Annotated in this window: 53 protein-coding genes and 1 pseudogene (2 of these 54 only partly in view); 10 read left to right on the forward strand and 44 right to left on the reverse strand. The window is 41.2% G+C overall.

The genetic code is table 11. The features are described from left to right. From SCB77_RS02780 to SCB77_RS02895, 24 genes are all read right to left on the reverse strand, one after another. Nucleotides 1–1,594, reverse strand: partial view of a type IV secretory system conjugative DNA transfer family protein gene (locus tag SCB77_RS02780; RefSeq protein WP_320184901.1) — the 5' portion only. It extends 398 nt beyond the left edge of the window; 1,594 of the gene's 1,992 nt are visible here — the first part of the coding sequence; the start codon lies at nucleotides 1,592–1,594; its stop codon lies off the left edge, out of view. Between the two features lie 43 nt (nucleotides 1,595–1,637). Further along, nucleotides 1,638–2,477: a conjugative transposon protein TraN gene (gene traN / locus SCB77_RS02785; RefSeq protein WP_320184902.1), complete on the reverse strand. Its 840-nt coding sequence runs from the start codon at nucleotides 2,475–2,477 to the stop codon at nucleotides 1,638–1,640. A gap of 19 nt (nucleotides 2,478–2,496) precedes the next feature. Then, the gene (gene traM, locus SCB77_RS02790) at nucleotides 2,497–3,672 is read right to left on the reverse strand and encodes a conjugative transposon protein TraM (protein ID WP_320184903.1); all 1,176 of its coding nucleotides are present in this window, start codon (nucleotides 3,670–3,672) and stop codon (nucleotides 2,497–2,499) included. Beyond that, nucleotides 3,669–4,079, reverse strand: coding sequence for a hypothetical protein (locus tag SCB77_RS02795; protein ID WP_320184904.1), 411 nt, complete (start codon nucleotides 4,077–4,079; stop codon nucleotides 3,669–3,671). The genes traM and SCB77_RS02795 overlap by 4 nt, the downstream gene beginning before the upstream one ends. After that, a complete protein-coding gene (gene traK, locus SCB77_RS02800) occupies nucleotides 4,057–4,677 on the reverse strand; it encodes a conjugative transposon protein TraK (RefSeq protein ID WP_320184905.1) in 621 nt (206 codons plus the stop codon). Before traK ends, SCB77_RS02795 begins: the two co-directional genes overlap by 23 nt. A 5-nt stretch (nucleotides 4,678–4,682) precedes the next feature. Beyond that, nucleotides 4,683–5,846 carry a plasmid transfer protein gene (locus SCB77_RS02805; protein ID WP_320184906.1) on the reverse strand — a complete coding sequence of 388 codons (1,164 nt, stop codon included), beginning with the start codon at nucleotides 5,844–5,846 and terminating at the stop codon, nucleotides 4,683–4,685. Then, nucleotides 5,821–6,612, reverse strand: coding sequence for a hypothetical protein (locus SCB77_RS02810; protein WP_320184907.1), 792 nt, complete (start codon nucleotides 6,610–6,612; stop codon nucleotides 5,821–5,823). Before SCB77_RS02810 ends, SCB77_RS02805 begins: the two co-directional genes overlap by 26 nt. Nucleotides 6,613–6,617: 5 nt before the next feature. Further along, nucleotides 6,618–7,244 (reverse strand): hypothetical protein, encoded by a 627-nt coding sequence (locus SCB77_RS02815; protein ID WP_320184908.1) that lies wholly within the window; start codon nucleotides 7,242–7,244, stop codon nucleotides 6,618–6,620. Between the two features lie 62 nt (nucleotides 7,245–7,306). Then, on the reverse strand, nucleotides 7,307–7,963 hold the full coding sequence (locus SCB77_RS02820; protein WP_320184909.1) for a hypothetical protein: 657 nt from the start codon (nucleotides 7,961–7,963) through the stop codon (nucleotides 7,307–7,309). Then, complete coding sequence (locus SCB77_RS02825) at nucleotides 7,960–8,622, reverse strand: hypothetical protein (RefSeq protein ID WP_320184910.1); 663 nt, start codon at nucleotides 8,620–8,622, stop codon at nucleotides 7,960–7,962. Before SCB77_RS02825 ends, SCB77_RS02820 begins: the two co-directional genes overlap by 4 nt. Before the next feature lie 19 nt (nucleotides 8,623–8,641). Further along, complete coding sequence (locus SCB77_RS02830; RefSeq protein ID WP_320184911.1) at nucleotides 8,642–11,131, reverse strand: TraG family conjugative transposon ATPase; 2,490 nt, start codon at nucleotides 11,129–11,131, stop codon at nucleotides 8,642–8,644. Continuing rightward, nucleotides 11,103–11,405 carry a DUF4133 domain-containing protein gene (locus SCB77_RS02835; protein WP_320184912.1) on the reverse strand — a complete coding sequence of 101 codons (303 nt, stop codon included), beginning with the start codon at nucleotides 11,403–11,405 and terminating at the stop codon, nucleotides 11,103–11,105. The genes SCB77_RS02830 and SCB77_RS02835 overlap by 29 nt, the downstream gene beginning before the upstream one ends. Before the next feature lies 1 nt (nucleotide 11,406). Continuing rightward, nucleotides 11,407–11,721, reverse strand: coding sequence for a DUF4134 domain-containing protein (locus tag SCB77_RS02840; protein WP_320184913.1), 315 nt, complete (start codon nucleotides 11,719–11,721; stop codon nucleotides 11,407–11,409). A gap of 29 nt (nucleotides 11,722–11,750) precedes the next feature. Continuing rightward, nucleotides 11,751–12,062 carry a DUF4134 family protein gene (locus SCB77_RS02845; RefSeq protein WP_320184914.1) on the reverse strand — a complete coding sequence of 104 codons (312 nt, stop codon included), beginning with the start codon at nucleotides 12,060–12,062 and terminating at the stop codon, nucleotides 11,751–11,753. A 1-nt stretch (nucleotide 12,063) separates the two neighbouring features. Beyond that, entirely contained in the window at nucleotides 12,064–12,402 is a 339-nt protein-coding gene (locus tag SCB77_RS02850; RefSeq protein WP_320184915.1) for a hypothetical protein, read from the reverse strand. Next, entirely contained in the window at nucleotides 12,399–12,776 is a 378-nt protein-coding gene (locus SCB77_RS02855) for a hypothetical protein (protein ID WP_320184916.1), read from the reverse strand. The genes SCB77_RS02850 and SCB77_RS02855 overlap by 4 nt, the downstream gene beginning before the upstream one ends. After that, complete coding sequence (locus SCB77_RS02860) at nucleotides 12,769–13,407, reverse strand: ParA family protein (protein WP_320184917.1); 639 nt, start codon at nucleotides 13,405–13,407, stop codon at nucleotides 12,769–12,771. The genes SCB77_RS02855 and SCB77_RS02860 overlap by 8 nt, the downstream gene beginning before the upstream one ends. An 18-nt stretch (nucleotides 13,408–13,425) precedes the next feature. Next, nucleotides 13,426–14,589, reverse strand: coding sequence for a relaxase/mobilization nuclease domain-containing protein (locus tag SCB77_RS02865; RefSeq protein WP_320184918.1), 1,164 nt, complete (start codon nucleotides 14,587–14,589; stop codon nucleotides 13,426–13,428). An 8-nt stretch (nucleotides 14,590–14,597) separates the two neighbouring features. Beyond that, nucleotides 14,598–15,008 (reverse strand): MobC family plasmid mobilization relaxosome protein, encoded by a 411-nt coding sequence (locus SCB77_RS02870; RefSeq protein ID WP_320184919.1) that lies wholly within the window; start codon nucleotides 15,006–15,008, stop codon nucleotides 14,598–14,600. 917 nt (nucleotides 15,009–15,925) lie between these two features. Further along, nucleotides 15,926–16,906, reverse strand: a complete 981-nt coding sequence (locus tag SCB77_RS02875; RefSeq protein ID WP_320184920.1) for a toprim domain-containing protein — start codon at nucleotides 16,904–16,906, stop codon at nucleotides 15,926–15,928. Nucleotides 16,907–17,627: 721 nt separating this feature from the next. Further along, the gene (locus SCB77_RS02880) at nucleotides 17,628–18,926 is read right to left on the reverse strand and encodes an ACT domain-containing protein (protein WP_320184921.1); all 1,299 of its coding nucleotides are present in this window, start codon (nucleotides 18,924–18,926) and stop codon (nucleotides 17,628–17,630) included. 5 nt (nucleotides 18,927–18,931) lie between these two features. Next, a complete protein-coding gene (locus SCB77_RS02885) occupies nucleotides 18,932–21,328 on the reverse strand; it encodes a TonB-dependent receptor (protein ID WP_320184922.1) in 2,397 nt (798 codons plus the stop codon). A gap of 77 nt (nucleotides 21,329–21,405) precedes the next feature. Next, a complete protein-coding gene (locus SCB77_RS02890) occupies nucleotides 21,406–22,983 on the reverse strand; it encodes a PepSY-associated TM helix domain-containing protein (protein WP_320184923.1) in 1,578 nt (525 codons plus the stop codon). Nucleotides 22,984–22,987: 4 nt separating this feature from the next. Continuing rightward, complete coding sequence (locus tag SCB77_RS02895; protein ID WP_320184924.1) at nucleotides 22,988–23,269, reverse strand: hypothetical protein; 282 nt, start codon at nucleotides 23,267–23,269, stop codon at nucleotides 22,988–22,990. A gap of 47 nt (nucleotides 23,270–23,316) precedes the next feature. Here SCB77_RS02895 and SCB77_RS02900 point away from each other — a divergent pair, with 47 nt between their 5' ends. Then, complete coding sequence (locus SCB77_RS02900; protein ID WP_320184925.1) at nucleotides 23,317–23,550, forward strand: hypothetical protein; 234 nt, start codon at nucleotides 23,317–23,319, stop codon at nucleotides 23,548–23,550. A 397-nt stretch (nucleotides 23,551–23,947) separates the two neighbouring features. Here SCB77_RS02900 and SCB77_RS02905 read toward each other — a convergent pair whose 3' ends face one another. The 9 genes from SCB77_RS02905 to SCB77_RS02945 all read right to left on the reverse strand — a co-directional run bounded on the left by SCB77_RS02905 (nucleotide 23,948) and on the right by SCB77_RS02945 (nucleotide 30,711). After that, on the reverse strand, nucleotides 23,948–24,451 hold the full coding sequence (locus SCB77_RS02905; RefSeq protein WP_320184926.1) for an outer membrane beta-barrel protein: 504 nt from the start codon (nucleotides 24,449–24,451) through the stop codon (nucleotides 23,948–23,950). A gap of 1 nt (nucleotide 24,452) precedes the next feature. After that, on the reverse strand, nucleotides 24,453–25,778 hold the full coding sequence (locus SCB77_RS02910) for a hypothetical protein (protein WP_320184927.1): 1,326 nt from the start codon (nucleotides 25,776–25,778) through the stop codon (nucleotides 24,453–24,455). Between the two features lie 900 nt (nucleotides 25,779–26,678). Next, the gene (locus tag SCB77_RS02915; protein ID WP_320184928.1) at nucleotides 26,679–27,485 is read right to left on the reverse strand and encodes a PRTRC system ThiF family protein; all 807 of its coding nucleotides are present in this window, start codon (nucleotides 27,483–27,485) and stop codon (nucleotides 26,679–26,681) included. After that, complete coding sequence (locus SCB77_RS02920) at nucleotides 27,482–28,195, reverse strand: PRTRC system protein B (RefSeq protein ID WP_320184929.1); 714 nt, start codon at nucleotides 28,193–28,195, stop codon at nucleotides 27,482–27,484. The genes SCB77_RS02915 and SCB77_RS02920 overlap by 4 nt, the downstream gene beginning before the upstream one ends. A 4-nt stretch (nucleotides 28,196–28,199) precedes the next feature. Then, nucleotides 28,200–29,003, reverse strand: coding sequence for a hypothetical protein (locus SCB77_RS02925; RefSeq protein ID WP_320184930.1), 804 nt, complete (start codon nucleotides 29,001–29,003; stop codon nucleotides 28,200–28,202). 170 nt (nucleotides 29,004–29,173) lie between these two features. Next, on the reverse strand, nucleotides 29,174–29,347 hold the full coding sequence (locus tag SCB77_RS02930; protein ID WP_320184931.1) for a hypothetical protein: 174 nt from the start codon (nucleotides 29,345–29,347) through the stop codon (nucleotides 29,174–29,176). 24 nt (nucleotides 29,348–29,371) lie between these two features. Continuing rightward, nucleotides 29,372–29,590: a PRTRC system protein C gene (locus SCB77_RS02935; RefSeq protein WP_320184932.1), complete on the reverse strand. Its 219-nt coding sequence runs from the start codon at nucleotides 29,588–29,590 to the stop codon at nucleotides 29,372–29,374. A 25-nt stretch (nucleotides 29,591–29,615) separates the two neighbouring features. Then, the gene (locus SCB77_RS02940; RefSeq protein WP_320184933.1) at nucleotides 29,616–30,239 is read right to left on the reverse strand and encodes a PRTRC system protein E; all 624 of its coding nucleotides are present in this window, start codon (nucleotides 30,237–30,239) and stop codon (nucleotides 29,616–29,618) included. Nucleotides 30,240–30,396: 157 nt separating this feature from the next. Next, nucleotides 30,397–30,711: a single-stranded DNA-binding protein gene (locus SCB77_RS02945; RefSeq protein WP_320184934.1), complete on the reverse strand. Its 315-nt coding sequence runs from the start codon at nucleotides 30,709–30,711 to the stop codon at nucleotides 30,397–30,399. 599 nt (nucleotides 30,712–31,310) lie between these two features. Here SCB77_RS02945 and SCB77_RS02950 point away from each other — a divergent pair. Further along, nucleotides 31,311–33,920 carry an NACHT domain-containing protein gene (locus tag SCB77_RS02950; protein WP_320184935.1) on the forward strand — a complete coding sequence of 870 codons (2,610 nt, stop codon included), beginning with the start codon at nucleotides 31,311–31,313 and terminating at the stop codon, nucleotides 33,918–33,920. A 407-nt stretch (nucleotides 33,921–34,327) separates the two neighbouring features. Here the strand turns inward: SCB77_RS02950 and SCB77_RS02955 are convergent, their stop codons facing one another. Further along, nucleotides 34,328–34,759, reverse strand: a complete 432-nt coding sequence (locus SCB77_RS02955; RefSeq protein WP_320184936.1) for a helix-turn-helix transcriptional regulator — start codon at nucleotides 34,757–34,759, stop codon at nucleotides 34,328–34,330. Between the two features lie 823 nt (nucleotides 34,760–35,582). On the opposite strand from SCB77_RS02955, the gene SCB77_RS02960 reads away from it, so the two are divergent. The 3 genes from SCB77_RS02960 to SCB77_RS02970 are packed head-to-tail and all read left to right on the forward strand — an operon-like array spanning nucleotide 35,583 to nucleotide 41,379. Next, a complete protein-coding gene (locus SCB77_RS02960) occupies nucleotides 35,583–38,633 on the forward strand; it encodes a SusC/RagA family TonB-linked outer membrane protein (protein ID WP_320184937.1) in 3,051 nt (1,016 codons plus the stop codon). A gap of 9 nt (nucleotides 38,634–38,642) precedes the next feature. Then, nucleotides 38,643–40,010, forward strand: a complete 1,368-nt coding sequence (locus SCB77_RS02965) for a RagB/SusD family nutrient uptake outer membrane protein (protein WP_320184938.1) — start codon at nucleotides 38,643–38,645, stop codon at nucleotides 40,008–40,010. Beyond that, on the forward strand, nucleotides 39,997–41,379 hold the full coding sequence (locus SCB77_RS02970) for a TlpA family protein disulfide reductase (RefSeq protein ID WP_320184939.1): 1,383 nt from the start codon (nucleotides 39,997–39,999) through the stop codon (nucleotides 41,377–41,379). Before SCB77_RS02965 ends, SCB77_RS02970 begins: the two co-directional genes overlap by 14 nt. A gap of 67 nt (nucleotides 41,380–41,446) precedes the next feature. Here SCB77_RS02970 and SCB77_RS02975 read toward each other — a convergent pair whose 3' ends face one another. The 6 genes from SCB77_RS02975 to SCB77_RS03000 all read right to left on the reverse strand — a co-directional run bounded on the left by SCB77_RS02975 (nucleotide 41,447) and on the right by SCB77_RS03000 (nucleotide 47,308). Then, a complete protein-coding gene (locus SCB77_RS02975; RefSeq protein WP_320184940.1) occupies nucleotides 41,447–41,683 on the reverse strand; it encodes a hypothetical protein in 237 nt (78 codons plus the stop codon). 99 nt (nucleotides 41,684–41,782) lie between these two features. After that, nucleotides 41,783–42,223 (reverse strand): MauE/DoxX family redox-associated membrane protein, encoded by a 441-nt coding sequence (locus SCB77_RS02980; RefSeq protein ID WP_320184941.1) that lies wholly within the window; start codon nucleotides 42,221–42,223, stop codon nucleotides 41,783–41,785. After that, complete coding sequence (locus tag SCB77_RS02985; RefSeq protein WP_320184942.1) at nucleotides 42,220–44,691, reverse strand: serine/threonine protein kinase; 2,472 nt, start codon at nucleotides 44,689–44,691, stop codon at nucleotides 42,220–42,222. Before SCB77_RS02985 ends, SCB77_RS02980 begins: the two co-directional genes overlap by 4 nt. A gap of 152 nt (nucleotides 44,692–44,843) precedes the next feature. Beyond that, a complete protein-coding gene (locus tag SCB77_RS02990; protein WP_320184943.1) occupies nucleotides 44,844–45,410 on the reverse strand; it encodes a Crp/Fnr family transcriptional regulator in 567 nt (188 codons plus the stop codon). Between the two features lie 124 nt (nucleotides 45,411–45,534). Further along, nucleotides 45,535–46,419: an RteC domain-containing protein gene (locus SCB77_RS02995; RefSeq protein WP_320184944.1), complete on the reverse strand. Its 885-nt coding sequence runs from the start codon at nucleotides 46,417–46,419 to the stop codon at nucleotides 45,535–45,537. Nucleotides 46,420–46,690: 271 nt separating this feature from the next. Next, a complete protein-coding gene (locus SCB77_RS03000) occupies nucleotides 46,691–47,308 on the reverse strand; it encodes a hypothetical protein (protein ID WP_320184945.1) in 618 nt (205 codons plus the stop codon). Between the two features lie 198 nt (nucleotides 47,309–47,506). Here SCB77_RS03000 and SCB77_RS03005 point away from each other — a divergent pair, with 198 nt between their 5' ends. Beyond that, the gene (locus tag SCB77_RS03005) at nucleotides 47,507–48,265 is read left to right on the forward strand and encodes a response regulator transcription factor (protein ID WP_320184946.1); all 759 of its coding nucleotides are present in this window, start codon (nucleotides 47,507–47,509) and stop codon (nucleotides 48,263–48,265) included. Here the strand turns inward: SCB77_RS03005 and SCB77_RS03010 are convergent. Together SCB77_RS03010 and SCB77_RS03015 are read right to left on the reverse strand one after the other, a co-directional pair. Then, the gene (locus SCB77_RS03010) at nucleotides 48,262–49,077 is read right to left on the reverse strand and encodes a ThiF family adenylyltransferase (protein WP_320184947.1); all 816 of its coding nucleotides are present in this window, start codon (nucleotides 49,075–49,077) and stop codon (nucleotides 48,262–48,264) included. The two genes, SCB77_RS03005 and SCB77_RS03010, sit on opposite strands and share 4 nt — an antisense overlap. 140 nt (nucleotides 49,078–49,217) lie before the next feature. Continuing rightward, entirely contained in the window at nucleotides 49,218–49,712 is a 495-nt protein-coding gene (locus SCB77_RS03015; protein WP_320184948.1) for a JAB domain-containing protein, read from the reverse strand. Nucleotides 49,713–50,608: 896 nt separating this feature from the next. Here SCB77_RS03015 and SCB77_RS03020 point away from each other — a divergent pair. The 3 genes from SCB77_RS03020 (at nucleotide 50,609) to SCB77_RS23135 (ending at nucleotide 55,749) form a co-directional block, all read left to right on the forward strand. Beyond that, nucleotides 50,609–51,997: an FRG domain-containing protein gene (locus tag SCB77_RS03020; protein WP_320184949.1), complete on the forward strand. Its 1,389-nt coding sequence runs from the start codon at nucleotides 50,609–50,611 to the stop codon at nucleotides 51,995–51,997. Between the two features lie 2,321 nt (nucleotides 51,998–54,318). Further along, on the forward strand, nucleotides 54,319–55,044 hold the full coding sequence (locus tag SCB77_RS03025) for a type II CAAX prenyl endopeptidase Rce1 family protein (RefSeq protein ID WP_320184950.1): 726 nt from the start codon (nucleotides 54,319–54,321) through the stop codon (nucleotides 55,042–55,044). A 264-nt stretch (nucleotides 55,045–55,308) separates the two neighbouring features. Then, complete coding sequence (locus tag SCB77_RS23135; RefSeq protein WP_380936385.1) at nucleotides 55,309–55,749, forward strand: MBOAT family O-acyltransferase; 441 nt, start codon at nucleotides 55,309–55,311, stop codon at nucleotides 55,747–55,749. A gap of 262 nt (nucleotides 55,750–56,011) precedes the next feature. Here the strand turns inward: SCB77_RS23135 and SCB77_RS03030 are convergent, their stop codons facing one another. Both SCB77_RS03030 and SCB77_RS03035 read right to left on the reverse strand, forming a co-directional pair. Next, nucleotides 56,012–56,281, reverse strand: a complete 270-nt coding sequence (locus tag SCB77_RS03030) for an integrase core domain-containing protein (RefSeq protein WP_320184951.1) — start codon at nucleotides 56,279–56,281, stop codon at nucleotides 56,012–56,014. A 75-nt stretch (nucleotides 56,282–56,356) separates the two neighbouring features. Continuing rightward, on the reverse strand, nucleotides 56,357–56,992 hold the full coding sequence (locus SCB77_RS03035; protein WP_320184952.1) for a hypothetical protein: 636 nt from the start codon (nucleotides 56,990–56,992) through the stop codon (nucleotides 56,357–56,359). On the opposite strand from SCB77_RS03035, the pseudogene SCB77_RS03040 reads away from it, so the two are divergent. Further along, nucleotides 56,984–57,671 (forward strand): annotated as a pseudogene (locus SCB77_RS03040) (IS256 family transposase); its annotated part runs 117 nt beyond the window's last position; the annotation flags it as partial. The gene SCB77_RS03035 and the pseudogene SCB77_RS03040 overlap by 9 nt on opposite strands.

Consider the following 57,671-nt stretch of genomic DNA (forward strand, 5'->3'; position numbering starts at 1 on the left):
CTTTATTACGTACCGATCCAGAAAGTACATTTCCCACCACGGCGGTAATTGATGTTGCCGTCTCCTTGCCATACTGTTGCTTGAACTGGGGAAGCTCTTGAAGCCCCAGCAGCACAGCAACCAAATTACTTCGCGCCTGGGCAATCAAGTTTTCGATCTTATGGGCATATAGCGTAGGCGCCTCATCAATTATCAATCCCACCGGCTTATTTCCTCGGGAGTTCACCAAACGTGTTATGCGGTTTAAGATGACTGAGTAACAGGCCGAGTTGATGCTTTGCGTGTTAGGGTCATTGGCCAGCACCAAGATGGATGGATTACGTGGGTCACTGATCTTCAGCTCAAAATCATCGCCTGAAAACACCCAAAAGGTTTCTTTGGTAGCAAGACGACTGATAAAAACCTTAAGCGTTCCCACCTGCCCCTCGAGCTGGTCAAAGGCTCTGGCCTTGAAGGCTGTCATAAAGGGAGAAAGCAACGATTCTAGCTCCTGATTGGAGAACAGCACCGTGAAGATCTCCTCATAAGAGCGATTTAAAAAGGCAAGCACATGTGGGAAGCTGGAATAGCGACCATCCTCATGTTTAGCAAAAAAATAGATGCAGGAAGCCAGAAAGTTGATCGCCGATTGCGTAAAGAACTGGTCACTCCCGCCCGACTTATCCCCTTTCTTCATCGCTTCCACCAACGCCTCGGCTGTCTCGGATGCATCGGCTAAAGATTGCAGGTACTCACTTCGCCAAGGGTTCAGTCGCCTACTCTTCTCGGGCTCAGTTAAATTAACCACATGGAAGTCGTAGTCCTCACACTTGCCTCCCTGCTTAGCCAGCAGGTAGTGGTAGTAGGCCACCTTTCCCAGATCGGGAAACTTAAAGTCGTAGATCAGCATGGTAAATTCTAGGGCAACAAACTGCCGGATCACCGGCATCACCACCCCAAAACTCTTCCCACTACCCGGGGTACCGATTAGCAGCGTCCCGCGAAACACATTCTCCAGCACCACGTAGCCCTTGCGTACCTTGCCTTTATAATAGAACAGCATCGGAATATTAACAACAAAGCGTCCAAGCTTCGGTTTGGTGCGCTGCATAAAAGATTCCCCTTCGATGTTCCACCTATCCTTTCCTAGTTTGGAGCTGATCACTTTGGACATATTATCCAGCGCAAGGTGTAGCAAGACTGTTCCTGCAATGGTCAGCAGTACATACCCATTTTTAAACCAAACAATCGCAGCGACAGTTGTATCTCCAAGTTGGTCGTAAGCCCATATGGAAACCAATAAGAAAAACAGTCCCAAACAAAAAGGTAAAGCAATGGCCTTTCCAACCTCCAGATCCTTCTTTTTACGGCTTAACGTTCCAATCGACACAAGCGCAATAATCATCAGCGTAAAGAGTTTGCAGTAAAACGGATGCTGGTAAATCTTGAATACCAGTAGTTTTCCCAAGATCATTGTAACCGCATGACGAGCTCCCCCTGCTAGCTCCAATATATAGTCAGCACCAACAAAACACAGGATATCGAACAGTACGAGCACGTAAATAGCAAACTGCAAGAAGCGGTGCAAGGACTGCTGCTCTTTAGATTCTTCCATGTAAACTAGTTTTGAGGTAAAAAATAGCCTAGCGGCAGCTTTCCTAAAATGTATCGGCCTCGAGAATATCCTTGTACTTGACTTTCAGATCAAGCGTCCGCCCAGAAAGTTGCTTTTCGGAAAGCTGGATATGCAAGATTTTATTCGCCGGAAATGTCATCTTTTTTAGCACATAGATATTCCGAAAACTGCGTTTAAAGGTTCCTTGGCCATAGAGCTGCCAGATAGGTTCCACTTCTATAGCCTGTACATTGGTGGCCTTGGTGATTTTACGGTCTTCGATCTTCATACGCACTTGGTCAATCTCGTAACTCAAATTTGTGCTGTTAGTCGCCGTGATATCCAGTAACACCAGATCGCCCACCGTGTAGACCGCATTTAATTGCATGTTCACACCATGCGCCTTTACCTTTCGAAGTGGTCGAAACCTGCGAATAGAAAGCATCGTAAGCGCGCGCTTGCGAAGTTCACTAGTAGGAATAGTAGCCATACTTACCAGTGGCTTGATATCCTCGGGCGAGATGCTGTAACTCGCCGGAATAAAAGAACTGCCTGCCCTGTCGCTAAAGGAAAGTTCATACTGTGCCATAAAGCTCTCACCAACGACGGTGAGCACGCCAAGACTTCCTTCAACGTCACTAAAACCCTGCGCTACGGAATCAGGCTTCCACTTTAAGCGGAGCACATTTTCTTGGGGCAGATCGCCGATCACCTGGTTGGAGGAAATGTCCACATAGCTGATCGGTTCGGGCGAAAGGATGTGAAGTGATACTTCTTTTTCGAGCAGTATCTGCGGCAACTGGCTTCTGAAGGTTGCCGGCTGCTGAGCAACAAGCGAAAGCATGGCAAAGCATGCCAGCATAGATAGCAAAAATGATTTCATAGAAAATTTGTGAATGGGTTTAGAACTGTGTTTTTAACTGCTGGGGATCGATCAGGTAAACGATTGTGCTGTACTTGATCTTGGCCTTGTTCTGGCGGATCATCTTACTGACCGCCGTGCTGGTTGACTGGAATACCTTCTGTACCATGCTCATGGCCAGTTGGCTATTAGTTTCCATTTGCTGCATGGTGATGCCCTGCGAGGCGTTACCGCCAAGCTCCTTGGTAAATTCTCGAAACTCGGAAGCCGGTACGAAAAGACCGCGCATGCCATCATGGTCATAGACCTCCAGATTGATGGGCAAGATCTGCTCGCCAATCATGGCTGAAGTAATCGTCAAGTTGACCCGCTGTCCAGAAAAACCCGATATCTGCGCATACAGATAACTACCTTTTTTTATCGGTACGCTACCTACCACGATGTCTTCCAGCAGACGAATACGCAACCGCGAACCGACATAGCCCGTGATGTTCTGGTCAATTATGGCCGAGATAAAGCTTTCCGATTTCGCTGGCACGACCGTATTGAAGCCATCCGTGTGCCCAGCGGCCTTACTAACCATTAGCGCAGGCTGGGACTTTGCCAAAGCCAACTGCTCTTGCTCCAAATCCTTTCGCTGCTGCTCGGCCTGGTAATCCGGGTCGTTTGCTTTTCCCATACTATCGACCAGCGCCATTTGCTTACGAAACAAGTCCATAGGGTCTTCGCTAACTTTAACGGTCTCCCCGGTAGCTGACCGCTGTGGAGCGGACAGCCTTGCCAAAGCTTCCTCCATCGCGCGACCTTCCGCGTCAAAGGAAGGTCTTTGGATGGTTGCACTCGGAAAGCCCTTTTCCTGCGCTGGGCTATACCTATTTTTCATGGCTCGATCGATCGAGTCGAGCATTTCCCGCTCGCGCATATTATACAGCGTCCCGGGCACTTCCTTCTCCGTTTCCTCTTCTTGGATCAAGCCGACAGCCGTATAACCATCAGCCTGACGATACTGGTTACGGTAAGCATCCAGCTTTCCTGAAAGGGCTTTATCACGCACCTGAACTGATACATCGGCCACTCCAGTCTGCAGGGAGTCCTTGCCCGCTTGGGGCAGTTCCTGCTTATCGAAAGTCGACTTATAGATATAAAAGAAGATAAATAAAAAGGGAAGCAAGATCAGCGGCACAACGTACCGCGGTTTATTAACATCTATTTTCATGGTAAATTATTTTTAGGTTGCATGGATCGCTGAAGGGATTCAAACTTGTCTAGCGCACCAATTAAAGCAATACTGTCCGAGGAGCTCAGGCTATCTTTTTCGATCAGCGCCCCTATTTCGGCTTGTAATGCTAACACCCTGTTAAGAGCACCATAGGTTTCTGCGAAGGAAGGCAGTTTGGCACCAAGGGTATCAAGCAGCATAAACCTAGGACGTGGAGACTCAAAAGCAGCCATATTGATATCAGCCCTTCTGGCGCTAAACACCCAAACAGCGGAAATGACCATGCAGAAGATCATGGCTGCAAAAAGATACGCTGGATAGCGAGTTAGCACGAGCGAAAGCTTCGTCCTTAATGCCTGCCACAACCTACCTTCTAACGGATTAGAGTGTGTTTTTTTGGACATTTTGTAGATCTTTATTTTCCAATGTTTTCCATTTGGTGATCAGCACCGCATGGGGATTGTTCTCTGAGCGAATCTCTAGATCACTCAAGTAGCCTTCGGTGACTAGCGAGCGTGTGATGGTAGAACTACGCCGATCAATTTTCTGGGTGCCGTAAAAACGGAAATAACGAGTAGGCAAATCCAGCACAATACTGTCCGTACGTATCGTCAGCACAGCGCTGGAGGAAAGAATAGAATTAAAGAATCCCTTTTCTTTGAGATTATTGTACTGCAGGGCACCGCTCTCGTCGATTAGATACATCGCCTGCTTCATCTGGTATTCAATAAACTTATCGTCCGGCGTTAAGGAGAAGAACAAGCTATGAAAGCGCCCAATGTGTGAGCGGTATTCTGCTGCGCGGTTCATTTGCACATCGGTCTGTGAAGCGCGCATCGGGACATTCCCCGAATCCATGATGTAAATGCTCTGTCGAGCTGAGGCTACCTGCCTGTAGGCAAAAAAAGAAACGATCACGCTGATCAGCAGCGATACGACAAGGCTTCCCCCTGCAATAAAAGTGGCAAGGCGTACCTTACCCTCGATGTTTTTAATAATCATAGCAGCTATTTAGATTTACCAAGAAGTCTTCCTGCCAAACCGCTCATCATTGGCGCATGGCGTCCCATGGTCGAGGCCGCGGAAGATACACCCGAAGTGGAGACAATCCATGTAGAGATACTGGGAACGGTAAGCATGGTCAGTGCACCAATCACAAAGGTGACGATCACAATACCAAAGGACAGCAGACCATTACCAAGAAACCAAGCTATCTTTTCCAGATCCGCGCCATCCGTACCGACCAGCACCTGATAGCGGCTGATTTCTGCCTCCATCGCATAGTGCTGGAAAAGCGAAGCGATATACATCACCAAATAGGCCACGCCGGAATACAGATTCACCGAGACGAAGCGGGCAATCCAGGTGGAAAAGGAATCACGGAATGCCGGCAGGATACTTGCAGCCACGGCGAAGGGACCAAGAATGATCAGGATCGTTGAGAAGATAATCTGGATTATAAATATCACGTACACGCAAATCCGCAACAGCCAAATGGCCAAAGTTTCGACAAGCGAAGTCATCATTAATTGAAAGCCTGCCTGCAGGCGGTTCCGCATTTCTACAATTGGGTTCCATACCGAAGCAAAGCCCTCCTTGACGCTAGACTGCACCGATTCCCAGGCATTTTCATACCAAGTATCCGCCTCCGTCTTTGCCGTCTCGGCCTCTGCCTGCACCGTCATTATCTGATTGGAAAGGTCTGCCATGAGTTTTGCGCGCTGCAAACGAAGATTGCTAATCTCCGTCTGGCTACCGTCGAACATCGCCTCGGTTTTGGCTGCAACAATATCCGTTGGATAAGCCACAACGCGCGTAAAGCTCGGCCACCAGAGAATCACCATGATCAGTCCAAAGGGACGCAGCAGCGGCATAATCTCTAGCTGCTTGTCTCCAGCCATCATTTCATAGGCCCGGATAGAAAAGAAGATTAGCATAAAAATTGCGCTGAGGGCTTGTGCATCGCTAGTAAAGGCATCGTAATGCGTCCAGATCGTGCTTTTCATCTGCTTTAAAAAGTGCATCATCCCCTCCTCGTAGATGCCGTTACCCTGCAAGAAATTAAAAGAATCTTTAAAGGAGTCTGGTACGGTCTGCGCCTGTAGTAAGGGCATAACGCCCATAATGGATAGTAAGCTCATCGGATTATAATTTAGCGCGTGAAAGAACATCGTCGGCAATCTGCACATCTGACCTACCTCCAGCCGCCATGGCCACCGTACTGTTTTCCTGCAGCCCTTTTACCTTATCCTTTATGGACAGATAGAGCGCGGCGCGTTGGCGTTTAGTCTCCCATATAGCCCGTAGCTTTCGGTATTCTCCCAGCATTCGGTGATAGGCGATTATCCGTGATCCCCGATCGAGGTTGGTTGTTCGTGCTGCTTCTAGCCGCTCTCGAAGCATTTGGCTTTCCTGCCGATACCAATCGACTGATCCGCCCTCTTCCAAGTAAGCCTTTACTACCGGTTCAAGTCCCTCAAAAAGATCGCCCTCATTATATTCCAGTAGATCTTGAAACTCCCTTTTATAGTAGAGCTGCCAAAGCGGATCTGTCCCGGAGGCTATTCCAGCATAATTAGCGGTCTCGCTTAGCGCCGTATTGCGCAAGGTATCCGCATGCAGTTTGTAGGCTTCCTCGGTACTTTTCATGGCCGCTACCATGAGTAACCTTCGGGATTGTGGTCCGCCAGCACTCAGCGGACGGAGATCCGTTTTGGGATAGTTGGGATGCAGACCCCAGGTGAGCCAGTACTGATAGTTGAGACTCAGAAATCCCCTTGTCGGGGTAAACTTTTTACGATCCCACTGCTTAAATACCATCCGTTCCTGCTGGTTGACCACATGCTTATCCGTCTGATATTTCACGTTCTGCCCATGCAGATCAACCGAAAAAACATAGAGTATTACATAAAGTGTTACTTTAAATAACTTAAACATAAAACTTATTTTAAAAGGTTATACTGAAAAATGATTTGATCCACCATTTGCCGATCTCGATTGATGAAAGATTGAAAAGGATTCAGCGAAGGAAGTATACCGCGAAGCTTCGCCCAATACATTGCTCGGTGCACACTGAAGCAAAGTGAGCGCATAACGCGCAGCTCCAAAAGTATCTTTGCCAGTAGCGTATCCCGCTTCTCGAAATCCATTAGTACATTACTGCCCTCCTTAAGCACAAAGTCCGAAACCTCGGAAACCAGCCGAATGCCTCGATCTTTCATCTGCATGGTTACATCCTCAGCGAAAAGTATTAGATGCGGAGAGCCCTTGGCCGCTTCCAATATACTATTGCACTCCGCAATGATCTCTGTGGAAATCGATCCGACATGCTTTAGCATAAGACCGCTCTTCAAGGCCTGGTCAACCTCGGTCAGCGCGCGATGAATCATCCGCTGCACCATCACCACCGAGGAAAGGTTAACATTGATATCGTCTAGCCGATTATTGATCGTCTTGAGGTACTCATGATGCGTAAGTTCAGCAGCCGATCGTACCGCTGCATTCTCACTAACGATTGCCAAATGCTTGGCATCGTAGACGATCGTAACGTAACTCTGCGCAAAAGTCACATGTAAACCAAATAGACATATCGCACATATAATTAAATATTTAGCCAAACCCATATGCACTACTATTTAAGTTGATCAATCTTGGAAAGTATATTATCGACCAGCTGCCGGTCACGATTGACAAAGGCCGAAAATGGATTGTTTGCTGAACTAGCATGCCGCAATTGCTGTTGGTACATGGAATTTGCAAGTCCCCTTGAACTTCCCGCAATCAGCCGTAGCTCGATGAGCACATGGCCAAAGAGCATCTTACGGTCACTTGCCTTCATCTGGTTAAGGTCACCGATCGAGATCAGCAGCGCGTACAGATAGCTGCTGAGCTGCGTGGCTTTATCTAAAAGGTCCAGCTCCACCTGATAAGCCATGGCAATCAGGATAGGGTCATCTTTTGCCAGCGTAAATATTCGTGCCTGCTGATTTTGGATATCGGCGATGATTGGCCATGCCTGCATGCCGATTTGCGCGGCATCGATCACTAAACCAAGCGCATGGAATCGCTGCTGCAACCGGCGATACTTCTGCTTGAAAGTTGCCGTCTTCCCTCGGTTTACTTCTTCATTTGCCGTGGTTACCGTCTGCCGGTTAAAAGCCTCGTTCTGCCTACTGTTCTCCGATTTACTTTCGGCAACCAGCTGGTGAATCAGTTCTACATTCAGTTGAGAAAAGGAATATTTAATACCTACAAACAAATAGAGTATAATAATTAAAAACCATCTCATTGCCGGAGGTATTTGGCATTGCGAACGATGTCGTCCGCAATGCGGGTATCTATATTGATAAAGCCTGCATAGGGGTTCAGCGATTGCAGAATGCCGCGCTGCTTTGCCCAGTACATGGCGCGATACATCCCGTAAGCCACACCGCGCAGGATGGTCATCTCCGAGACGATCCTGTTGAGCAGCTTCGCCCGTTCACCCGAGTCCATCAGATTGTCCGCGCCACCCTTAGTCACAAAGCTGGTTACCTCCGAAGCGAGGGCAATGGATCGGTTCTTAAACTCCATCGCTCCCTGCTCAGCAAATAGCAGCAGCGCAGGATTGCTACCGGCAAGCGTAATCGCTTTATTGGTGTCGCGCACAATATCAGCCCCGATCTGGGTGATATCCTTTATGGCCAGCAGGTTTCGCATGATCGCTGAAACCTCGCTCAGCCCTCTGTAGATCTTATCCTGCATATCATTCACGATAACCAGTTGCCCGGTTACGGCAAGTTGCCCACGCTGGATAAGCGTCAACCGCTCGTTGGTGTTATCCAGCTGTTGATCGATAATACCTGAATGCACGGCCGTTGCCGCCGCCACTGCCGGATCAATGTAAATCTGTGCACGTAATAGCGGCGCCCAAAATAGAGCGAATAAAAAGATAAATAACTGTTTCATATAGCTATTGATTAACATGTTAGTGGATTATATCCCTGCAGGAAAGCGGAGTTCCGAGCGCATTGACTTTCTTTACAAAATCACCGAGAGACAATGCACTAGCATTCATATCCTGCACAAAAACTTCAAGTGCCTGCTGGTAATTTTTATACACTTCTACGTAGGTCAGCACGGCGTTCTTCTCCGGCTTCTCTGTGGTATAGGTCAGGTACTGCTCGAGTGAAACCTCCACGCCATAAACCTCACCCGTGGATCCGCGTCGGATATAGACCTCCTTGAATCGTCCGCGTCCCTCCTTGTTGTCAAGCTGATTTATCGTAAAGATCTTTCGGCGCTCGGTATCGGTAATAGAAAGTAGTTTGGCGATAGCATCGTAATTTTCGCGGAACTTGGACTGATCCAGCAGGCATATCGTATCCGAATTGGCAAGAATACTGTCCTTGACTACTGGATTGCCTAGGATGTCGCCCAACTCTTGGGTCACCACGATCACCTCTCCCCAGAACTTCCGAACCGTTTTATAGAGGTACAAAATGTAGCCCGCCATCAGCGGACTAGCAATAGCCTTCCATGCCTCTTCGATGATAAGGGCTTTACGCTGGTCACGACGGTGTCGCATCTTTTGCAGAAAGACGTCCATAATGATAAGCGTGACGATCGGAAATAAAACCTTATTCTCCTTTACGTTATCTATTTCAAAGACAATAAAAGGTTCAGAAAAAAGCGAAGAATCAGCCTGCTCATTGAGCACCGTACCAAACTCACCTCCGGTGTGGAACTTCCGCAGCACATAGCGGTACTCGTCCAGATCAAAGGTGATCGCTTCCTGCGCCGTAATCTCGCTGATCCGATCCACCGAGTAGCTGTAAAAGGAATCAAAGTTTAACACGCTCGGCCAAGCTGAATCGTTGCTACCATCCGACCAGAAATAAGCATAGTAGTAGGAAGAAAGCACATTGGAAATCACGGTGTCTTCGATCTGGCTTAGCTGCCCATCAGACCCTTTCCAAAGCAAGGCGATCAGCGTCTTCAGGAAATCCTTCTTTTCCAGGTTATACTCCTTTTGTGAAATCGAAAAGGGATTCATCGAGATAGGCTTCTCCTCTGTATAGGTGATGTACTTCCCACCATAGTAGCTGCAAAGTCCTGAATAACTATCTCCCGTATCCACGATTACCACGTCCATGTTGTACAGGCAATACTGCTCCACCAGCGCGTTCATGTAAAATGACTTTCCGCTCCCACTGGGACCGAGCGTAAAGCGAGAGCGGTTGTTTGTTCGTCCTGTCCTCATGGGCAGATCCGAAGGATCGATGCCAACGGGAATGCCTTGCCTATCGGTAAAGCGAATAAGGAAGTCCGACTGCTCATCCTTTTGCAGGTATTCCTTAAAAAAGAAACAGATCGCCGCATCGGAGGTCGTCAGGAACCAGTCATAGGCCTTCAATTCCACGCCATTTCCCGGCAGGCAGGTACGAAAAAGCTCCATTTGGTTGTAGGCATTGCGAGAGGGAATAATCCCTTGCTGAAAAAGTGCCGCCTCGATGTAGTTCCCTGCTTTTGCAATCTTATCCGTATCGGCGCAGATCAGCATATTAAAATGCGCATGCACCAACAGCTGATTTTCTCGCGATACATCCACCAGCAGCTGATCGATATCTTCCACGCATATCAGGTTTGCCGGATCGGGCACGCCCGAATGACGCTTTCGTTTTAGCTGCAGCTTGTTCAAGGTGAGCTGCTGTGCGGGAATTTCCACGAGCTGGTTATAAATCAGGCAGTGATAATCCGGTACGCCGTGAAGAAAAGAAAAGTTATCCTCCGGAAAGTTACGCAGGTTGCCGCCTTCCTGCCGGGTGCCATGCGTTGCAGCATCCTCGGGCAGATCGATAGTGTCCGTGTCCACAAGGCTTAAGCTGCGGAGTGCGCGGTTGCCGACGAGCAGATTCCTATCGCCCGCACGGATATTATCCAGTACAATGTTATCCGAACTAAAATCCATCGCTAACATTCGGCTCACGTATTGATTGATTGCTCGCTCATCAAGTGGCTTAGGATCTAGACCTGCCCCTTCCAGCAGATCGATCACCTTATCTACCTGCTGGGTAAAATCGAGCAAAGCCTTCGGGCTATAGACATAAAAGCGACCCTTTTTAATCTGTTTGGTAATGATGAGATAGGTCGATAAATCCGTGTAGGCTCGACCCTGAAAATGTGCATTATACCGCTGCTGCAGAAATTCAGCGGCTTGGGGCGCCTCATAGTTCCTGCGCGAGAAAACGTCCTGCTTTTGGATGATATGCCCTTCGCCCAAAATCTTGATTAGGTTGAGCAGCAGCTGGTGATAAGCCGTGTAGGGTTCTGGATCGGCGCCATGCTGCATAGCGAGGTTACGCATCTGCAGCAGCACCGAAAACTCCCCCTTCTCACCGTAGAGTAGCGTATGGCTCCCCTGCCTTTCTATCCCGATGTAGGGTAACCTAAAGGTTTCGCGATGTTGTTTTGCCATAGTTTTTCAGCTTAGTTTGGTGAACAAATAGCGCTGTGCTGCGCGTTTTAACATGCAGGCCACCTTTCTGGCGCTGAAAGGTAAAAGTTAGTCCGCCTGCTATAATGGCGAGCGTCACCACGGCGCCAAGGTACATACTGCTGAGCGCGCCCAGCAGACCACCACCTACCAGTCCGAGCACCAGTGATCCGATCCCCCAACCGATGAACTTCCCTTTAAAACCGCGGTAAACAAGGGGCCGCTCGAGCCCCTTGTAAATTGCATACCTGCGCATGTTAAACGCCAAAAAAGGCTTTGATGACCACGGATACGAGCACCAGGAAAAGGCAGGAACCACCCCAGCCCATAAGCTCCTTGTTGATGTCCTGATCACCCGAGTTCCACTTGATGTACACGCGCACCCCGCCGATGATCCCAACCACGGCGCCAATGGCAAGGGTTAAAGTAGATACCGGATCGATGTAACTGGTCAGCGAGGAGGTTGCCGCGTTGATCCCCGTTGTTCCGCCGCCCGTTTGGGCAAGCAGCGACTCGGATGCAACCATTACCGCCAAAGCGGTAGCAAACAGTTTTCTGGTCTTTACTGTCATGGATAAAAAATTAAAGGATGAATGGATTATTAAATGCCGTAAAGGGCTTTTAGAAAAGCGCTGACCAAGGTCAGAAAGAGGCAGGAAAACAGCCAGCCCATCACTTGCGCATCGATGTGGTGGTGACGGCCGCTCTGCCAGTTTGCATAGATGCGCAGCCCGCCGAGTATGCCGGCAATGGCACCCAGTACCAACACAAAGTCCGAGAGCGCATAATACCAGCGCCCAACTTCCGAGCTGACGCCATAGAATTCAGAAAGTCCCGGTTGTGCGGCAAGCAGCGTAGGAAAAAAGAGAAAGGTACTTATTAGAATAGTTTTAAAGCGATTGGTATTCCGCATCCTAGTACGAAATGGCACGCGTGTGCTCAATCAGGTTATCCTTGGCTAGGCGCACCAGTTCCCCAAGACTTACTCCGCCGGTTGATTCTGCAACCGAACTGATTGACGTCGACGGTGCTGGTGCCGTCTGCATCTCGGAGGCTGACCCCACCTCCACTTCCAGATCAGGTTCTTCCAGCGTGATTAGCTCGGGCACCACATCATCTTCAAAGTAGAGTTTTTCCTCTGCGGTTGCTGTCACACCTACTTTGCCGGCCAGCCAGCGGTCATAGAGCAGATTGATAACATAATAGATCAGGTACGCCAGTACCAAACTAAGGGTAAAAGTAGTCCAGCTCATAGTTCTGTATTTTTGATGGTTTCTTGAATATGTTCAGCCAGCCAAGGATGCTGCTCAAGGTAGCGGTGCAGGCTGTACACAATAAAGCGGTTCATATCAATGTTCTTGGTAAGCTTGATGCGTTTAAGGAGGTTGATGGTTCGCGCATCCAGTCGGATCATACTTTTCTCGGAATATTTCGGCTTAAAGTCTTCGATAGCCTGAAAAAATGCAGCAGCCTGTTCCTCATGCGGATCAGCTTTAACTTTTCTAGATGATTTAGGCTTACTTGCCTCTGCTTCTTCACTAACCTTTTTTGTAATCTCCTTCTCCGGTTGCTCTTTGCCCTTAAGCTCATCACGAATCTGATCAGCAAGTGAGCGAATATTACGCATCGTTTTCCTCTCTTTCAATAAAGGTCGCGTAAATCTCGCCCAGCACAGGAAGTACCACGGGCAAAAGGATAGTGGGAATGCAGGTGGTATCCACCCGCTGAAAGTCGATCCTGTCTGGAAAGCCCCTTCCTACGTGGCCAAACCCAGCTAGCGCCTTATCCACCTCTAGCCGGGTTTGGTATTTGACGCCACTTTTGAGCCTGTTGGGAATAAAATGCAAAGGGGCCGAGGTGTTTATCTTGGAGACGACCATGGCAAATAGCAAAGTTGAATCGACCGAAAACTGGTCATAGCCAAAGGGACAAAGGATAAGATCACCAGACCTGATCACTGGAATCAGATCATCGTCATCCATTTTTCCGGGCAAATCGATCAGCACGATCTCGTCTGGATTCTTGCTCAGCACGGTCATTAAATCCGGAAAATCACGAAGGTCAGCAGCCAGCACTTCATAGGGAAGCATGCTTTCGGTAAGCTGCGCCTTTTCATATTTGGAGGAGATCGACTGCTGATAATCCATATCGAGGACCGTAACAGGCCGATTTTTGTTAACGGCAAGGTAATTGGCCAGTAGCAGTGTTACGGTACTTTTCCCTGCTCCGCCTTTCTGGTTTCCTAATAAGATGACCATAATGATCCATTTAAAATGTTAGCGTTTTTTTGTTGATTTCTTGTTCTGGCGGTTTCGTTTTTTACCATGCACGGCCTCATCGTCCACATCATCCGTGAGGCTCAGCCCGAATATGGGCGCAGCGATTGGTTGCTCCGATTCTACGATTGCCGCAGGACGATCGGCCTTTTCTATCGTCGAATTTTGATGCTCGCCCTTCGTCCATGACTCGCCTTTACTATAATTGGAAGCAGCGGGATGATCGCTTTTATGCTCCGATATTCTTGGTACGTTCTTCTCCGCTGCTCCCGTTAGCTGTGCTAGCGGATAAACCTGACTGCCCTTAAATATATTATTCTTACTATAGTCTATGATGGTATAACCATAGGGTGGCTTGCCGTTAGCCGAGTGGAAAACAAAGTGTAGACCGAATCGTAATGCCAACTCACGGGTCAGCTCAGAACTAAAGATTCCCTTTTCCTCCTCAAGCGTCTGATCAAACTGATAACGATACTTATCGATCAGCGCATAAATCTGCTTCTCTCGGCGGGAATCTTCGCTATACTGCCTAATCTGCTTATCGATATCATCCCAGCGCACCTCTCCGAGCAATTTCCCGAACTTGAATAGTTTGAGCAGCTGATCCTCCCCGCTCAGCGCGTAGCCGCGGATCTCCAGTAATGTTCGAAATTGCGCACGCGTATTGAAATTGTATCTTAAGGCATCAGCCAGATCTTTCTGCACTTTATGCAGCGCCTTCTCCCCAAGAATCTCGTGGAGCACTTCATAGGCTCGGATCTTTTCGAAACTGTTATCGATCTTTTTACCATCTTTGCCCACCCTTGTCGATACGATATGCACATGATAATTAGCCGTATCGCTGTGCAGGATCACTAGATACGGCTGCTCGCCGTACCCCATCCCCTTCATCCAGTCATGTGCCACAGCGCTGAGTTCGCCGGTGGGGTACTGTTTACCTTTTGCAGAGATCACCACATGTAACTGCGGGTATTTAATGCGGGAGCTCATTGACGAAACAGCCTCTAGATAGTTGATATAGTCCTGTGGTCGCAGGTTGGTTAAACCTTGAAGCGCATCGAAGTTACGCGTACTGAGTAATTCGCCCTGATCGGAATCTACTTTATTGGTATTATAGCGCACCCCGCCAAAGCTGGCTGATTTACGAAGAAATTTAACAATCATATGTGCTACTATTTTTTAATGGCGCGTAAAAGATGCCGCCAGGTTATGTCCAATTGCTTCTGAATTCCGGCGTGCTCCTCGAGCAATTTTTTAAGTTCCTCGGCTACTTGGGGGTGTAACTTACCTTGCTTGGCCAGCACATTGGCATGCCTTGCCAGTTGATTGATGTTGTTCCCGATCCGGCCAAGCTCCGCTCCTTGACGCGAGAGTTCCCCTAATACTTCCTTCACATTGACCATTGATAATGCGCCGCTAGCGAAGATCTTCTTTCGGATGATCTGCATGCGGTTCATCCCGCTTTGCGTTTTCATCAGGTTAAGCTCTTCTAGCTCGCTCTCGGTGAGCTTGACAGTGACTACATGCAGGCGTTTAGGGTAAACCTTCGCAGGCCTGCCACGTATCTTAATTGGATCAGTCATCGGTATATTGATTAAGGTTTAAGAGGAAAAACAAGTTGCGCCGTTTTTCGCTCCTTTCGGAGCAGGCTGACCACAGGTCGGGCAAACCGGAACGGCAAGGAATTTTTGGGTGCACCCAAAATACAACTTGCTACTAACAAAACAAGAGTGGGTCCATAGCCTAGATTGTTTTGTGCATTGGTACGTTTACAGGTTTTTTTTTCATTTTGGAAGATGAATATGATACCCTAAGATTTAAGAACTTACAGGCCTACACTAAGCGACCACACAAACATTGAATTCATTGTCTTGTGTTACGATTTAACTACAATTAAAATTATCGGCTATGGTCTCAGTAAGCTTAACACTTAACTAGGCAATTAACCGATCTGCTTCTCCGCTTAGCAACCTTTCAGCCAAGTTGATCAATGCATGAGTACCTAAACAGCTTAATTGTCTATCTGCCAAGATGCTCAATCCACAAGTAGCTAAACAGCTTAATTGCCTATCTGCTAATTGACAAATCCATAGCATTGCTCATTCACTAATTAATGGCTGAGCTGAGTAGCCGCATAACTAAGTACTGTTTCGCTTGGTGATCTATCCAGTTATATACTTGGCTAATTTGCGAGCCACTATAACAAGTATTAAAGCAGCCTAGCAATTGGTATGCTATACGGCTAATAACTTGTTTTACAAAATCAGTCATTATAATACTAACCCATCAGCTAAATAGCTCCGTAGCTAATCCGATAACCGATCTCTTGCTTATCCAATTAGCCAGCTAGTTAGGCATGTCGCCGATTGGACCATCAGCCAAGCATAGTACCAGCTCTTTTGTCCTATAACCAATTTGGAAAATGATAGGTAGGCTAATTGGTAAAGCATTTGGCAAACTAGCCATTCAGCAGCTTGGCAGTATGACGTGAAACCCGAAATTATCTTGTGAAGGAAGACATCATCTTTTCATAGATATGTGATTCTTCATAAATGAGGTTTGGAGATGGTCTATTGATCAGCATATCATTGTAGTCCTTATATTTTCGGTAAAGGGTTGATCGATCTTGGGCATGGGATACTGCTTTTTTTAATTGTTCGAATGCCTTCTCACCTGCTTTGTCCCGATCAAAGTACGCTTGAACAGAAGGAAACGATGCAATCTTCGATATAGCGGACTCCAGCAGATTAACCGAGTTGAGTACAATGACGGTATCAGTAGCCTTGGGGTTATCGGCAAGCCAGCTTAAATAGTCCATATATCCTTCAAAAAGCGTAACTCTCGAATCCGATCCGGCTATCGTTGTTATGGCTTTACGCCCGAGGCAAGCCTTGAACTTAAAATGCTTTCCTTTGTTGCTCAGCTCCCAGCTACCTAAGTCATTCTGCCATCCCGCGCAGAAAAAGGACTTTCCTGCCTTTGGTCCCGTGACAATTTCATAGTAGACTTCTTTGATCCGACCTTTGGCCTGATCATAAATGCCACGAGTTTTTAGATAGGCACTAATTCGCTGGTTTCCACCTAGCTCCCTTACTCCCGTCACTTTGTAGTTGGTAAGTTTCTCCGACTGCGTATTAATCCTTCTGTGCCTACCGACAGGTTCAACATGAGCAGGAAGATCCAAAAGCATGGTTTCGCTTATCTTTTTGAGCACCTGCACAAAATCCGAAGGGAACCAGTAGGCAAGCGCAAAATCAATCACGTTTCCACCCTGCTTTTGGGAAACACCAGCTCCACCGTGATCAAACCAAACGTTTAGATTCACATTCACACAGAGCGAGGGCGTTCGCTCCTCTCGCAGCATACTTTTGTAAAACAACTCTTTTCCGCTACGGTAGGATGGCCGGTGACCAAGTTTAGCAAGCAGATCAACCAGCGAAACTTCCTGCTTGATCTGATCGGCGGTTACAATATTTGCCATAAGTATAAATTTTAGAATGAGGAATTGGTTCTGGCCTATTTGGGAACGGCCTCTATAAATATAAAAAGGGAGTCGACTGAAGGCCGCTCCCCTATATGCAATCAATAAAAACAAGTTCATGATGTTATTCGGCAATCCGTATCACTACGAGATAACAGGATCATTGCAAAACAACTATTTGGGAATACTCACGTTGGCGCGTAAGCGCCCGCCAAAACTGGCTGCCTAAGGTTCAAGGTTGCACAATAAATATCATATACATACCTCTGCACTTAATTTCAATCGAAATGCTTCTTCCCACGATGTCAAAGAACGAGTCCTTTATCGTGGTCAAAATTGCGGGCAAATAAATCAATCAATTACCAACATGCAGAGGTTGGTAATAATTTTGTACTAGAAAAATACTTTACAAATAGAAAGAGAACTACGGTATTTAGCATTCTAAACGCTAGCGTTAGAACTACTGATATCACTTTAGCATTCATTAATACTACCCAATTTTGGTAAATTGTGAAAAAGCATCCAACAATGAGGTGAGATCATCTGCTACGGCTTTTCTAAACCTTTAAAAATGCACCCAAAGCAACTATGGAAGAATTTTGGATATAAAAAAATTTAAGCCAATTATTGGATAGGAATTAAAACTCCTCTTCAATAATTGGCTTAACTTCGTTAGGTAGCCTGCGCGACCATCTAAAGCCTTGACATACCGTAGCTCTATTTAATTATTATTTGCGATATTATACATGCTGTTCAACGTTGCACCTGTTATCGTGAAGGCTTTTGTCGCCGATCCCGCACTTATATTCAACCTGTAATAAGCAGTTTCTGTTGTCGTTACCGCTGGAATATAAAAATCATTATTGTGTTTGAAGGTAGTTCCATTTACAAAAATCCCCACTTTAGGAATTCCTGTGATTGGAGTAACCGTCTGGGCATTTAGGTCCAAGATACACCATTGCGCACTAGCCGCTGTAGCCAAAATGGAGAATATTTGGTTGATCTGCTCTCTAGTTAAATTTTGTATACCGCCCGCTGCCTGCACAATAGCAATGGCTTCCTGCGGTGTCTCGCTGTTCACCACGCAGATTGCTTTGTTATTGCCAATAGTTGCAAATTTATATATGCATGGCAAGAAAATGTTTGCCGGATTCAAGATCTTGGCCGGTTCAAACTTATAGTCGGGATCAATGCTGTTGCTGCCTGCAGGAATTTTGCTCACACGTGCAGGTAATCCCGATCCACCGACGTTACCTGCATCCACGATGTAAAGATGCCCCTGGTTGTCTATAGACTGCTGACCGAAAGGTTCATAATAGTCAATTGGACTCGCGCCATCGCCTACACGTTCTGTCCATCCCACATAACTACCGGTTTTGATATTGGCCTGATGTACCAAAATTGTCGGAAAATCCTGCCCAGTAAGCCCTCGCACCACGGCAAATACATCATCACCCCTAAAGTAAAAACTTTGATAGCGGTGGGCGATGTTGCCCGGAACAGGACCGGCCGTAAGATCAAGTGTTCTCTTGACTTCTAGGGTTTGCGGATCGAAAACAGAGATCTTTCCTTGATTGGCGCGATCCTGAAAGATACCTGTCTCGGAGTCCTTTATCATGATCTGTGTAGACGTATTGTTTATGGTTGGGATGACGCCTTTTTCTTCAATCCTCCCGTCCGCATTGACCACCATCTTAGAAAAACCGGAGGTGCCATCAGGACTTTGAATATAAAGAGCATGATCGAACACTGAAGTCGCCCAGAAGCGGATGAAATCCTGACCATCGGCAATATTGATATTTCCGCCATCGGCAGGCAGTTCGGCAACATATTTTACCGTTGCCGTATTGTTACTAGTAACCCCGTTGACAACAAATCCGGAGGTCTTAATGTCATCGTCGCCATTGTCCGTGTCGCCATCCTTATCCTTGCTACAGGCGGCCACGAAGAGTGCAACTGTAAGCAACACCGCCAAATTACATTTGGCCCATTTAAAAGTTTTAGGTTGTGTATTCATCATATTTATTATTTAAAAAGGGTGTAATTAATCTTAAATGCTGCATTAAATCCAGGACGCGGAACCCTGAAATTGTCAAATATTTCAGCATTCAGTGCATTCTGAACGTTGAAGGAAAGGCTCAAGCCTCGATCGGGAATCGCGTAGGTCACTCCTGCATTATGCAGATTCTGGACGGGAATAATGTATTCTGGACTTGCTGTATTTAAGCTTGCTACCTCGTTTATACTGAAACGGTCGGTGAAAAAATAGGTCCAATATACATGCAGGTTGTTCGGTGATCGGAAGATATTTTTTAGCGTATATTCTAATCCAACGTTGTAAAACAGGTTGGGAATATTGGGGATCTGTCGACCGATCGAAGCGTCGGAATAATCGTCGCCGACTTGGGCGATCTTGTTACTCTGGTATGTCAGATTAGCGGCAAAGTCTAGATTGCCGAAGAGCGTCAGTCGGGAAGAGAATTCAATCCCTTTGCCATCTACCGCAGCTTGATTGACATTTCTAGCATTTTCAAGGCCAACCTGCTGCAGCCTAATCAGGTTCTTCTGGTCACGCAGAAAACCATCGACCTTGAGTGACAGATGAACTTCTTCACTCAATTTGTCGCTGTAAGAAATACCGAAATTGATGTTGTTGCTGGTTTCAGGTTTTAAGTTGTAATTGGGCAAGATAACGAGAAAATCTCCAAAAATTTCGGCCTCTGTTGGAATCCGCACCGCCCTTTCATAGCTTGCCCGAACAAATAAAGACCGTAAAATATCATATTTCATAGCTACTCCATAACCGTTCTGCGCATCGCTGATATTCCTTAAAGGAAGCGTGGTAGCCGTTTGCGCAAGAAGGTCAATAGCTTCGCCCGCAAAATTATACCTTTTATAGAATCCTATCAGCGTCATTCGCTCTGCGAGCAGGCGTTGTTCAAGCTCGGCTCCGAAAATGTTTCTCCTCACTTTGGAAGGAATGGTATTGGGATCGGTGGGCACGCCTGCAATAGGTGGACGTATACCGTAGGGATCCTCCCCCTTGATTCTTGTATAGCTGTAAAAATCAGAAATTTTAGCAGTTGTCGTTCTTGTCAGGTGCAGGTTAGCAATAAAACGATGAGAAGTCCCGACATCATGGGCATCCCTAGCCGTAGGATAAGAAAAAATCTCCGCTCCTCCGACGTTGGTCGTTCTCAACCGCTCGCCTGTCCAGTTATAGGCAAATTTGGTACTATCATTAACTTTAGAAAATGCATTTGACAGAATCCCGAAGTATCGAACATCAAACTTACCATCCATAAATTTCTTGCGATAATCTATGCGCTGGGTAAAACCGCTTACATTAGTTGTCGCTTCACCTACAGCTGTTCCGTCTATAAATCGTCCGTGCTGAATTTCGTTGAAGCGATAGGAATGTGATAATGAAAAAACAAATTTATCCGTCCAGCTTCTATTCTTCAAATTTAATGCGGCCTCGATAAATGAAGACTGGTGCTGGCTATGAAATCGTTTTGCATTAATACGCTCTCTTCTCAAGCCTAGAAATTCACCTTGTTCATCGAAGATTTCCACACTATTTGGGATGTTGCGCATGGTGTAATCATTATCCGAATAATTGTAAAAAGAGGATACGGATAGTGAGGTTTTATCGTTCCAGTTCTTGTTTCCGTTTACCGTTAAACGGTGTGTATTAAAAGAACCGATGGAATATGAGGCCCGCAATTGAGACTTGGTCGGTTCCAACGGAACTAAGTTGATTCCACCACCTAACGCGTCGGTTCCTACATCGACGGGCATAACCCCTTTGTAGACATCGATACGTTGCAGCGCATCCACAGGAATATTGTTCACTTGCATGGCATTACCATACACCTGCATCGGTATACCGTCGTAATAAATACGAACTGCCTCACCTGTCAAGCCGTTAAGGTTAATGCTTAATTCGCTGCCCAGTCCGCCACTTTGTCGCACCACCACCCCTGTCGATGTTCTTAATACTTCTTCCACACCAAGAGCGAGATCCGCAACCTTTTGAACATCCAAGGATTGTATATTCATGGGCAATTCACTAAGCTGCACCGCTTTTCCCTTGCCCGTCACGATCACCTCTTTAATGGCTTTCGACGTATCTTGAAGTGTTAAGGATAGCTCGAGATCACGGTCAACTACAATCGTAGACTGCATGGATCGGTATCCCGCTGCTTGTAGATTCATGGCGTAGGTTCCGGCGCTGACATCTTTAATTTCAAACAGTCCTGCCCCGTCAGTATCCACAGCTTTTCCCACTGTTGGTAACGTTACCCGAACTGCGCCTAAGGGCAATCCACTTAAAGATAAGATCCTTCCGCGGACTGCGAATGATCCCTGTCCGAGCACAAGAAAAGGTACGAGGAATAATGGTAGTAAAAGTATTTTCACAATCTTATGGCGTAAGTTCCACAAATGTATAATTTTTTTTTAGACTTATTCTAAATAAATAAAAAAAAAGCTTTAAACTATAACTTGAGGTCAGTTGCGCCTTTACTCAGATATCTCTTACAAAGGATGAGGCCAAATATTCCTGTAACGAGCCAAATGATATCAACCGAGTACACATAGCGTTGTCCTGACCAGAGCGTTTTCCAAAGCCAATCGCCTGTAGATAGGCCGTTGGCGAGTGGCACGATTATCCCCAAAATACTACCAATAAGGATGTAGTTACGATTTTGTTGACCATAGCTGTTCCAGAACAACCCCACAATCGTTAGCAGCAGCCACCCCACGAAGAAAATGGTATTGACCAACTCTGACCTGTCCGGCATATCCATAGGCACCGCAATATTGCCAATAAAAATAATCGCCAAAGCAGGAAACATCGATAAGGTAATAGCTAGATAAAATTTCGTTACCCGATGGTGGAACTTTTTCTGCCTAGAGGTATAACGCGCGTTGTCCCGTGCCGTCCTCCATATCATGACCCCACTGATAATAATGTAGCAAGTAACCATGGAAAGGAGAAAGTAGATGGTTTTAAGCAATAGGCCACCAAAGTTTGCGTAGTGCAACTTGACCAACACCCCAAACGCAGCTGTGGTATAGGTTTTTGATCGGGGATCCGCCGATTGCAATAATCGTCCGTCCGTCCCGCTATAAATGAAAAGTCCGTCTCCGGTTATACCTATCCCGTCATCGGTCCGAGCACTCACCGTCGCATCTTCCTTGGTATAGTTTGTAGCGTATAGATATTTTATCTCTTTATCGGGGTTCGCGTCCCGCACTTTTCGGTAGATACTATTCAGCGATGCATACTCACTTACGGTACTGGCTTTTGGATTGTGCCTGTATTCGGCTTCTGGATTCACGGCTTTGAGCACCTTACTGGTATCTCCGCCAAACATGATAAAGGCAGTTGGTGCCAAAAGGAAAATGGAAAGACAAAGCAGCGCACCTGTTATCGCGTAAATCATTTGAAAGGGCAAGGCAATAAAACCGAGGGAAATATGACTATTGGTCCAAATTTGCTTCCAATTGCCCTTGAGCGAAAATCCATAGAACTTGCTCACCATATTTTTCCAATGGATGAGCAGTCCGGTAATAATAGCGAAAATAAAGAAGAAAGCCACCAAACCAGAGAGGTATCCGCCCACGATCGGTATTTGTTCAAAATAATGCAGTTCGTAAAGCGTATGCGCCATATGGGTCTTCGGCTTATTGGGAGGCATCATGTCATAGGTCATTGGATTAAGATAGGTTGAAAATCGTTCCACGCTACCATCCGGCTGTTTCATCGAACCATAAAATAGCATCAAAGGGTTTGTTTCCGTAGGTGGCGTCATACCAAATTGTGCAGTGACATCAAAGCTTGGTATTTTGTTTTTTACGGTCTGGCAAATTTTATCGTAATCCACCTGATCAGCGCTGATACTCTCGAATCGCGCTTCAGGGTTTTCCCAACGATACAGCTCGTTCATAAACAAGGAAATCGATCCCGCAAAAAATATAACGAACAGTGCAAAGCTGATCACAATACCAGAAACCGTGTGTGCATGAAACATCACGTTAAACATTCTGGATTTTAATGGTTTTAATCTCATACCGTTATTTGTTCAAAACTATGATCCCAATAAATAAAACAATAAGTATGAGGTAGACCGCCCACACCTTCCAACCATTTTTTGTAAGAATAGCGATCACGAGGAGTCCCGACCAAAGAAAGAATGAAGTGAAGGCGGACGTAACGATCAGCCCATCGGTGTTTTCCAAAAAGGAGCCAATGGCGTTATGAAATAGAACGGTTACCCAGTATCCACCCAATATCCCAGCCGTAATCTTCAAAATTCGTTGGCCAGTACTAGAAAGATATTTTTTATCAGCTGGCATAGCAACGTAGGTTTTCCAAAATAATAAGCACCAAGCAAAACGTGACGGTGAAATATATCCATCGCTTGTTTAGGGGGACGATTATAAGAAGGCAGCAGAAGCTCAATATTAACGATGCGATAAATACAAATAGGCCGGTTCCTATTCCGTACATTGCTGTGGATAATACCGCTGCTAAAAGCAGACAACCCAACGCGAAGTACTTTATCGTACGATCGCTAGCCCGAGATGGCTTTCGTAAAACAGTAGCGCCTACAGGAAAATATTTTGACGTGCTATAGAGCGCTAGTGCGCCGAAAAAGGTAATAACAAATTGCATTAGTGTTTTTATTTAGACCAAAAATAAATAATGTTTTGGAATAAACAAGTAATTACATTTGATAATAAAAACCGCTTTAGATTATAACTGGCTATTAATAAAATCACGAGGTTAAGTTTATTACCCATTTCCTCAGTAAACGTACCATTATTCCCAGACACAATCTACTATATAAAACTATCCTCGTCTATCACCAACGCAATTCATCGATTCCAAATCAATTGCTCAAAATCGAAAACTTTAATCTATATTTTTACAAGGAAAAAGTTCAACTCTCTACACCAAACATCTCAAAGTTAAAAATGAAACTAAAAAAATAGGATACCTGTAAGATATCCTATTCGACTTTGATTATTAATCTAATTCCACAACTTACAACGAATGCCGACAGAGACATAATTTGGATCTAAAGAGTCGTGATCAATGTAGTAGCGGGTTTTATATCCCAAATACATTGACAGACCTTTCCAAATGTCAGCATTGACGCCAAATTGAACATTTGCTTGTTGAAAAGTATCTTCAACCTTGACCGTAACATTTGGCATTTCGGTGTCAAACGTTTTTCGATAGAACTCTAAGCCTAGTCCAGCTCCAGCATAAAGGTTAAATCGATCCCCAAACTCTAAAAAATTAAATAGATAATCAGCCCCTATATACGATGAATTGTCACTATTGAGCCCAAACGTAGCTTGAACGTTGTGCTGCCATGTAAAATCGTACTTCGCTTGAACACCTATAAAACCAGGATATGAAGGAGCTTCCATTTGGACTTCACCTGTCAATCCCAAATATAGAGCTCTTTGCTGGGCATTAGTTTGAAAAATTGAAAATATGCAAATTAGTGATAATAAAAATTTATACATTTTAAATAGGGTTTACAGTTCCAATGTAGTACGGCAAAGTCCAATTCACACCTCTTTCGGTGTAAATAGTCCAGTTGTTGTTACTGAAATTAAAATTTGAAAAAATATATGAACGGTCAAACACCTTTGTAGTGATGTGTTCATCTCTTTTGTGTACTGAAATGCTTCCTTTAACATTGTGTGTTTTAAGACTACCAGAAGCATCCGTGTAAGTTACTGGAATGTCAAATTCATGCTTTTGATTATCGGAATCTCCGGCCCAACCTTCCCAATCCTTCTCAAATACCACCATTGCCATCTTATGAACTTCCGGACGCCAATTTGATACAGCGATCTTATTCACATCTACCCACTGTTTCTTATTGATTGTTTTACGCGGTCTATCCACAAATATAGAATTAATTTGCGTCGACGCTCCAATTGGTCCACCAACTACAGTAGAATTGACAGTTGTCTCCGTGAACAGAAAGTACATTTCTGAGCCACCTTTTGTCCAAGGATCGAAATGCTGTGAAACCATCACCCTACCCAGATCAATTTTGTACACCTTGGTGTCTGTCACATTATTGACGACCGAATTGACTGTATTCGCAGCGTTTAAATGATCAGGTTCCATAAAGTAGACACCATTATTTGTTCTTTCGCCACTTGATAAAGAAGGAAGTTCACTGTAAGCTAACTCTGGTTGACTATCAAGCACCCAAACAGGATGTTTTACAGCATACTCCTCATTTACAATGATTGTATCATAACCAATAATTTTACCAACAGCATCCTTTAATGGGAGCAGCGCTGGAAGCGTTTCCATATGTTGATTTGTCTCGTCTAAAATAACAATCGCTGGAGTTTCCATTCCGTCCCAATTTTCCGAGTACGGCCAGTATATCTGAATGTCATCATTTGCAATGATATCAGAAACTTGTTGTACATCACTACCTACCGAAGAGGCATTTGACTTTGCTGAAAGGTGAATAGCTTTTGATGGATTAGGGAAATTTCGATTCAACGCACTTTTTAAGGTGGAAAGATCAAGATCTCCAGCGACTTTGTTGTTGTCAACGGCCAACTCTTTTAAATAGAAGTTTTCATCAAGTCCATATGATAATGCCTTAGATACAGATTGATGTACCAGCGCTACAAAGTCCTTTTGATCTACAGATGCAGCCAATCCTTTTGCCAAGGCATTCATTTTGTTGTCTTGCTTCAAAAAGCTAGACTTTAATGCATCGTTTTGTAAAGATGTTGAAGTTTCAGGTTGCTCCTTTTGACAGGAAATCAGGCATAAAGCGGTAGCTAGACAGAAACTCGATGCTAATAATTTCTTCATATAATTTTAAAAATACTCTATAATATATCACTGAATTATGATATATAAATTCAAAAATAATTGATTACATTATATAAAAATTATATCATCAAATAAATAAATCGTCAAACAAATACTTACTTCATTTTTGACGTTTTCAAATTCACTAGGATATTAAGCTCACAATCATTTTTATAATAATATGTTTTTAGAGTACGACAATATTCAACTTCAAGCCCCATAATTCTAAGATTTTCCAAAATTTGGTGCAGTCTAATTTGAGAAATCCCCAATCGCTTTGATAATTCCGCGGGCGTACCAGTAGAACGGCTTATTAGGAGACCGTTCAATCTGTTAATTCTATCAATATATTTAAATAGGTTTATCATATATCTAAAGGATTTACACATATCTCCATCATGTCTTTCAGTGGTATCTCATCTAAAAATCTGAGTATGGCATCAAATGCAGTAAACGTACTATCCTGTTATTAAAGCATACTAATATAGCCACATTAAGCTTGTTAGACGTTAACATAATACAACCTGAAGTTGTAAGGCCTGGATATCAATAATATAATTTTAATCAAATTCTAACCATTCTCTAATCTTGAGGTCTAGAAAAATAATAACTTTTCCATTCGCTAGTCAAAACGTTAAGCAGGCTTAATAAGCCATACATTTGATCCTAAAAACCAAAAAACTTAAATTTTGTCCCCCCCTTTCTGAATTGTTAGCAGGACGGATAAGAATTTCAATTATATATTGAGGTTACTCACCCAACTTAAAAAATATTTATTTTGTTGTTCTGCATAGCGGTACAACATAGAAGTTTACCGTTGCAAATGCAAAGGTGCCATTTTTAGTACGCTGCGCCACATCCCCATTTGGTTGGATGTGGCGCAGCGCGCCTGTAGCCAACCTATTCGACCTTTATCGGTTGCGACCTAAATTCCCCTAAATTCAAAAAGAATCCCCTATGCGTGATCATTCCCTGCCGAAACAAGCTCCAAAGTAACGACATACCCATCTGCGCCAGGGCTGAATTAATAAACAGATCCTGCTTCTGCAACGCGTCGGCAACCGAACAACTGGGTGTATCGTCTACCCCTTCGGATTGCTGGAACAAATCACCAAATTCATCCGTAACAAATGGCAAATTCGCCACGGGAATGAATTGCTCAGATTTCGGTTGTGCAATCTTTCCCACCGTCGAAAGCAAAACCTGCCCTGTATCTTGTCCATTGCCAAAGTCTATCCAATACTTCGGGCGATTGTTGTAACTGCCGTTTCGGTACATCTTTCGTAGTATTTCAGCAATTTCAAATCGTGCCTGTACAGAATCTACACAGGAAATTATCAAAGTGGCTGAGGCATGCGTAAAATTATCGGTAAAACACTCCAAATCATATTTTATTGTCTCGGCTCTCCACCGAGTCCCTGCCCAACGGTTTGCGCGGTTGATCAGTGCCACGGATTTGTGTAATCCAAGTTCCGATTGGGCAAAGCGCTGTCGCCCTAAATTCGCCTCGCTGATTAAATCGTCATCCCAAAGACGCACCTGCAAACCTGCATGACCTAATGCGAACAAACTGTGGCTCATTTCCACTAGAGCGGTCAGCACCTTCGAGCCAGTCCCTCCTGCCCCAATTAGATTGACGGTAACAGGATTGGTCGGATTTAAGAGTTCGTTATCTACAAAATGGACTTTCTGTTTAGTTGTACTCATGGTAATAAGCTTTTAATGGACAGGTTCGTTTTCTTTAGCACTTTTGTCGGAAATGGTTTATCGGTACCAACTAAGTTTTCCCACAGCAAAACGCAGTTACCGTTTATTGGTTCGTGATCATTCATTAAATGGCTGAAATAGCTTTCAAAAAAGTAGCTTTCCCAAGTTTGTATGAAACGTTCCAAAGAACGCTCATTTTGCAAGTCAATATCCACCGTCCCCATACACACTTTGCCATCTTGGTAGATGTTAAAAAAGGGCGCATGGCAAAGCCTAGTTCTTTCTGTTGGTCGTTCACCGGAAGATAAGGCAAAGACCTGCAAATTTTGTACATCCGCTTTCCAAAGCAAAGTCGGAATGTTAGCGTCGCCGGAATTAACACCAAGCGGCGAAGCAAAGAACAATTGGCGCCTCTGCGGTTTACTGAACCAGAGTACTTTCTTTTTCACAGCATCAAAATGTAGCACATTGCTAGGCAACATGCCTTTAGTCGATAAGTAACTTGGCTTGCCCTCCACTTGGTTACTTAGCGATTTAGCTAGCTTCTCTGCTTCACAAATTGAGAGCGGATGCACGTTGATTGGGCGACCCAGTGCATCCATATCAAAATACTCCACATAAGTATCTTTGTTTGTTATAGCATTTTGGTAGATCAGCAGTGCTGCTTTGGGGTGGTACAGCGTTCCTATTTGATGGGTTATATCCTTCATAATATTAGTAGTTGTATTCGTTTAATAAAATGGACAAATCTTCCAGTAACGTAAAGAGCTTAGTTTCAAAATCAAAGTTGTTCCCTTTGATTTCCCTATCATCGATCGGCAAGAAAATTGTCGGTTCATCTATACTGGTGAACTCCTGTAAATCCGTATTTACTGTTTCGATAAGAAGATCAGACAGTCCGCCACAAGCCGAGCCATAAAACGAAATGTAATTATCAAGGCTAATTTGGCGCGATATGTCATCTTCTTCCTCCTCAAATGATCCCTCCTGAAACTTATCATAAATCCGGCCATCAGGATACTTGGAAAAAAGCGCAAAAGCTAGTTCTGTAAGTTTAAGACAATCGCGATCAAAGTCATCTTTTGGATAAAATCCAACTACTAGTTTTTCGAAATAAAGCAGGTTTGCAGGATTTTGGATTTTGAGTTCGATAGCGTCTCCTATGTACTCCATGCGGCTGTACTCTTGCAAAAACTCCAAATCCTCTTCATCGTCCTGCAATTTCCAATCTTGGAGCATATCATAAGTGTAGTGCAAATAGTTTCCCTCTTGCCTGTGGTAGGGAATCCGTGCGACTTGAAACAAGTAAGCAAATACGGAGAGTAACAAATGCGAAGCTTTTTTTCGGCTCTTATCGCGAAGCATATAAAAAAGTGGCTCTACCGCAATGTAATACAGCGTCATTCCTGTATCGAAGCGCTCCTGTCTAGCAAAGAACACCGCGCCATCATCCTCGACAAGCCTGATATTCTGCGATTCCGCACCAGTTGCTTTTAGTGCCTTTTGCAAGTGATGCATAGCGCAAGCCATGTTGTAAGGAAATCTCAGTTGCACTGTTTCCGGCAAGCTTAAGTTTAACTGTTTAATGAGCAATGAAAGGGAACTATAAAAGTCCCTCTCCATTTTGCTCCTATCTAAAGAGACAACCTTCAGATCAGACTTTGCCAATTTGGGCGAAAAAGCCGTCCTTACAAAAGCATGGGAAGCATCTCCACAGGCACAGCTTGCTGTCTGTCCTTTAACACCTCGCTTGCATCGCGTGGTCTTTCCATATAATCCACGAAGTAGGCGAGCGCGACGTGTAGCCTTTCCTGCGTACGATCTTGTGGCAGTTCTATCAAATGTTCCATATTCTCTTGCATGATTCATAATTATTTATTTAAAAATTAACCCTTCGTTCCGATCACCGTTTCCAAGCGGTACTGTACCGCGTCATCCTTAATCACTGGCGCGGAAATCTTGGCCGTGGTCAGTATAGGATAATTTGCGCTGTAAAAATTAAGCACCGCTTGCGGAGACCACTGCGGGTTCGGGTCTGTTAAGGTTATCTCTTGCCCTTTATCCACCAAGATAAACAGGCGTGGTAAATGTGTTGCTAGTAACATAGCTATTAAGTTTAAAGTTAGTGTACTATTCTTCCTCGTCCGAGAATCCATCATCCGCAAGCACATCAGCATCATCTTGCAGATCGCTCGATTCCTCCACCTGCGCGGAAACACTTTCAACTTGCGAAGCACTCGCCCCGAACAGGTCAGGTGCAAAGCGAGCCGATAAATCAGCTTTGCGCTTGCGAATATGTTCTGCCCGCTCGGGAAAACCCTCAGGATCAGGAAGCTTTTTCCACGCATCACGAAATTTACCTTCCTTTTCAAGCGCATCAACCTTGCCCATTTCTTCTTTATACTTCTTGTCTTTGGCTTCTCTCCCCTTGCGCTTCATTTCCTCCTGTTGCTTTTCCATTGCCGAATTCTTCTTGGCAATCTCCATTTGTGCAAGGAAAGACTCCATATCTACCATTAAACCTGAAACCTGCTCTACTGGCTTTGCGATCTGCGCAAAAAACCCTTCGTCCAATTCCTCTGCTGTCCCAATCAAAGTTAGCGGCGGTATCAAATCCTTCGCGCTATCACCACAAGCCTCATTGCGAAGCAGAATCGATACAACCAAACCATTGTCCTCGTTCTTTCCAATCGTTAATTGCAGGTTACCTGCAAAATCCAAACGTGCTATGCTGTTAAAAAATCTATTTTCCATTTTTGAATAAACTAGATTGTATTCCATTGAGTTATTAAAAACCGTCCCATCTACTAAGATTTTAAAGTGGTAGTCCAAACGACCACCACTTTAAAACCATTACCCTAAAATGGCAGGTCATCCTCTACCGCTTCTGCTACCACTTTGTCATTCTCCTCTACGCGACTACCCCCGGCAAGCGGTTTGATGCTTGATACATGAAAATTAGGGTTGCACGCGGATTCCCATCTCGATCAATCCAACCCGACGCACTTACGCGACCGATCAATTCTACAAGCAAACCTTTAACAAGCATCTTGGCTACTTTCGGTGTTAGCCAAAAGGCACAATCAAAAAACTCCGTCTGCTCGACGCGTTCGCCCTGCTTGTTCTTATAGCTATCGTTGACCGCTACCGAGAAATTAACCACCTCTTTACCACTCGCGGTGGACTGCACTTCTGCATTTCTTGCTACTCTTCCAATGATGTTCATAACCTTAAAAGTTTAAAAATTAAAAAATCTGTTCAGCTCCCTTCTCCGTCTCTCGTTTTTTTTTTTGCTATTTTCCAAAAGAAAAAACGGAAAAAAAGAAAGCCAAATAAGGTTATGGACAAAGGGAAAGACCAAAAGGAAACGGAATAATGGAAGGGCGCCCTTTAGGGAAGTAGTACGTTATGCCGTAGTCTTTTGGTGGAAGATGAGCGGACGGTGGCCATTGCACCTTTGCAGCCTTTTTGACCGTTTCGATTGGGAAATAATATTTAATAAACTACTACGGGAAGACTTCAGAAACGGGAAGACTTCACTACTTACTACATTTATTCAGTTTCCGACTGTTAAACATATATATAATCATAGCTTTCCGACGTAGAAGAATATTTAGACGATTTTGAGTTTACCCAGGCATTATTCAAACTTTTTGTTGTAATTATAAAAAAAACAATACTTTTGCAAAAGTATTATTGGATGCTATAAGGACATCAATAATATTACATCAAGTTTTAAGTAGTTTACTCAATACAAACCTGTGCAATGGGTTAACTGACTAAATTAAAAAAACTACCAATTGATTAGCTAAATATTTATAGATTATGTTTTTAACCATACTATTTGGTATACCTAACTTTTTAAAAAGTTTTAGAATTGATTTTACAAGTGTTGCACTTACAGTTATAGCGATTCCTCTTTTAATGGTATTGAGAAAAGTTGTAATAAAATATGTCAAAGATTGGGGTGAATATGCGATTGATGGCATGATGTACTTCATTAGTCGCCATATTAAACAGTCCGTAGCATCTTCACTAAGCCTAAAAAGGTATTGTAAACTCCAACTCGGAAATGAAGCAGTCAAATATTTAAATGTTCCGTCAACTCGTGATCTAAATATTGATATCGACAAAATATTTGTAAATCTAACTATCAGCTATAATGACGAAAATGAAAGTGAATTTACTCACAATGACTTTTTAACAGTAGGTAACAGAATAAAGGTGATGGGCGATCCTGGTGCTGGCAAATCATCATTAATTAAAAGAGTATTTAGAAATAATTGCAAAAATGCTTTAAAAAAGCCAAGTAAATCTAAATTACCGATACTACTAGAATTAAAAAATGTGATCCCCCCGTCGAAAATTAAAAATTATCAAACCTGGCTTTATGATTACATTAAAGCAGAGATTTCAAAAAACAAAGTATATAAAATTGAGGATTGTTTCGAAAACTATGCCCAAAATAAAGGCTTATTGATTCTACTTGACGGATTAGATGAGGTCTCATCAACAATGTATACAAAATTGGCAGACTGTATTAATGGTCTAAGTTCTCATTTGCGTGATCTCAGTGAGCATAATTCAATTATTTTAACTATGCGAACTCAATTCTATCAACAGATCAAGTGGGATTACTCTGCTAATTTTCCTCATAGCTGTTTTCTTAAACCATTTTCTCCATCAGACATTTATGACTTTCTTACAAAATGGAACTTTGAAAAAGATAGAGATAGGAATATATCAAGAGTTTACAGTGACCTCACTGATAAACCAACCTTACGAGACATGTGTAGTAATCCATTGATTTTATCAATGTACGTCGCGGAAGATCAGATTACAAAGGGAAGCGTGTCACCAGAGTCTAGAACTCAGTTCTACAAGAAAATTACTGAAGAACTAATTATAAAGAGAAGGCTTAAACAGAAGTCAAATATACCTGGAGCCTATTCTTCGTTAAAAGAACAGCGGGAACGGATTTTGGGAAAAATTGCATATGACCACCTGATAAATATCGAGCAATCCAGCAACTCCCTAAAATTTAAAAATGCTATTAAAACAATTAAAGATATTTTGGCTTGTGATAACTTGAAGGCCGAATTGGTTTTTGATGAGATAGCGCGTGAAACGGGCTTAATTACCGAGGAGCGCTACAGAGAGTCTTTCAGGTTTATACATCTAACTTTCTGCGAATTTTTAGCTGCATTTGAAATATCGCAAGGAATGACAGAAGGATGGAATCAACTATTAAAATTACATAAGAAATTTTATCAAACAGCTGAAGGAAAATCAAGGCTAATAGAGGTTATACCATTTGCCGCCGGTTTGTTTCCTCGCATACAACGGGAACAAATTCTTTACGACATATCAAAATTGGAAGATGAAACTTTAATGTCAAGATGCTTTTTAGAGACAAAATTGTATAATCATAAAAGTTGGTCAACATTTATTACTAGTTCCAAAAAAAATTTGCTAGCAGGACATGAAGGACGTTTTGGTGAAAAATGGCTTCAAGATTTACATTTATTCAATGTGGTGGTTAGGGACGCAAATCTATCTGCTGAAAGTCTTAATTTAACAGAAGCTATTAATCTAAACGAATTTTACAAAACCTTATTAGAGAACGAAAAAATATCACTTAACCAGATCCTTGGGGCGTATGCTAATCAAGATGCCGCTGCAGTTTTTCGCCTAGCAGAAATGAGCAATATAGATTTAAAGAATGATTTTCCAACAATTATAATTAATAATGCACACCAACTTCCTTTCTTAGCATTAGTAAAGGAGAAATTAGTATCGTCTAATCTGGATGAAGCTATTGAATGGTCAACAATTTTAGCAGAAGCAGCCCTCGAAAAGAAGTTAGTAAGTTTAGTTTTAAACGAGATACCAATCGATACAGAATTAGAGAAAAAGTTTTCAGAATTCGACTTAAACCTGTGGTATCAAGAAGGTCTTGTAAAAAAAAGCTTCTTATCACAGTGCTTATCATTGGCTTTAAAATCTAATCAAAAAAATATTTATTTTAAACACCTGTCATTGCTTTCACAATTAAAAACACCGTCAGAGGTAAAATTTAAAATACTTACAGGAAAATACTTCCTTCTTTGTTTAGTAATCCTAATATTGACTTCTTCCGTAATAATTCTTCCCGTACTTGCCAAATCCGATGAAAAATCAAGACTTGTAACCCTATTTTTACTCATGATTTTCTATAGTGGAAGTATTTATATCCTAAACTATCGAATCTATCTAAGATCACTCTATGACTTGGCAATGAATCTGGAAAATACACAAGACAGACCAACATGGGTAAAAAAAATTGATTTTTTATTTCCAACCGCTGCACTATTTAAAATTCTTTTAAAAAGCGAATACAGCATATTAAATAAGCTTCAACTTTTAAGAGGCAATAACAGCGAGAAGAAGCATTAACATACTGTATTACCTGTTACAGCTCCTCAATGATTAGTTTCAATGGTGGTGTTTTGTTAATTAATAACGAAAATCTCTATTACATATTTCCTGTTTTAATCTACGTCGACGGCGTCTATTAGATCTTATCACAATATACAGAAAATAGATGCACCATATAAAAATTCCTAAAAAAATTAATGGATATAACTTCCGAGACGATAACGCGCCAAGCATCGCTACTGTCGATAAAAAACAAACAAAAAAGAACAAAAAAACGCTTCTCATAATAACTAATTTACTTTTTCAAGGTAAAAAAGATGATGATTAGTTTTTGTCAAAAAGAATACTAAATAAGTTTACAAAATAGACAATATAAAAATTAAGCTTTCAAGAGATAAATAGCAAATGTATGTGAAGGTAAAGTTTTACTCACCACCTTTTACTTTAAAAACCTTAAAGTTATCAGTTGAATCCACGTCACCTGCACGATGCTTTAATAAGGCATCCAATTCACCTTTTAGTTTTTCAATTTCTGAATCTTTAGATTCGATAACACCTTTTAATAGCTCTACCACTTTTTCAAGCGGATGAATATTGTAGTTGTTTACCTGATCGTTAAGAATATTATTATTAATGATTGTATTCTCATCAAAATCCTTTATGGATTCTACACTAGCTTTTAAAATCTTAGATACCTTTTGAAGCTGTTCGTCACTTATATTTTTCTTGTTTTCCATTTTTGACACGTTTTGTTGGGCTATCCCCATATGTTTAGCAAAGGTATCTTGTTTCATCCCTCTAAGCAAACGAATTTTTCTAATATTTTGACCTACGTGGTTAACCTTTTTCTGAATCATAATACAGATAATGCGAATGTAACACATAAATATACAACATCTAGACAATATATAAAATACTGACCGTCAAATATATTAAGATGTATTTTACACCCTAACATAACTCCATAAATTATGGATAATAAACTTACCTTTGAACTGATAAAAGATATGCTTTTAAAGAATAAAAAAATGTAATTTTACAGCACTAAGATCAAAATTTGGTGCTTTTACGAACCTCGCTCCACAAATCTGACAGTTTGACCCCGCGAGTATTAGTAGAAATACCGCACCCTATAATAATACTATAGGGTCGGTATCTACTTTTTTTGGTGGGGAATCCCAATTTGGGAATTGGCTTTGTCAGAGCCGGTGGACATCAAAATTTTAGTAGAGCCGACCCTATAGTTCGCTTAATACTACAAGTGGGTTCGTTCATTATTAAAGAACGACAATGAATTGTAGCACGCAAATAAATTACTATTACGCTCACCAAAATGCTAAATTTGGTAGAGCGGCTATACATTCTACAGTTTTTCAAAGTTATTTTAAATCTACCCTCGTGATTCACTGCTTGGGTATCGTCTCAGATTTTTTAATATACCACTTATCTCCGCTGACACGACTTCATACCCATACATCAGCAATTGTTAATTTGGTCTACAGTATTCGATCATCAAATCTAGATAGAATTAATCTACTACATATTTCACTAGTAATATGTCCTCCAGAGTAAGACCATAGCGTTAAAAGCACAAATCAACCACCAAACAAGATCAAGGGGCCCCGATCTTTTACTAAGGTGTTTTCGTAAAATAATTAAATCAAAAAACCACTTACTAAAATGAATCACGTTTTTATATTCGTGCGGGATCTCTTTGTCCATTTTCTAGCACATTTATGGGCAGTTCGACGACCGAACTGCCTAAACAAAATAGTAATACTTTGCATTGTAATCCTTGTTACTAGTCAATGTGCAATTGCACAAGAACAAGCTAATCATATTATACATGGAAAAGTAATATCAAATAATGAGACAAAGCCAATACCCAATGCCGTAGTACGCATCTTAGGCAACCCAATTACAATAGATGCCCATGAAGACGGAAGGTTTTCAATAAGCGTTAGCAATAATACAGGTATTTTGATTGCGTCTGCCGAAGGCTATCAAAGTGAAGAAGTACGGTTTAATACTGTTAGTTCCGACTCGATAATCATACCGCTAAATAGAATATCCAACAATCTTGATGACGTTCAGGTTATAGGCTATGGCCGAGTTTCTAAAAGATTGAACACTGGGAGTGTCGTTTCCATCAAGTCCGAAGATATCGAGAAACAACCTGTCAGCAATCCCATTGCTGCTCTTGCCGGTAGAGTTCCGGGTATGACAGTTACCCAAGAAAATGGAAGTCCTGGCGGATCATTTCACATTCAAATCAGGGGACAAAACAGTTTGACACAAGGGAACCAACCATTAATCCTGATTGACGGTATTCCCTATCAAAATCAAAGTATCAGTGGAGTAATGAGTTTAGCCAATAATGGACAAAGTCCCATGAGCAACATTAGTCCGTCGGACATCGCCAGTATCGAAGTACTAAAGGATGCAGATGCCACAGCAATCTATGGTAGTAGAGGTGCAAACGGCGTCGTTCTAATCACCACAAAACAAGGAAAAGCCGGATCGACAAATGTTGAAATTTCCGCACAGACAGGAATAGGACGGATAAACAACAAACTAGACCTATTAAATACGGCCACATACGTTGCCATGCGTCGTGAGGCCTTCGCGAATGACAATCGGGAAATCACGACTGTTACAGCGCCAGACCTTACCTTATGGGACACCACAAGAACTACGGATTGGCAGGAGTACCTATTCGGCAAAACAGCAAATTTCACCAACATCAATACTAGTATTTCCGGAGGAAGTACGTACACGCAGTTTATGATCAGTGCTAACTACAACAAAACTGGCGCTGTTTTCCCTGGCAATTATGCAGACCAGCGCGGTACGTTAACAGCAAACATCAATCATCAAAGTGCCGATGGCAGATTCAAAGTACTGTTGAATTCCATGTATGGTCTGAACCAGAATGAGTTGCCGAGCAGCGGAATGTCACAAGCAATATTTCTTCCGCCAAACAATCCGTCCTTGTTAGATAACAATGGCAATTTGGTTTGGGAAGAAAACGGAGGAGCATTTAGCAACCCACTCTTCTACCTAAAGAGAAACGCCCATGAGCGCTTAAATCGGTATATCGCAAATATTAACCTTTCCTACGAGTTTTCCCAAAACCTAAAACTGAGGCTAACAGCAGGTTATAGCACGCTAGCTAGCGATCAAATGGAGACCAATCCTGTTGCTGCACAAAACCCCAACAGTTCAAATTTGGTATCGTCTGCTGACTTCGCCAATACAAAAACTACGAACTGGATAATGGAACCTCAATTGGAATACAGCAAAAGCTTCGAAAAGAGTAATCTATCGCTGCTTTTAGGAAGTACCCTACAAAACGAAAATAAAAACTTCACGATGATAGAGGCAAGTGGCTTTGCAAATGATGCGCTGATTGAGGCCGCACAATATGCAACAAATGTAATTGCCGACACCTATAAATCTGAATATCGCTATCAAGCCGCATTTGGACGATTAAACTATAACTATGACAATAAATACATCGCGAATCTTACTGGAAGAATAGATGGAAGTAGTCGGTTTGGACCTGGAAGGCGTGTATCAAATTTCGGTGCAGTGGGACTAGGTTACATCTTTAGCGAGGAACAGTACTTAAAGGATCAGCTATCGTGGCTAAGTTACGGTAAACTTCGCGGGAGCTACGGTGTTACTGGAAACGATCAAATCGGTGATTATCAATATTTGGACAACTCCCAAGCAGTTAACAATCCATATCAAAATCAAATAGGTTATATCCCATCTCGCCTATACAATGAGGACTATTCTTGGGAAACGAACAATAAACTAGAGGCAGCAATTGAACTAGGTTTTATCGAGAACAAGTTACTGCTATCCGCCAATTGGTTTCAAAACCGTAGCAGCAGCCAATTAATCAATTATCGACTACCTGATCAAACTGGCTTCAGTTCCATTCTCCGTAATTTTAATGCGCTAGTTGAAAATACTGGTTGGGAATTACTAGCATCAAGCCGACTGGTAGAAAGACAAAAATTCAGATGGGACCTTTCCGCAAACATTTCCATATCCAGAAATAGACTTCATGAATTTCCCAATTTAGAAAATTCAACCTATGCAAACACGCTCGTCATCGGAAAGCCGCTCAACATCATAAAAGCATTAAATTATACAGGGATTGATCATGAAACTGGTCTTTATACCTTTGACGGAGTCTCAAGGCCACTTGATCAGACGGTCGTAGTAGATCTAACTCCGAACTACTACGGCGGCATCAGTAACGACATACATTACGGGGAATGGAACATAAGTTTTTTGATACAATTTGCGAAGCAAGAGCTGAAAAACCACTATGCCACGTTGATGGGAAGAACCCCGGGTACGATGTTTAACATCATGACCGAACTTTATGACGCTCGATGGATGAATGGAATTGATGAGGCGACTATCCAACGATTAACAAGTACAACCGGATTGGCAAACACAGCAAACAGTAATTTTGCAAACTACTCCGATGCTTCTTACGGAGACGCGTCGTTCATACGTTTTAAGAATATTCATATTTCCTACAACCTTCCTAAGCAATTTGTCGAGCGGGTAAAACTTAGGCAAATCAAGCTTTTTCTACAAGGGCAGAACCTTTTCACGCTGACGCGTTATAGGGGCTTAGATCCAGAAACGGGAGCAATTAGCCTTCCTCCTCTTCAAACAACCACTTTTGGGTTTACTTTATCTTTTTAAACGTCTATTATGAAATCATACTTATATACAGTAATCATCTCTTGCTTAGGCTTACTTAGCTGCGAGCATTACCTTGATATATCGCCCCCGAACAATAGATTAGAAACAGCTACTGTCTTTGCCGACAGTAGTTCAGCGGCTTTAGCGATTTCTGGTACATATAGCAGTATTATGGCCACAAGTGGAGGACTCTTAGAAAGCCAAGTTAGGATTGCTGCACTACAGTCCGATGAATTGTTATACACAGGAACATCAGAACCCATTGCACAGTTTGCCAATAATAGTCTTATTTCAGATAATAACATGGTAAACAATCTTTGGTCAGGCCTATACAAAAATATTTATCAAGTAAATCTGATCATCGAAAACGTTGAGAATAGTATCACTATCTCGAATACTGCAAAATCTAAGTTAATCGGTGAGGGTAAATTTTTACGCGCTTTTCTGTATTTCTGCCTCACCAACAATTGGGGTGCTGTACCACTTGTAACGGGGACGGACTACCGCGAAAATGAGAAAAAAGAACAATCCACATCAAAAGAAGTATACGCTCTTATTGTCGCAGACCTAAAAAGTGCAATAGCCGATTTACCTACCAAATATCCCACACCAGAGCGCGTTAGACCAACTAAATTGGTAGCAAAAGCTTTTCTTGCACGCGTACAGCTTTACAGAAAAAATTGGAGAGAAGCGTTAGACCTATCTAACGAGCTGATTAACTTAGGCTCTTATCCAATAGAGACAGAATTAGATAACACCTTTCAAAAAAATAGTACCGAGACTATTTGGCAACTATTTAGCGCGACTTCGAACATGTTCTACGACACCTATGATGGATTTTATTTGATTCCATCATCGCTCACTAATACTACGGCGCCTATATACTTGCTTTCTCCCGATCTCCTCGCATCTTTTGCAGCAGACGACAGCAGGAAAACTACTTGGGTGGGAATTAAACCAAGTGGTCCTTACTACTTCCCTTACAAATACACAACAAGAACTCGAACAGGAAATCAATATACTGTTGTATTTCGGGCGGCCGAGCAGCTACTTATTCGTGCCGAGGCCAATCTAATGATGGGTGATATAGAGGCAGCTATCGAAGATATTAACGCAATTCGCAGACGTGCAAAAATCTCCTTGCTACCATCCCATTTAAATATCGCGGATTGCACTGCTGCCCTCATTGAAGAGCGGAGGCGCGAATTATTTTGCGAATGGGGACATCGTTGGTTCGACCTAAAACGTCTCGATCTCGCAACAGATGTACTCGGTACTATTAAAGAAGAGAACTGGCAAGTAACAGATACACTATTGCCGATTCCACAAATTCAATTGATCAATGCACCCCAATTAGTTCAAAATGAAGGTTACTAAAAAATCCACTATCAAAAACTATCAGTATGGCGTGACAGCATTCATTTCTTTGATGCTATCTTCGCTCCTCTGTAATGGGCAATCCCAAGCTTCGGATTTAAAAGCGCTCTCTATCGGAGACACAGTACCGTATTTAGCCTTTGCAAAAGCAGTAAACTACAGCTCTCCTACTCTTTCCACAGCTGATTTTACTGACAAAGCGATAATCTTAGACTTTTGGGCAACCTATTGTATTCCATGTATCGCCTCATTTCCTAAGATGGAAGAATTGCAAAAGAAACACGAGGATAAATTGAAAATTATCCTAGTTTCTAACGACAAAGAAAAGGCGATTACTTCATTTTACAGCAGGCGATCGGATCTAACCTTACCTACTGGACTCTACCAAAGCGGAGCTGCCATCAGCAAGCTATTTCCTTACAAAGTAATTCCCCATTATGTCTGGATCAATAAAGATGGCGTAATAAAGGCAGTTACAGGCCATCACGAAGTAACCGACAAAAACATTGAGCTGTTTCTTGCAGGAAAACCGTTGAACGAGAAAATGAAAAATGATGAATTAGCACGTGGAAACTATGGTGGTCAAGCGATAGATACTTTGGCGTACGATCCAAAATGGTCTTCAAATTCGATAGCGCTCAACGAAAAATTCATTTATCACTCATCACTAATGCGGTATGATCCTAGGCTAACGGGGATGGGAATTGAAGGACTAGATACGCTACAATATCGTTATAGGCTGATGCAGAATTATTCTGCAGCTTTCCTCATGCAAGAAGCCTTAGGCTTGACCACTAGGACATCTGTAAAAATGTATATGGATCTAGACAACTGGGGGCTTAACTCGATTTCACCGAAAGCTACACAAGCAGAACGAGAATCTTGGCAAAAAAAATACGCATACACCTATCGAATTATCATTGAACACCAAGATAGCAGTAAATTTCATGAGATCATGCTTCGCGACATCGAATACGCGCTAGGATTAAGGACGTATAATAAAACGATTGTTGTTCCCAAGTTAATTCTTTCCAGAGTTGGATCCACTAAAAATCCCATCAGCAAAGGTGCCGCTCCAATTTATACGCACAGCATTTATCATATCGAAATGCAGAACACCCCTATTTCCAAACTCGTAGATGTGCTCGACCGCTATCATGTAGGTGAAAACTTGAAGTTAAAAAATCAGCGAAGATTATCGATTGAAGATCGAACAGGCATTACTGATCATGTCGATATTTCATTGCGCGAGATCAACCTTGGAGATCTGGAAGTAATAAATGCCGCACTTAAAAAGTACGACCTAAAACTTTCCCTAGTAGAAGAACCTATGGAAATGATCGTTGTAACAGACAAACCGAAACCATAATTTTTTAGGCAAAAAATGAAGCACCCTTCGCGGCTTGCGAAGGGTGCTATTTTAGGTAGGAATGCTACTAAATGTGACCGAAAGTTTGTCCTGTCGGTTGTCCCTGCGCATTAACCTCGTACGCACATGTATCCTCAATACCGGGGCAGGCATTTCTGGCAGTTGTCGCAGAGACTGTTTCATTCTCATTTGATATTAGCACCCATCTGTTTTGTTGTAACAGATTTTTTGCATTTGATGAACCAACAAATGCACTTCCAATGGCAACTATTGCCACTGCAAGAGTCATTACTTTTTTAAACATAATTTTAAACTTTAGAATTGTTAATACCACCTCATCTTTAAAGCATACGTTCAGTCAGGCGGTTTAAACGGAACATTTGCTACTATAGTATCTTGATATTTACCCAGTCGCAGCATGCGCTGCACGGGCCGAATCTTTATTGTTCAAAAGAATTACAAGTATTGTGAGGACAAGGAGAAATACGTTAACCAAAAGGTGCGCTTCCCAGCTCAACCACTTACCAAACAGCCCCATACATGCACAGGGAAGATAATGCGCTTTAGTCATCATGAGATAAACATAAAAGCAGAAGGAACTCATCATGTAAAGGTATAAGTAGAGTGCAAGTGTCCGGGTTGACTTAACTAACAGCATGATCACCACAATGATTTCTGATAATGGTATCAAATAATCAAGAACAACTGTCCAACGTTCTAGAAAAGGGCTTTTATCTAGTTCTGCTTTAAAATATCCGAAATCAAGTAATTTACTTAGTGCAGAATATAGAAAAACAAAAACGAGAACGCCGTGAAATAGCGTAATAAAAAATTGATTCTTCATGACCTGGGATTATTGTTTAACCTTACATTACCTGACAACTTAAAGACTTGTAATAAACCAGGATAAAGAACATACATATCTCGATTTAGCACACGTACGCTCCGTAACCTGTCTATATTTTGGCTCGGGATAGTGAAAGATCCCAAATAATTTGCGTGTAGATCGTAGACATCAATACTTATATGATTGTCGTAAAATGAATCAAGTTGATTGTCAGCCTTTATCATACTGATTACGTAAATCAATTTTGATGTGACCTCGATTGCCTTGTTTACAATGCGGGGCATCTGCGTACTGGAAATTGTACCGATGCTACCTTTGACATCTTTCTTTGAGTGAAGGGTATACTCGCTAATGGTGTCGATCGTAGTGCCATGATCTACGACATGAAGAGCAGTATCAGTAACAAATATTTTGTTTGCAAACCGGGTAACGTAAACGCATCTGTTTTCATTAATACATCGCAGAAATCCACTTGTCGAAAATCCAGCGTCAGAAAAAACTTCAGTTATCTGGCTTTCGTTATTAAATGTCGGAACGTGAGCGGTTAAGGAGTAGAAAGACTGGTCTTGATTTGCTCTGTTGAAGGCTCGAACTATGAATTTATCAGAAGATACCCTTGCAGCTCGTGTGAAGGGAGAGGCTGTTTTGATTATTTTTACATTGTCACTGTCGTGCGATTTCACAAATATTGTACTCCGTTGGCCATCAGCGATGGAAATTCCGAATGAATCGACTTGGACAATTACCTTTTTGGAAAGGGTCGAATTTAGTAGACTATCTGAACTTATGTCCTTACGTTCTATAAGATCAGTTGCATCTAAGAGTTTTGCATACTGTCCAGAAATTGATGTCCCGACGTATAAATCGCCTTTATATTCTCCGGCAATACTCAGAATATCCAATGGTAGCTTATACTCAGAAATTAATATAGGGTTCTGAAAATTAAAATCGCGTTTAAAACCACTTGGCTTCGAGTTAGCGTCATCACTTGCCAAATAAATAGCGGCCACAGTTGTCAAAGCTGCTAAAACCGTACTAAGAATCAGGTAAAAACTTTTTCTATGGACACCTATTGCCAGTCTTTTCTGGTCTTCCGATCTCATTGACTCCAGTTCATCGCTTTTTAGAAGCGTCAGTACATGACCGATATCGAGGTTATCCCGTTCCTCAATAATACAAAGTCGTATCACAGCCTTGTAGGCATCTTCTATATCGAGTCCATCAATCTTCTTAAGCATTTTAGAGGTAGAAGATTCACAAAGGAGCCTAGGATGCTCTTTAGAAAAAATATAGTATAGCAGGGCACCAGCGGCGAATACATCGTCACTGATACGAGCTGTTTCACCATTCTGCTGCGATCTTGACATGTATCCGAATGTTCCACTTTGGAACGGCGTAAATTCAAGATCAGTCAGCTCAGCAGCCAATTCGAGATCAGTAAGCCAAACTAGCCCTTTTTTATCGATTAAGATATTCTTAGCCGTGAAGTCCCTGTGGACATAACCTGCAAGATGCATCTTTTGAAGTTGCATAACGGCTTTGATGTAGATCTCAATAATAAATTCCGCAGTGACATTCTGGGATTTAATCAAATCATCGATTGAATTTCCTTCTACGAATTCAGTTATCAAATAGCTGTATCCATCCTGTTCAACAAAATCTACTACTTTGGGTACGTTTATTAGATCCGATAACGCTATCGCTATGTTTTGTTGCCATTTTAGGCGATCAATCATCTGTCGTCCAAGATTGTCTTCCGCAGCCCAAGTGGCAGCTTGCTTTACGAAGAGCCAATTCATTCTAAATACATCAAACGCTTTAACAATATTGCCTTTGTGACTCGATGAAATCAATTTGACCGGTAGATATCTACCCCTAATAAATCTACGTATCTTTGGGTCCTCCATGAGCATCGCCGAGGGAAATGGCGACATTGATTTTATTGTTAGCAATGTATTTGCCAATTGATATACTTTTCCGTTGATCATTAAACCAAGGTCATTATTGACAGGCTCGATCTTAGTTGCATAAAGTATGGCACCTAAACGAATACAATTTGGAAGGTACAGCGCTTGAAAGGCAGCAGTTTTTCGATGAATAATCGCAGAAATTTCAACTGCTTGACTACTATGATTAGGATAGATTATAAGCGGCTTACCATAAAGGTGAGCGGGAAATGCGTGATTGTTTATTCTGTTATGCTGAAAAGACGAGTTTATCAAACTAAATGATACATCAAATTCGTAAAGCACTGGGAGGACAATTTCTAAGACTTCAGCTACATCACGCATCGTGATCGATAGACAGAGTATCCATTCAAATGGATCTCTATTATTATCAACTATCAACCAAGGTTCCTGAATGCAGTAGGCGAAGCCAAATTCTTCCAGAAAATGGACATATGATCCAGAAGAGTTGGTTAAAAACCCTTTAGCCTTGTTCGGAGTTCGGTCGATGTTTTTCATAAGCAAAAGTTTTAATCCATCTGTTTGATAAAATCCTTTACCTCAACAAATGGACATTGTAAAATTACTCGAGCTACCGAACACAATCTGTCGTAGACTAGATTATTTAATGTACAGGGTTAGACTATTTCTTGTCACCTTTGGGACAATCACTATATCAGATTGTAGAAACTTTGTCGAGAAACTCCTAGGTAGGAAGATTTTTGTGTCGCTGTCAGCAGATTAAATGGTTTAGAATAATCCTTTTGCGCGATTCGTAATCGATCAGCTGCTTTTCGAAATTTAAGCTGGTATAGTAGGTTATGTTCTTTATCAAGTGCTATTGCCAAGAGGTGTTTAATGAGATTACGTGTTCCTGGAAATCGATCCTGTATTGATTCCAACATCTTTATAGAGAAAATCAGCAGTTCACTATCTTCGAGAAAAATGACGCGATCGTCAGGGTGTCGTTTGGGAAGTAAAGAACAACCTTCAATAATGACCTCGTTCGAGTTCCAAAGCTTTGTAACATTTTGCACCCTATTCTCGTATCGGTAACCCATTGCGCAACCAGTAATTATAAAAGCGATATCACCAATCCTCTTTCCCCTACTTAACCAAAACTCTCCTTTCCTGTAAGCAGCTAGTTCCGCAGCTCTCTGTATTTCAAAAAGCAAACCTGACTCTAGACTTATGCCCTCGGCTACAACATCCAGAAAGAATTTAATTGACTTTTCCATACAACGTGTTTTTTAGTTAAAGTAGAATTAGCTAGTAATTTTAAAGTAGGAATTTGGTACGGTGTAGGTTCGTACCAAATTCAATGCGTTTCGATTTTAAGAAAAAATAGATCTTTACATCTTTTTAGGTTGATCGTAAAACCTTTTTTTTTTTGCGTTTTAAGCTATTTGATTCATCGATATGGTGATGAATTGCAGCGCTCATTTCATCCAAATACTTTGTATAGCTTACCGTTTTTCGTCGTCTTATATCCAGAAACATCCGATATGCTTGTCCTAAATCTACGTGAAGACTCTCTTCGAGCCATTGCACAATATCATTAATTTCTGCTGCGCCACCATTAAATCGATGTGTATGGTAAATTCCGTAGGCGAGCTCAATCAACTCAACTTTATCCCCAGACCACCAAAATTTACGTGCAGTAACCAATTCCGATAATATACCCAGTTCTACTTTCTGATAAAGTAATCGTACGCGCTTTATTATAAAATCCCGTAACATATCGAATGCCCTAAATTTTGCAAAAATAAAGTCCATATTTGTTGCAAAACCTGCTTCCACCACGATGTTCTCCTGTTCGGGAGGAAATTCAGTTTTATTTGATGGAAGAAAAAAATCTGCATCTTTACTCGTTTCATTCGTGAGATAGTATTGGTAATAAAATGCGTAGCGCTGCGTAAACCTGTTGATAACATGTAGCTCATTCATGTAATAGTCACGTATCATTTGTTCTGTCCCAATCGGGACAGAAAGCAATAAATGATGAATCTCAATAACGTAGATATGCCAACTTTGAAATTTAGGTTTAACGTATTTAAAGAAGTAAATCTGCTCAGCTTCATCTTCTGGGGGATATTTTTTTAACATTTCGCGTAAACTCTGGAGCGAACTTACCGTACAATAAAGTGAATCGGACAGATTGTTCGCAGCTTCGTCCAAAGCTCCATTGATGTTTTGTAATTGTTCAAGCATAGAAGAATAAAGCGTTTCATACTCAATTGATAGCATAATAGATACCTGTTTTTAGTAAACTGAAAATGAATATTAAAAAAAATGTATTTAGTATTTAAAAGCAATGGAAGCAAAATTTTCGCATTCTCTAACTGGGTGAGAAAAATGCAGGTTGTGATCCTAGCAATATTTTCGATTCTTATTATAAGCCAATCCAAGTAACTGTTTGGACTAATTCTAGCCGAAACTTTGCGAGAAACTCTGCCTAGTAGTTGGAAGATCCAGCTGGATAATAAGCTTGACCTTTCCGAGATCACTAATTTCACCACTAATACCATTCACAAATATTAGGACCGATAGAATCCATATTTTTTTGAAAAAAGTCCTTTAATGTCTTTTTAGATATGCTTATTGGATATGTGCGCGATCCCAAATAGAATTTCGGTTTACCAACAATGGTCGTCCGTATTTCCAATAAATTCAAGACTTTTAATAGCTTCTCGTCACATTCGGCGAAGGTCAAGGATTCATCTCCAGAGGAAATTGGACCGATTACTGATAACATCAATGCTTTAAAAACCCCTATTGAGCGTATTCCATGTGCGATAGCGAATCTACCAATATGCCAGACATCGACATATAATCTATCTTTTAAAATTTCATCAACATCTACCGCAAAATCTTGTTGGAGAGGTAATTTTTGAGCGTTATCCCATTTCAATAATCGTATACAGCCAACTATTTCTTGGTTCGTACTATTTTCGGCGACATAGTGCCTGCTATTCGGAGAAAATCGGACTTCCTCTAATAGCAACTTAGCAATTCTGGCTTCTCTTTCTAGTTCCCTTATAAATTCTGAGTGATGGTTAGCATTCTGGTTGACTACAAATTGGGCTAACTTTAAGAGCTCATTTTTTTCGAGAATTTTGATAGAATAATTTTCCATTTATGTTGCAATAGACCTACATACAAAAATAAAATGGTATTTATTTTAAATGACTGCTCTAAATAATAGTTTTTAACCACAAAAAAGGGTGGTTTTTCAAGAAAAGTGAAAATATAACATGTAAAATACACCCTCTCGAGATCTTATTTAATAAATTCATGTATCAAAACAACAGTTCACAATCTAGAATTACGATCCATGAGCCCACTAAAGCAATTTTTCTCTGCCAGTAACCGAATCGATACCATAAGCGACCATGATAAGAAACAATTAAACAGCTATCACGAGATTATTTATGCATTCTCTCGTACAACCAATGCTAGTATCTATATCATAGATTACGAAAAAAAGGAATTCGAATATGTTTCTGAGAACCCTTTATTTCTTTGTGGGCACAGTGCTGAAGAGGTTATGCAGTTAGGGTACGCTTTTTATCTGAAGAACGTACCGTCGGAAGATCTTCAACTTTTGATTCAAATTAACAAAATTGGCTTTGATTTTTTCGATCGGATCCCCGTAGCAGAGCGACGATTTTATAGTATATCCTATGATTTTCATTTGATCACAGATGAAAAAGAGAGGAAATTGGTTAATCAAAAGCTGACACCAATTTTTTTGACCGAGACTGGAAAGATTTGGAAAGCATTATGTATCGTCACTCATTCTCATGAAAAAGTTGCCGGTAATATAAAAGTGTATAAAAAATGGGGTTTAGATATATTGAGGTATGACTTGCTACAAGGTCGTTGGAAAACAAACAAAAAAATCGATTTAACTTTCCGTGACGTGCAAATTTTAGAATTATCCATGCGTAGCTATACGATAAATGAAATTGCAGCAGAATTATTCCTTTCTCCTGACACTATAAAATTCCATCGGCGAAAACTGTTTAAAAAACTGGATGTATCAAGCATGAGTGAGGCAATATTTTTTGCAGAAGCGAACAAGCTCATCTAACGGTCGAAATCTTGGATTGTTGACAAATAGAATTCCGGGAATAGTTTAACATTTTCACCTGTTGCAAGCTTATAAAGCACATGCGTACAGATGGATCCAAGAATCCATGAACCAATGGAAAGTTGAGGTGGTGATTGCGGGACATCTTCATTTTTAAATTCGTTTATCAGGTTCTTCAACCACGTCTGTGATTTACCCCAATAATCATAGTAGTCCAATACGTATTCAATAAAGGTAATTTCACTAAATTTATCACATCCTTTATTCAAGATTTGCAAAGAAGGAGACTGTTGACCAACTACAGTCAAAAGACCTCCCCATCCTAGATTGTAGGGATGCAAGATGGTAATTTTATTAGCTATACAAAGCTCATCAAACTTTACCGGAAATTCTTTCGAAAAATCAAGTGCATTAATCGCAATCGTATGTCCGATTAAAGCCTCTTCACAGTTCTCTTCATTTAAATAGGCTGGAAAAATATTAATTTTTGCATCAGAGTTTATCGAAAGAAGGCGATTTTTTAATGCTGTTACTTTTAAATTGCTCACATCAGCTTCCAAGAAGTTTTGGCGATTGAGATTGGTTAGTTCTACTGCATCGCCATCTGCCAATGTGATATTTTCAAAGCCAAATCGAAGTGCGCACTCAGCAATAACGCTTCCGATGCCACATCCACCCAAAAAGATTGGAGTACTTTTAATTTTCTCCTGTTCATTTTCCTTTAGAAAAATTCGGTTTCTAGTGTATCTACTATCTGTCATATGCCATGGTTTATATTCAAAAATAAGGCTATTTGATTCTTTCTTGACCACAACAAAGTGTAGTTTTATAACTTGACCAAAGCGAGCACTATCCCACCATGTACAGTTGTGGATAGCCCACCTTAAATGTAGCGATAAGACAACATAGGTCATTTCCCCAAAAATCAAAAATGGATTTGGTTACAAAAGGATTATAGGTCCCCTTCATCCCTAAAAGAGTAATAAGAATCTTCGGTTAGGATTATATGGTCATTAAGTTGTATGGCCAGTAATTGGCCGGCATCTACTAATCTTCTAGTTAGTACTCTATCCGCGGAACTCGGTTCGCACGTACCACTCGGGTGGTTATGAGCCACTACGATGGAAGAAGATCTTGCTAAAAGCGCTGTAGAGAATACAATTCTGATATCGATCAATACCTGATCTAGACCTCCCTCTGCTACTTTATAATAACCAATGAGATCAAGTTTGGTCGAGAAACATAGCAAGTAAAAGCTCTCTCGAATCGTCAGCTGATCTTCATCCCATATTGATCGCAGGATTTGGCTAACTTTTAGCGAGCTATTGATCTGCTTAAATCCAGGATCTTCCAACCTGATGGCTTTTTTGTAGCTCAATGTAAGTTCATTGGCATAAATTCCTTTGTGCTGGTTGTTACGGTTCTGAAAATCTAATGTAGTTTGCATAATGAAAGGATTGAAGTGAAAAAATTATTAACACCTCATCCCTACGAGCCGAGAGATTGAAAAGCAAAGAAAAACGTCAAAAAATGACGAAGTGCAGGAGGCTCCAACTCTACCGGTTGGATACCCAATTTTTGATTTTTTTATTAAGATAAGACTGTGCTTGGGCGCGCATCAATCTGGCGAAGTAACTTTGTGTATAGATAATTTGCCCTCGGGATCCATTTTACCTATCGATCTCGGGATTCTAGATTACTATAAAAATCTATTGATAAATCGCACACCAGACGTTAGAAATTAACATTTCGTCTAATTACGAATTTCCAGTTTGAATGGTTCTATCAATTGCCTTACTCATTTCATCAAGAAACTTTGTGTAACTAATTTTCTTTCGTCTTTGGATATCTTAGATTCGATACACATTTTAAAAATCTATGTTCAAGCTGTCTTCAAGCACTTCAATTATTTACGTTTTAAACCAAAAAGTCTGACTGCTCGTTTTCAAAAAATTAAAACTCCGCAGCGCTATGTGAATGGGAAAAAGAGAACAAATCATTTCAATTTTTGGAAACCTACTGAACTCCTTCTTATATCTTCATTTACATGTCAAGAATGTCGATACAAAAAGAAGCTTCGCTGAGACTGATTGGTTGATAAACAAAAGACCTAAGGAGAGTATTGCAAAATGGTTGCTTAAGGACGTTGCACTATAGCACAGACCATTTTTATCCGAAATCTAAAGTATTAATAGTTATTTAAATGCAGACTGGCTGCTTGCATGCATAACATGTGAGTATCTGGCATTAACGACAGTAGAGCTGTAACAATGTTTTTTCTACGCTGCGAATAAAATCATTTTTTTTGTTAAAATCTTATTCTTATTCAAGAAATTAGCAGTAATGATAACGAATGAAAATCAGCTCAAAGAGGCCATAGAAAAGATTCAGTCCGCTTCTTCAAATACAAGCCTATTGCTGTTCCGCGGAGAGAATCAGAAATATGAGCAAATGCGATCTGGGAAAGCACGACCAAACGCATTTGACATACCTGAAATTGAAAACGGTTGGAATACTATAGTAGGTAGATTGATAAGAGATCAAAACAGATCTACTGAGTATAAGCAGTCTATTTTGCAACACTATGGATACCCTACATTCTATTTGGATTTGACCTGCGATCCATTAGTTGCAGCTTGGTTTTCTGTTTATAAATTTAAAAAACTGGAGCCAATAAAATGGATTGGGGAAATTGGCTTTAGATTACATAACCGAACCACTTATGAGAAAATATATGATGGTGTCGGCTATTTGTATATTCTTGAAATTCCCAACTACAAAACATTTATTGAAAGCAATTTGCTTTTTGATATCAGTGACGAAGACTTGTTTATAAGACCAAAAAAACAGTCTGCTTTTTTAATGCTTGATAGAAATGACAATGTATGTAATCCTAATAATTTTGTGATTCACACGCTTAAAATCGATAGAAGTCAGTTTTCTAGTTCTTATGACATTTTAGATTTATTTCCACACCCAAGTGATGATAAGGGCTATAACAAACTACTGGATGTTCCATTTATTAAGAATTCCTTTTGTTACGTAACATCAGATGAGTCGACTGACCATGCCCCTGATTATATGACTTTGGATTATTTTCATAGCCATAGCAAACGAATAATAGATATTCCTTTTTATTTAAAAGAAATAGACAATCTTTACAACATTAAACCAAAAACAAAAGATATAACATTGTTTGAACCTATTCTTTTCAGAAATTGGAAACAGCTAGACAGGTTTAATTTGGCTGATTATTTCTCTGTTCCAAATGACGTTTTTCTTTCGGATGCGACGAAAATTTCCCTTTCTCCAGCTGCGCTTTACAATTTATACAAAGCAGATTCACAAATAACTCTACAGTGGCCTAAGGTCAATTCAGACAATATTCTGTTCATTAAGACAGAATATGCGCATGATGTAGCAGGTTATGAAGAACAGCCATATCTCGGGATATGGCTTTACAAATATTTGGATCAGATTATTGAAAGTTATATAATCATAGAAGAAGATGGACGAAATGGGGTTATTAATATAGATCCTGGGAATACCTATATAGTTCGTAACGACGTTTTAAAAATTGCGGTACGAAAAAGTGAAGAGTTAGAAGATGATGTAGAAGTTAGGATTAGAATTATTAAACAGTTTTTTAAAATACATGGATTAATAGAAGATAACGAAGTTGCATTACTTCCAAATCCTTTTGACGTCGAAAACTGGCATATCTTATTATGATAATAGCTGGAAATGCCTATCGATGCAGTAGAAGTGGAGGACAAAGACTATACATTAAATTCTTTGGTTTAGAAACTCAGGATTATAGCAGTATCATTCACGAAGCAAGTGTGATAAAAACCATTACGTATTCAAGCATTCCTTCAGATAAAGTCCAATTCAAGACTTCCGAGCCTGTTTCTACACTGAGTGTAGCTATAGCAGCCTCGCATCAGATCTTCGTTGATCCGAATACTCCCACAATGAACTTCACCATTGAATTCTAGCTAGATGGGAAGAAAGTTGCCTCAGCAAGTGAAAACCCATTTCCATCAAACTCAACTGGCAAGGTTTATGTTTTTGATGTAAGCGATCTAAGCAACATTATTGTCTCCGATCCACCCAGCTTTGAGAACTAAGCTCCTGATAGTTATGCTTAAAAAGTCTGTTGCTAAGCTAAGTCTTAGTTAACAATATCTTAATTTGCTTCGGGTTTGATCATTTGAAAAATTTTCCTATTTTCACGCCGAGAATTAACGTTTGTCAGGCGGCGGGTTTATATTGCGAATCATTAAGCTGACAAACCGTGGCAGACAATTCGGGATATCAGCGCAGCGAGCCCCCCTTGTCTATTTTATTTAGCACAGAGGGGTATCATTGTAACTTTGGCTAAACTGTCGGTACACACACTTTGGCGATATTCCAGTAGCCTACATCAACTCATCAAACGCTAATCCATACCAGAAATGGAACATTTAGTTTCAATTCGGACCACCTAAGCTTATTCAATGAAGCACGACCGTCTTTAATTTTTATTGTCCATATATATACTGTTTTTATGACAAAATCAAGCGACGGCTATTTGCAATACTTAAACCAATCTTAGGGAAAGGTAATGAAAAAAATTCATTGCCCAATATCCAATATATGCATCACGGGAAGTGAGTGAATTTGATACGCTAAAATTTTACGACGCAATTGATCACACTTTATTGACATTATTTTGTAGGATTCGGATTCAGAAAAATAAAATAGGGAGCATAATCATCAGATGTGCATTTTTTGACATTAACCTAAAAAGTATTATGTGGTACACTCCTATTTCTCGTTGAACCGATCACGCATTTATTCTAAAAAAGTAACATATATCACTTTTGATTCTACTAAAAAGGTTTACGTTTGATCAATTGAGTGACCTCTCCCAAAGGCGCTATTTTTCATAAGCAAAGCTCCCCGCTCTTATGTGGGGAGCTATTTTGTAAACTGCTACAGTTTAATCATGTTTCCCTAAATTATGGTCAAATTGGCTAATTTCGAATTGCAGTTATGACTACGATATCTGCAGATACACATTGACGACCAATATGATGTAAAGTCATAAAAAGTAGAATATCAATCTAAATTTGTTAAAAGAATTTTTTTTTGAGAACATTGAAAATCATGACCTATGGCAACACGTTGTTGACAATTATCAACAACCAATTTGCAAACGCAAACAAATCTATTTCGTAATTTCACTAAATTACCTTGTCATTGTCTAATATTTCAATCACCTAGCCTAGCAATACTATATCAAAGTAGCTTGTTCTAAAAAAATGTCTGTGAAGTTTGCAAACAATCCGTCGAATCAATTTACTACGCGCTGCCCATTCTGTGGAAAAGGGACTCTTATAGATCGTGTGCCTCGCCCATTTTTCATTAAAATCTTTTTCTTTTATCTGCCAATCCAGCGCTTTAAATGCTACAGTTGTGGAAGAAAGCCGCTTGTATTTAAAAGATAGATTAGCTCAATTTGATTTTAAAATATGAATGTTCTCGAAGCGAAATTTTTTCGAGTGCAAAGAACCTACGATAACTATATCGAGTAATTTCTGTTACTCACCAACGTTGCCAACTTGGCACTGCTTACAGCAGCCCTGTCTGCTAAACCAATCTGTCAGCGCAGCCTTTCTTTTGGGATAAACAGCTAGTGCAACAATGATAAACATCTTTGTTTCCCTCTATCCCTAGCCAGATAAGATGCTAGTTTTAGTGGCAAGCTTTTCTGGAAAATAAGACAAAAAAGATAGCTGCCACGACTCTACGGATCAAAAGTATACAAATTGTAAATGTAATTTCTACAAAACTTTATCAGAGTTTTTCAAGAACAAGGAATGATTATGCTAAAAAAATGCACGGCTTATACGTAGCCAGACCACACTAAGACAAGAAATAGTAAAATACATTTGCTTTTTGCTACCTTCGAGTTTATATGCATCACTCAAGCAATGTTTGACCACAATAGTCTATCAATTTTTGTATTTTGCACATATTTTTATCAAGTAGTATAGTTAATTTGTAAAATGGGCATTAAAGACTTTTTCCAATTTTTAGCTAGCAATCCAAATCTAATTCACACCAAACAAATGGATTTGAGACAGCGAATATATTTGGTAAGCAAAGTACTTTGCTCGATATATACTATTAAACTGCTGTTTACTATCTTACAAATAACTTTGCTAGAAAATAAGATGGTTGATGACATCAAGGCAGTTAATATTTCAAGTACGGTTTTATTGGAAGCCGGGCCTATATTATTTCTTTTACAATTTCCTTTTTTAGGTCCCCTTCTCGAAGAATTAGGATTTAGAGCGATCTTACAGAAAGGTAGTGTCCTGACAGCTGCGGGTGTCTCCAGCATGGTGCTAGTACTAATAATCCTTTTGTTTAAAATACCAGTTTATTCAATTCGAGGGTCTAGCCTACTATCTATAAGTATTGCTTGTGCTTTTTTTCTCTTCTTGCTTAAAGCACCGAGTATCCTGTATAACATCATGGATATCAGAAACACCCATGCCCAAACTCTTCTATGGCTTAATGCTATTGCTTTCGCTCTTTGGCATTATTACAATTTTGATTTCGAGCAAACCACTGCCTTTAGTGTCGCGTGGTACCTCACGCCGCATTTCATTACCGCCTTGATTTTAAGCTGGGTGTCGCTAAAAGCCGGTTTTTTTACGGCTTGCGCAGTCCATATATGTAACAATCTACTTCCTGCAGTCTTCTACATCTATGCTAATAGTGACTAACGTAAGCGTTTGGACTAACTTCCGAAAGACGATAAATTAAATGGAAGATGATTATACATTAATTTGGTACAAAAAGCGCGCAAATGTAGAGCGCTATGTCTATAAAATATACCCAACCAAGTTTACCGAACTTTAGAATCGAGAAGAAAAAATTCAATTGGGGCACATTGATATAATAATAAAGCATATTAAAAAACATCTTAAAAATTAAGTTATATTGGCTTAATAACTAACAGTATCATTATATCTAAAATTGCAAAACACATGACGATTGGAGAATATGTTAAAAAAAGAAACGGCGTCCCGTTTGGAGACCCACGGTCATTAAAATATAATATACGAAGATCGCTAGGAGCGAAAAATTTTGCAACGTTTTGGAATTTTTGGAACCCAATTTTCGGATATTATCTCGGTAAATACATATTTAAACCCCTTACACAGTTAATTCATAGCTCCTTAGCATTAATGCTAACCTTTGTCATTTCCGGAGCGATCCACGATCTGTTCACAACTTTAATTCGAGGAAAATTATCAATCTTTTTCTGTATTTGGTTTTTTTTTATGTCTTTGGCTGTCGTGTTATCAAAATCGCTAAACTATGATTTATCTAGAAGTTCATGGATTAGCAGAGCGATCTCAAATTTATCAATAGTAATTTTCTGCGCTCTAATAACCATAATACTAAATAAAATAGTCTTAAGCTGAAAAGTATCAAACTGAGGCTGGTTGTACCATTAATACGGCTTCCTTTTACCGAAAAAATTTAATAAAAAACTATTCTACCGTGTATTAGGAGAGAATCTTGATTTATGTATAATGTAATAGTAGACGTTTTTTAATTACTAATTCCATCCAAATAGATGATCAAGTATATGATACTCCCCATTGATTAGACAGCTATATCAGTAAGTTAAGATACATTTTTTACTTTTTCACTATATTTTTCATCCGGTGTTATTTGTCCGATTTATTTGTGTCTTCTCTTGGAATTATAGAAGACGATATAGTCTATTACCTGCCTGTAGAGATCTAAACCTCCACTCGGCAGTTTCAGGTATATCTTCTCGCTTTTGATTGATCCCCAGAACCTTTCTATGAAAATATTGTCCAGTGCTCTGCCTTTTCCGTCCATCGAAATCTGTACGTTGTTATCTCTGAGGACTTTGGTAAATACTGGGGAAGTAAACTGGGATCCCTGATCGGTATTGAATATTTCGGGTACACCGTATCCCTCCATGGCTTATATTAATACATCCCTGCACCACTCCACGTTCATCGTATTGCCCACGTACCAACCTACCATCTTCCTGTTTTATACATCGATAATAGCAAGAAGGTACATAAATCCACGTAACATGGGGATATAGGTAATATCGGCCTGCCACACCTTATAGGGACATTCTATCTTCATCCCTTTGAGCAGATAGGGATATTTATAATCCGCTTTGTTGGCTTTGCTCAGATTCTTCTTGAGACAGATCGCCCGGTTCATCACATGGTAAAGGCGTCTTATACGTTTTTCTCCTACCCAATGACCAAGGTCATACTTTAGGTATGCGACCATCCGCTCTATTCCATAGAAGGGGCAGTCAAAAAATTTCATGTCAATAAGCTTCATTAAATGCTGATTGTACAATGCCTTTCCTTTAGGCTTATAGTAATAATTACTGCGTGGTAAACCGATCAGTTTACACTGCTCCGAAACGCTGATCTTTTTTTCGGATGGGCAAACTAGCCTGCGTTTCTCTTCCATGCTCATTTTCCCAAGACTTTTTTTTAAAAAATCGACCTGTATCTGTAACTTTCCGATCTTGGAATAGAGTTCTTTTTCTTTTGAAACGTCCTGCTCTTCTTTCTTTTCTCGAGCAAAAACGTTCTCTGAATTGTCTAGAAACTCTCGCTTCCAGGTGTTAATCTGTGTCGGGTGCAGTTCATACTTATCAGCCACAGTACATTTTCTTCCATCAACGATAAGATCATTCCTGAGATCAAGGAATGGCAATCAAGAAGCCTGGATTCTCTTTATACGATCGTGTGGATGGATGCTATGCACTACAAGGTAAAAGAAGACCATCGTTTTTTTTCTCGGGCAGTATACAATATCCTTGGCATTGATCGAAATGGGTACAAGCATTTACTGGGAATGTATGTTTCGGAAAATGAGTGTGCTAACTTTTGCCTGAGTGTTCTGACCGATTTACAGAACCGGGGTGTGGAGGATATCTTAATAGCCTGTATTGATAATCTAAAAGGCTTTTCAGAAGCGATACAGAGTGTTTTTCCCGAAACCGAATTAAAGACCTGTGTCTTGCACCAGATCCGTAATAGCTTAAAGTATTTGGCCAGTAAAGACCAGAAGATATTTATGAGCGGCCTAAAACGAATGTACCGAGCCGATACATTGGATCTTGCCGGACTGCGGATGGATGAACTTCAGGATAAATGGGGTGAAAAGTATCCGGCGGTCATCGACTCGTGGCGGCGTAACTGGAATCGTCTGACCACCTATAACCGATACGATAAATCCATCCGAAAATTGATCTACAGCACCAATACGATCGAAGGATTCCATCCCAGATCCGTAAGTTCACTAAAACCAAATGTGCCTTCACTTCAGATATGGCCTT

Source organism: Sphingobacterium bambusae, assembly GCF_033955345.1.
Lineage (GTDB): Bacteria > Bacteroidota > Bacteroidia > Sphingobacteriales > Sphingobacteriaceae > Sphingobacterium > Sphingobacterium bambusae.

Excerpts from the sequence above, each read along its gene's own strand:
- traN (WP_320184902.1), bottom strand. The coding sequence starts at position 2,477 with ATGAAATCATTTTTGCTATCTATGCTGGCATGCTTTGCCATGCTTTCG.
- traM (WP_320184903.1), bottom strand. The coding sequence starts at position 3,672 with ATGAAAATAGATGTTAATAAACCGCGGTACGTTGTGCCGCTGATCTTG.
- SCB77_RS02795 (WP_320184904.1), bottom strand. The coding sequence starts at position 4,079 with ATGTCCAAAAAAACACACTCTAATCCGTTAGAAGGTAGGTTGTGGCAG.
- traK (WP_320184905.1), bottom strand. The coding sequence starts at position 4,677 with ATGATTATTAAAAACATCGAGGGTAAGGTACGCCTTGCCACTTTTATT.
- SCB77_RS02805 (WP_320184906.1), bottom strand. The coding sequence starts at position 5,846 with ATGTTCTTTCACGCGCTAAATTATAATCCGATGAGCTTACTATCCATT.
- SCB77_RS02810 (WP_320184907.1), bottom strand. The coding sequence starts at position 6,612 with ATGTTTAAGTTATTTAAAGTAACACTTTATGTAATACTCTATGTTTTT.
- SCB77_RS02820 (WP_320184909.1), bottom strand. The coding sequence starts at position 7,963 with ATGAGATGGTTTTTAATTATTATACTCTATTTGTTTGTAGGTATTAAA.
- SCB77_RS02825 (WP_320184910.1), bottom strand. The coding sequence starts at position 8,622 with ATGAAACAGTTATTTATCTTTTTATTCGCTCTATTTTGGGCGCCGCTA.
- SCB77_RS02830 (WP_320184911.1), bottom strand. The coding sequence starts at position 11,131 with ATGGCAAAACAACATCGCGAAACCTTTAGGTTACCCTACATCGGGATA.
- SCB77_RS02835 (WP_320184912.1), bottom strand. The coding sequence starts at position 11,405 with ATGCGCAGGTATGCAATTTACAAGGGGCTCGAGCGGCCCCTTGTTTAC.
- SCB77_RS02840 (WP_320184913.1), bottom strand. The coding sequence starts at position 11,721 with ATGACAGTAAAGACCAGAAAACTGTTTGCTACCGCTTTGGCGGTAATG.
- SCB77_RS02845 (WP_320184914.1), bottom strand. The coding sequence starts at position 12,062 with ATGCGGAATACCAATCGCTTTAAAACTATTCTAATAAGTACCTTTCTC.
- SCB77_RS02850 (WP_320184915.1), bottom strand. The coding sequence starts at position 12,402 with ATGAGCTGGACTACTTTTACCCTTAGTTTGGTACTGGCGTACCTGATC.
- SCB77_RS02855 (WP_320184916.1), bottom strand. The coding sequence starts at position 12,776 with ATGCGTAATATTCGCTCACTTGCTGATCAGATTCGTGATGAGCTTAAG.
- SCB77_RS02860 (WP_320184917.1), bottom strand. The coding sequence starts at position 13,407 with ATGGTCATCTTATTAGGAAACCAGAAAGGCGGAGCAGGGAAAAGTACC.
- SCB77_RS02865 (WP_320184918.1), bottom strand. The coding sequence starts at position 14,589 with ATGATTGTTAAATTTCTTCGTAAATCAGCCAGCTTTGGCGGGGTGCGC.
- SCB77_RS02870 (WP_320184919.1), bottom strand. The coding sequence starts at position 15,008 with ATGACTGATCCAATTAAGATACGTGGCAGGCCTGCGAAGGTTTACCCT.
- SCB77_RS02875 (WP_320184920.1), bottom strand. The coding sequence starts at position 16,906 with ATGGCAAATATTGTAACCGCCGATCAGATCAAGCAGGAAGTTTCGCTG.
- SCB77_RS02880 (WP_320184921.1), bottom strand. The coding sequence starts at position 18,926 with ATGATGAATACACAACCTAAAACTTTTAAATGGGCCAAATGTAATTTG.
- SCB77_RS02890 (WP_320184923.1), bottom strand. The coding sequence starts at position 22,983 with ATGAGATTAAAACCATTAAAATCCAGAATGTTTAACGTGATGTTTCAT.
- SCB77_RS02895 (WP_320184924.1), bottom strand. The coding sequence starts at position 23,269 with ATGCCAGCTGATAAAAAATATCTTTCTAGTACTGGCCAACGAATTTTG.
- SCB77_RS02905 (WP_320184926.1), bottom strand. The coding sequence starts at position 24,451 with ATGTATAAATTTTTATTATCACTAATTTGCATATTTTCAATTTTTCAA.
- SCB77_RS02910 (WP_320184927.1), bottom strand. The coding sequence starts at position 25,778 with ATGAAGAAATTATTAGCATCGAGTTTCTGTCTAGCTACCGCTTTATGC.
- SCB77_RS02915 (WP_320184928.1), bottom strand. The coding sequence starts at position 27,485 with ATGAGTACAACTAAACAGAAAGTCCATTTTGTAGATAACGAACTCTTA.
- SCB77_RS02920 (WP_320184929.1), bottom strand. The coding sequence starts at position 28,195 with ATGAAGGATATAACCCATCAAATAGGAACGCTGTACCACCCCAAAGCA.
- SCB77_RS02925 (WP_320184930.1), bottom strand. The coding sequence starts at position 29,003 with ATGCATCACTTGCAAAAGGCACTAAAAGCAACTGGTGCGGAATCGCAG.
- SCB77_RS02930 (WP_320184931.1), bottom strand. The coding sequence starts at position 29,347 with ATGCAAGAGAATATGGAACATTTGATAGAACTGCCACAAGATCGTACG.
- SCB77_RS02935 (WP_320184932.1), bottom strand. The coding sequence starts at position 29,590 with ATGTTACTAGCAACACATTTACCACGCCTGTTTATCTTGGTGGATAAA.
- SCB77_RS02940 (WP_320184933.1), bottom strand. The coding sequence starts at position 30,239 with ATGGAAAATAGATTTTTTAACAGCATAGCACGTTTGGATTTTGCAGGT.
- SCB77_RS02945 (WP_320184934.1), bottom strand. The coding sequence starts at position 30,711 with ATGAACATCATTGGAAGAGTAGCAAGAAATGCAGAAGTGCAGTCCACC.
- SCB77_RS02950 (WP_320184935.1), top strand. The coding sequence starts at position 31,311 with ATGTTTTTAACCATACTATTTGGTATACCTAACTTTTTAAAAAGTTTT.
- SCB77_RS02955 (WP_320184936.1), bottom strand. The coding sequence starts at position 34,759 with ATGATTCAGAAAAAGGTTAACCACGTAGGTCAAAATATTAGAAAAATT.
- SCB77_RS02960 (WP_320184937.1), top strand. The coding sequence starts at position 35,583 with ATGAATCACGTTTTTATATTCGTGCGGGATCTCTTTGTCCATTTTCTA.
- SCB77_RS02965 (WP_320184938.1), top strand. The coding sequence starts at position 38,643 with ATGAAATCATACTTATATACAGTAATCATCTCTTGCTTAGGCTTACTT.
- SCB77_RS02970 (WP_320184939.1), top strand. The coding sequence starts at position 39,997 with ATGAAGGTTACTAAAAAATCCACTATCAAAAACTATCAGTATGGCGTG.
- SCB77_RS02975 (WP_320184940.1), bottom strand. The coding sequence starts at position 41,683 with ATGTTTAAAAAAGTAATGACTCTTGCAGTGGCAATAGTTGCCATTGGA.
- SCB77_RS02980 (WP_320184941.1), bottom strand. The coding sequence starts at position 42,223 with ATGAAGAATCAATTTTTTATTACGCTATTTCACGGCGTTCTCGTTTTT.
- SCB77_RS02985 (WP_320184942.1), bottom strand. The coding sequence starts at position 44,691 with ATGAAAAACATCGACCGAACTCCGAACAAGGCTAAAGGGTTTTTAACC.
- SCB77_RS02990 (WP_320184943.1), bottom strand. The coding sequence starts at position 45,410 with ATGGAAAAGTCAATTAAATTCTTTCTGGATGTTGTAGCCGAGGGCATA.
- SCB77_RS02995 (WP_320184944.1), bottom strand. The coding sequence starts at position 46,419 with ATGCTATCAATTGAGTATGAAACGCTTTATTCTTCTATGCTTGAACAA.
- SCB77_RS03000 (WP_320184945.1), bottom strand. The coding sequence starts at position 47,308 with ATGGAAAATTATTCTATCAAAATTCTCGAAAAAAATGAGCTCTTAAAG.
- SCB77_RS03005 (WP_320184946.1), top strand. The coding sequence starts at position 47,507 with ATGAGCCCACTAAAGCAATTTTTCTCTGCCAGTAACCGAATCGATACC.
- SCB77_RS03015 (WP_320184948.1), bottom strand. The coding sequence starts at position 49,712 with ATGCAAACTACATTAGATTTTCAGAACCGTAACAACCAGCACAAAGGA.
- SCB77_RS03020 (WP_320184949.1), top strand. The coding sequence starts at position 50,609 with ATGATAACGAATGAAAATCAGCTCAAAGAGGCCATAGAAAAGATTCAG.
- SCB77_RS03025 (WP_320184950.1), top strand. The coding sequence starts at position 54,319 with ATGGGCATTAAAGACTTTTTCCAATTTTTAGCTAGCAATCCAAATCTA.
- SCB77_RS23135 (WP_380936385.1), top strand. The coding sequence starts at position 55,309 with ATGACGATTGGAGAATATGTTAAAAAAAGAAACGGCGTCCCGTTTGGA.
- SCB77_RS03030 (WP_320184951.1), bottom strand. The coding sequence starts at position 56,281 with ATGGAGGGATACGGTGTACCCGAAATATTCAATACCGATCAGGGATCC.